The sequence below is a fragment of the Chitinophaga sp. genome (assembly GCF_039596135.1).
Lineage (GTDB): Bacteria > Bacteroidota > Bacteroidia > Chitinophagales > Chitinophagaceae > Chitinophaga.
On sequence record NZ_JBCNKH010000020.1, the window covers coordinates 57,672 to 100,646 of the forward strand.

The window sequence follows — 42,975 nt, forward strand, 5'->3', positions numbered from 1 at the left end:
TCCATCTTTATCTGTCCTTGATATATGATAGGATTCCCTGGCGATGAGTTTATTTTCAAGATCCATGGGCGAACTCACCGGTGGATTTACCGCTTTGTGTGGCGCCAGAAAAATCTTCTTCGCTTCATGATCTACTGTAATAAAGCATTCAGAAAGTGCGATCATTTCCTGCTGACCAATGCGATAATAAGCTACACTATCCTGTCGTGTATAGTAAAAATTCGCCTGCATATTATTGCTGGAATCAGCCAGGTCCTTTACTGAATAGGAACCCGCTATGGTATAAACATTCAATGTATCCAGCTGGTGCAATACTTTTGCCATGTCTGCCAGGATATCTATTTCTTCTTTACTGAGTTTGACGCCATCAGGAGGAGCAAATAGCTCCTCCAATGACATATCTTCCTCTTTAGCCGGTGTACTTACCCACTTTCTTACTCCTGCAAAGGCGCCGGCGGTTACCACCGTCACCAAACCAACAATCATTATTTTCTTATGTATTTTCTTCATGTTGATAGCAATTAATAATAACCAAATCTTACCTGAGAGCGACTTTCCTTAATAGTCATGATACCACGTTCTGTTTCCTTCTTGGTACGAATCAGTGCTCCCTCTTCATCATACTCATAGAATGTTGCATAGTTGTTTTCGTCCAACTCTGCCATCAGCCACTGGGTTTTGTCGTTATATACATAGGACTTCATCTGACCATCAAACGGGAATATTCTGATATCGTCTATTCTCAATCCGGAACCGGTTATGCTGAGGCTAAAGTCACTCATTTCTGTAGTACCTATCCAGTCTTTGCTGATCGTACCTTCCATAAGTTTCCAACCTTCTACAGCTGCTTTTTTATTCAGCGTTAGTGTATGTGCAGTACCGTTTATTTTCACAGTCAGGGCAGGTTTGGAAGATGGCCCCGCATTATCGTATACCCATACAGAGAACACATAATCTCTGCCCGGCATAGGACAGAATCCTCTCAGCCCCAGCCATGGTGATGGCGCACGGTAATATTCGCCATACTGATTGGTGGCCAGGTAAATACCAGGCGTGTGTTCACTGGAGAATACATAGGAGGAAAGATTGATTCCATCAGATGGTATTTTCAGACTATAATTACCCGTATGGGAAACTGTTGCATCCAGATAACTGCTGCCATAATTGTTGTAGATGTTGAATTTATCCGGTTTGCAAATAGCATTGGTTACACACATTGCATTGAAGCCGTAGTCTTCAAAAGCATCTGTGAACATTTCACGCTGCTTCATATTACCACCTACTGCAAGCGGCATGGTTTCTTTAAAGCCAAACCTTGCAGAGCTGTAGATATTCAATGCATTTTTACTTTCTATTTCCTGTGATTGTCTGTCGTACAAAGTGGAGGTAGCAGATGTTACCCAATTTTCACTTGTAGAAGTATTCCAGTTGGTATCATACCACCAGAACGGACGGAATCCAGGCAGATAGCCATTATTACGGATATCAGGATTCACGGCAGCGTCAGTCACCAATGTTTGACCGGAACGGTTAGACAACCATGTTTTTTGTTGATATGGCAGCCAATTCCCGAGATAACCGTTTACATAAGGGTTTAATACAACACCATTCGGAATAGTTGGGCAACCTAAAGGCTCAGAACAAACATCTACCTGACCTACTCCACAATTGAATTTGCTTTCTACAACATTACCCGATTCATCTTTTACATAAGTAAAATAGGTCTTACCAAGCTGGAATGTTTCTGTGGAGAAGATAGGGCCTGGTCTGTAGTTGTTCGTGGTTAGTGTCTCATAGGATTCACCATATACCTCCACAGCCACTGCATGCTCATTCTCCGTATTTTGTACTTCCATCGTTATGGTATGCTGGCCGGCTGTTAAATATTTCGGATATACCTTCCAGGTATACATTGCTTCCTGTTCAGGCCCTATATTAGATTTAAACAGCACGTCATCTACATAAATCCTTGCATTATTATCTGCACCATATCCCAGGTAATAAGTCTTACTTTCCGGCACCTTCACACATGCCTTTATCCCAATCCATTGGTTAAGATAACCGTTGGCTAACCATAAGCCAGCCCAGCCCAATCTACCGCACCCTTGACATGAAGGTGTGCCATAATACTCATTGGTAGTGATGTGTTTAATTTCCAGATTATTCTGATCATAGAATTTAACACCGCTATCACCATACCCACTAAACACACTACCGTGAGCAATATTCAATCCCGTATTGGAACTAACCGTATTACCTACAGGTACACACGCCTGCCCATCCGCACTTTGTGTATACCCATCCGGACAACTACCTTTTGGTCTTGACAAACCACATGTAACCAGACCATCACACAGATTCAACGCCTGGCCTGATGTACAGGTGTAGTTCTGACTGGTAATATTTCCACTATTATCTGTGTAGAAAACCAATACGCTTGAATTATCGATCATATCCCTCCTGGAAGAGAATATGGTATTATCAATAGTACCAGCAGTACCTGTCTTCAGGGTGGCATAATCATTATTATATATTTCCACCGCCACGGCCTGATCTTCCACAGTGTTCACTGCATCAAAGCGGATGGTATGCTTACCCGCTGTCAGTTGATATGGAATTACTCTCCACACTTCATGGAAGGTTTCACTCCTTGATCCCTGGAACTCATCTACCTTCACGCCATCTATATATAAGCGCATAAAGTCATCAGCCCCATATCCAAAATAGTAGACGCCATCAGCTGGAATTGTCACACATTTTGCCACACCAAACCAACTATTGATAGCCAGTCCATCTAACCATATACCAGCCTTGCTTAACCTGTCACACCCAACACAGCTACCACCCTGCCAATAAGAGCCATTACTATGGTCTAGCTCGTTCTTGTTAATATCATACAGGTAAGCCCCTGTTTTACCATACAGATTTGACGTAGAAGTCCCTTCAACCACTTTGAACAGACCTGGTACAGATGTATAATTAGCTTTGATCACACAATCCCCATTGGGTCCTTCATTATAACCAGTCGGACAACTCTTGATATTACAATCTGCCTCCTGGCCCCATGCTTCCTCATATAATACGGCAGAGGCATTGATCACCTTCAGTCTTGTCAGGTCTTCATTATTCAGCGCTACCAGTTTGTTTCCTTCAACAGGGTTTTTCAAACAGGTAATTGCTGTCGCTGAATTGGCCAGCACATTTCGGTAACCAGACCTCACCACTTTTACATTCCCTATATATGTCTTTACAACCCTTCCTACATGATCTATTACTCTCAGCGAACTTGTACCACCTGTGGTTGTTGGCGTATTCACCACCCACATCTGATAACCATTTCCTACATCCACCAGCTCATCACCAGCTGTTAAGTACTGAGAATAGGTACTGGAAACAGCACCATCCGCATCCGTACTAAAGCTGGACAATAGCATACCCATATTCTTATAAGCCATACCCATACGGCTATACATCCAGTAAGCAGGGACATTAAGACTATAAATCGGGTCATTGAATTCATTCTGTGTCTTGCTCAACACTGGTTCACCGGTATACTTGTCATACAACAATGTTTCTGTCGTGATACTGGAACCATTCACTCTCTTTTCTACTTTGGACACAGTACCATAATATTGAATTGTCTTTACGACACTGGCAGAATTATAAGACCTGTAATCCGTATTTTTATTCCATGGGAAGTGCGGAATCGGTATAGGCCAGAAACCAAGCGCCATTACGTCAAAACCAATATTGATACTCTTACCGGTATTATACAGTTCGTTATACCGCATATCTGCAAATACATCCACATCTCTGCCTATCACCTGGTCTTTGGTAATCTGACCATTATTATCCACCACATCTACTTTATTGCTGATGCGGTAAGTACCTCCTTCTTCTGTTGAATTATAAAAATATTCTTCTGCAGAAACCTCATCGCCGGATTGGTTAAACACCTGATTCCGCTTCGGTTTACCATGCATATCATTCAGGATAATGGAATACCCCTGTGACATGGCCAGCTCATAGATCGTGCTACCACCAAAGAAGTTTGTCCAGCCTACAGGATTATGCAGGTACTGCTGCAGTGGTGTTTGTTTTACAATAACCGGATACTCTTTTGCTGTATAGAATTCACTGGAATTCCATCCTGCTTTGTTTGACTGGTTCCAGTCTTTATCATAATTATATACCGTTACCTTTCGATAACCTACGGATGGCGAAGGGAATAAAGTTTCTCCCATGGGTTGCTCCATGTAGAAATAGTTGTTCAGCCCCCACTTCACATCCTGTGTATAATTCACAGGCGTGTGCATCGCATTTTCATCACCACCTAATGAAGGTTCAAAAGTAGCGACCCCACTACTGATCGTTTCTCCGTTCTCTTTAATAGTATAATCAAATACCTGTTGGTAATAGCTATTACTCTGCTCTCTGTCCATATTGGACCAGTTATCACCCAGGGACAGTGCAGAGACCCTGATACCACCACCCAGCTTATGACCATCCTGTCTTACCAGGCGGGCCATACTCTTATTGAGTTTGAGTGTGTTTGCAAAGCCTTTCCTGTAAGCACGTTTGTTGAAATTAGTGGTGAACTCACCCATTGTTTTCAGCGCATTCAACAAGGCAGATAAGACAGCTTTTACAGGTTTATCGTCATTGATGCGGTTATTGTATCCTGGGTATGCATACCGCGGATATTCCAATCGCATTTTTTGCCAGGCCGCACTGATAAATGGATTCACGTTCATGCCTCCATCTGTGTCATCCTCAAAAATGACGCGTATTTTGTCATCTGTTCTGGTCGCTGACTTTACCTTACCATAAGCGGATATGTAATCAAAGTGATCATCTGCTGTGCTGGTAGGATCATCCGTCATATTGACAAAGAACTTGGCATACAGATAGTCTGACCCGTTCAGGTATTTCTTTTTAAATTCTGTAGTGGTTGAAAAAGTAGTAGCATCACCGGCAGGCACCTCTAACTCTATACCATTTGCATCTTTGAAGCTATTCGTTTCACTATCATTTTTCAACAGGTGTGTGACTCGTACCATTTGCATTGCCCGCTGGTCCTGCACATAAGCATAGTCATCCGATTCATAATTGACGTTGATTGTTCCCCCCGAAGGTAGGTTGATCGTGGTCAGCTGATAAGTATCGGCATTTTCCCAGGCGGATGAATAATTTGATTTGGTATACGGGAACTCCATATTGTCCATGGCACCAAAGCCCGAATTCTCATTATCGGAGCTACCTTTGTAAGTACCCCAACGGTCAGTGCTCAGGAAAGCATAATCCGGGTTATTGCCATAAGCGAATGAATAGGGATGATAAGTACCTGCCTCAGATGACCTGTAATTAAAATGTACAGAGTACAGGGTGAGTTTACCATAACCATATTGATCACTGTTTGGTGTGTTATGGCAGAGTACATTTGAAGCATTGTAATGGAAAACGATCGTTTTCTTTGGTGTCTTTAAATCACTTCTTGAAAAGATCTTAATTGTATCCAGTTGCTTTTGTCCGGAAATAGCTGAAATTTTATTACCAAGGGAATCTACTGCTCTCGCATCTGTTCTGTCACTGGTAATAAAATAAGCGATTTCATTTTTTGATTCGATAGAAGAAATGTACCAAAGCTCTTTTTCACCATATACAAAAGATGCTTTATTATCATCCGGGTCTGCACCCAGCCCACGTTGGAAGTTTGCTTTATTAGCCGCAACCGGGCTTCTCCAGCTATAATTATCCGCCGTTTTAGTATAATTAAATTTAACCGCAGTGCCTCTGTCATCTTCCGTAATACCATCACCTGTTAAATCCACATAATCTGGTGATAAAATTTGTGTCAGCAACCAGGATGTGGCATAAGCAGGTTGTTCTTCCCTATGATAATAATTATCATTTTTCTTTGAATCCGCACGTCCAAATTCTGCAGTAGTAGGGATGCTCACCAGGTTCGTGGCTGGATCAGGCGTACCCGTAGTTGCAAAAGTATATTCTACCTGCTTTTTATTATAAACAGGAATACCATAAATCATTCGTTTACCATCATCACCCATGATAGTGAACTCAGAAATGTGTTTAGCTTTTCTGAAACTATTTTGTCTTGGTTCTTTTGTAGGCGTGACCTTATTACAATCAACAGGTGTGGAAGTAGCAAGGGGATAACTTGTAATCTCTTTATCAAATCCTGCAGTTTTCGCTTCTTCCGCAGTCAGTGCCATAATAGCGGTATGACGTACCTGACGGCCATCTCTTCTAAGTGGCGGATCTGAAATTGATTTTGTTTTATCAGCATTGCGCAATACATTGGTAGCTGTCTTACCAGACAGTGGCACATTCACCGCATCATCCCCCAATACACGATTATAAAAAACAGGGTCAGCAGATTCTGTCTCACCAACTTGTTTGAAATAAGCCGCTTCTTCATTTTTACTATTCGTACCAGGAAAATCAGCGTTGTTCAGGAAGTTATTCCCATTTACCCATTTACCACTGGTATTCGTAGAAGTCTGGTTGTAAATAGAAGTACCCGCGTGCCCCCACCAACCTATACCCAATTCAGCACTGTTAGACTTATTCTCTGTCACTTCTTCTGTAGTGTTGTCAAAGAAGACCCCGGTACTGTTACGAAACAGGCGGAATTCTCCACTACCGGTCTGACTTGTATAGCCAAATATATCCGGGGTTGCAATTGGCAACGGCAGGTTTTGTAATTCAGGTATAACAGGGTTTTCCTTTTCACGCATGAAATCCATCAGGGCGTTCTTTTCATTTTTCCCTTTTTCGGCATACATAAGTCCGTAGGCAGGCAGGCTACGCACTTTGTTCGCAATCTTTCTCACTGTTTTATAACCACTTCCTCCAAGTCCGGCAAATGCACCCTGGCCTGCAGGGCCCGCATCCAGACTGAAGCTATAACTGCTGGAGGCGAAAGGAACATTTGTCTTAGGATAAAAAGCAGGTGTATTATAGCTGATAGAAGAGCCAATACCATTAATAGTAGTACTACCCTGATCCTCTCTCCTGGTACCTATCTTTACACCATCGCGCATTACATCTTTTACATCATACGCTTTAAGTGTGAATGAAGTTCCTAATGTCATATCTTTCAAACCTTCGCGGGTATTATAACCAATACCTACAGACGCTTTTACAGTGGCAGAAGCACCGTCACTGATATCCTTTGACAAAGACAAAGAGATTGAAGGCGTCACCGTCGCCCCGTTCTGCGTGCTGGATGTAACACCCACATTTAATCCGGGTGTAAGCGCGCCACCTGTAAACTTAGACATCGACAAACCGGCATTGACACCCACAGACGCACCAACACCTGTATAGTTATCATTAAACACACCTACAGACAATGAACCGCTCACCATACCACCAAACACCTCACCTCTTACACTGGCCATCCCCCCATACACGATCTTGGTTTTCATATCATCGTGCGTCACCACCTGGTCTCCGTAGCTATCATCTGCCACACCTCTCAGCTGACGGGAGATAGATCCCACATTCAAACTCCAGCCAAGACCCACCCAGCTGGCTTCATCATCCATACCGGTACCTGATTTATAACTCAGGTTCAATGGGTAACCACCCACACTTCCCAGCGGAATATTATATTTAAAATCCCCGGTAAACAGATCTACCAGGTCATTGGTATTTGCCGGCGTAAAGGATTGCGCTTCCGGTTGTGCTGGTCCGGAAGTAAGCGCATACGTAGCGACAGGTGTTAATCCCTGCGTGATTAACAACGCAAGAAAAAAACATGCAATCCGCTTACGGGCACGAATACTACTGATTATCATATCTTCAGTCTTAAAAAATCCTTGTTAGTAATTATTGCTGCTTAAATGGAAAGCTGATTACATGACTGGTAAATAACCAATCCCTGAAGACAATACGCCTCAATGTATCAGCCGTTGCCGGCCGGTCAAATACCAACATGTATTGTATACCATCTATATTACCATTCGCCATACGCATAGCATCCAGCGCCGGTAGGGTATCCTTTCCATTTACCATATAAAAAAGAGAATCGACTCCGTAGTTAAAACGACTATCTGACCCTGACGGCATTTTTTGCCCGTTGATAGCTTTTATGACAAACATGAAATACAACGTTGAAGTATCTGCTCCTTTTCCCTCCATGCTATGCACATACATCCGGAAATCATTCATTTCCCTTTCTGCTATTACAGTTGATTGTTCACGTTTTTTACATGCAGCCAACAGTAACAGCAATATCAGTATAGTTACTCCCGATCTCATTCCGCTTGTTTATAAATGAATCTTAATTGTTTACGCGTACCATCCGGCAATGTCACATCCATGATGTAGTAATACCCATCTTTGAAACTGGTATTATCAGTCAGGTCAATGGTTACCTGGTTGTATCCTTTCTCCAATGACACTGTAGGGAGTTTCTTCACTGCCTGATCAGGTTTTGTCAAACAACGTACACTATATGTCATGTCAGCTTTCGAATAGTTATTTTGCAATGCAAATAATAACTGGCCGCGGGCGATATAGAAGTTACCCCTGGTCAGGTCATCAATATTTCTGAAAGCTTCCATTGGCAAGGTAGTCGTGTCTTTTTCACAATCCACTGTGAAAGACCAGATCTCTGACTGGGCCAGTACCAGGTCATTCTGATAGGCTGTTACCTGCCATGCATATTGCTTACCTTCCACCAGCTCATTGGCAATAGAAGGATATAACAACATGGGCATAGGGATATCACGCTGATTGATAATAGCGAGATTCATGCGCAGTGCTTCCACCGGTTGCTGCCTGTCCTTCACTTCTACCAGCAGCAAACGGTATTGAGTACCAGTCACTGAAGGCATCAAAGGCTGCCAGTTGAGTGAAGGACGCTTATCACAAATCTTGTCTTCGTCATATGGAGATATCAACTGCATATTTGTAAAGGGTTCCAGTTCATAATTGAAACATTGTTCACCCAGCAACTCACTATTGTGGCTCGCACCTTCATAGAGCTGAAAGCAGTATTCATAATCACCTTCGGGGAAGTACCCGCTCTGGCGGATAATAGTGGCTATCTTATTATTACCAAAACCTACGGCTGCATGGTAAGCAGCTGCCGGCGGTATGGTACTTGTACCCGGCATGAGTTGAAACTGCGGCACATCAATTGTTACCACCGCACCTACATGTGATTCCGTTACTACAATGCGAAGGTTGGTAGTAATCATACTACCGGTATTGCTGATGCGTACTTTATAAATATTGTCAATTGATCTTCCCTGTACCTCGGGCATAAATGCAAAGGTGTATTGGGCTTTGCCCTGCAGGCATAATATACCAAACAGCGCCGTCATTAAAAGTCTAAGTCCATTCTTCATAATGCTGTTACTTTATGAGGTATTGCACCGCCATAGCGGTATTGAATTTTCCGTAATAATAGTTGGCGGCGGAGTTGAACAGGTTCTTTCTTACATCCGCAGAGAGACTTACATTCCAGCGCTTATACAATTGTGCAGCTGCCTGCTGTCGAACACCAATCTGCTCTACCACATCTACACTATTCATATAAATCAGGGTGCTGCTACAAGACACCTTTTTACCGAGGGTATACTGATAACCACCTTCTGTATTCAAAATATTGTTGTACACAGCAGCATTTTTGAGATCGCGGCTATAGTTAACGCTGGCAATCGCCATACCGGGACCAGCTACCACTGTCTGCGCAGAACCTATGTTAAGGAACAATGTTTTCACAGGCAGGTAATTCAGTTGCTGAATACCCAATGTGGAACTATTACTGAACACATGACCATCGATCTTGCCATTTGCCTGGGATGTGAAAGTGATCTTTCGGTTCATGTAGGCAGTGGTCTTATCTTCACGAAGGGAACTTTGTAAGAGATTCACGCCTACGGTTACCTTCTTTGTAAATCGGTAACGTCCATCCACCGCATAGGTCATGCTGGTTCTCTTAGCACTGGTGAGTGCTGAAGTAGCCAGGTCACGAATGTCTGTGCGTACGCTTACAGTAGCTTTATTTTTCTTCCAGGCACGTTTCACATAAAAGCCATATTGCATGGTTCCTCTGCTGGCGAAAGGTGCACCTGGATTCACATAACCCAGGCCGGAGTAGTTAACATATACCTTATGCGTCATGCCCCATTCCTTCACACTGCCGTTCAGTGCGAGTCCTACAGAGGCAGTAGCCCAGAGATCGTCCAACAGTGCTCCTGCAGCAGATTTGGAAACGCCGGCAGCATCGGAGGAAGTACCATAAGTGCTGCTGGATTTGGAGAGGGTTACATCTAGTGTACCCAGTGAACCCAGACTTACTTGCTCTGCGACAGATCCTACAAATACATTTCTGCTGATGGCAGCAGTATTGAATCCGTTATTGGTTTGAGCTTTTGAGTTAGCGTTTAGGGCGCTGAAAGAGGTACCACCTTTGCCAAGGCTCACCCCCTGCATGCTGTAAGCAGTTTTGCCGGTAGCGGATTGCATCCCTACATCCTGCACACCCAGTTCACTGCTGTTACCAGCCAGGAGGCTGATCGCTTTATTATCTTTCAGGAAAGAGCCGGCTATACCAGACATAAATAAGCCGTTGGAATCCCCTACATTACCTGCTTTCAGTGACTGCATGTTCATCATCATCTTCTGCAAAAAGCTCATCTGCAGCAGCTTACCACCCATTTTAGATGTGTTTTCATCTTTCTGCATCCAGCTTTCGATATTCCCATCTACTTGCTTTTGGGTACCCAGCAGCTGGTTCATTTCTCTCACATCACCCATCTGCCCTTTCAATGCCAGCACCTTACGGTAATATTCAGACTGCTGATACCGTTTGTATAAATCTTGATCATTGCTATCCTTTGAAGCGGCTAAAAGTTTGACAGCATCAGGTGATAACGTGACAGGGAAGGTGTTTCCCATGATAGACTGACGTAACTGCGCTGTATCATAATACATCAGCTGATCACCATTGATCTTATTTTTCACACCTTCCTGTTCCAGCGAATTCAGAGAGGAACTCGCATAAGATTTCATGCTACTTTTAATATCAAGGTCTTCCAGGAAGTATTTCTTCAGGTCATAATTCTGGGTCAACTGTTTATTCACATCACTTAAATAAGCTTCCCTGTCAAAGGAGAACTGTATAAAGTGCGCATCATTCAGCGAAGGACCAGCATAATTATAACCTGATAATGTGGAGTAATTAATTTGAATGGGGATACCACCCAGTTTTACTACATCCTGCACAACACCTTCATTCCACCAACCGGACATCATCGCAGTAGTGTCTATATAAGCTGTGGTCCAGGAAATACCTTTCAGCTGATTTTGGGGTTTGCCGGGCAAACTAAACCTGCCACTAATAGGGTTATTATTCCTTAAAGCATAAAAACCGCGCAGCTTATTATCGATATAAGAAGCGGTTTTGGTGCTATCCTTCATATCATTGAACATGGTTTTCATGCGTGCCATGCCGACAGCACTTTTGCCAGATTCAAGGTATTGGGTAAATGCACTTTTGGCAGAAGTGTTCATGCCACTTAAGCCTAATTTGTTGAAAGGAATACTATCGGGAGCGGTTATACCTGTATGCATACTATCTGGTCCTGCCCGTTGATTCACAGCTGAAATAACGGCCTGTTTTAAAGCTGGCTGGCTTAACAACGCACGATCTCCCAGATTTGCAGGAAGCGTGTCAGGGCTAACGGGTAATAGGGATAGGCACGGCTCACCGGCAAACGCACGATGTCCCAGCATTACCAGTAGGCAACAGACTACCGATAATGCCTTTTTCAGCATTTTACACATAACTTAAAGGTTCAAACAGTAAAGGAAATCATTCACTTCCCCCAAAGGCACTTGAATAATAATGAAATACTGCAGTTAAATAATGGTACAAACAAAATAGCATACGTCGTCACAGAATATCGAAAGATCAGGGATATTGTACAGAATCTTTGATATTTTAATCGGGCTATCCTTTCGTAGGTATCACTTATAATTAATGCAAATTAAAAACAAAAATCAATAAGGTTATAATTTAATACTCAATTTTTATAATGATTAATCTCATGATTGTTGTCAGCCTCAATAACTTATGAGTATTGAAATGGTAGGTACTCAGGTCATTAATAGTCGAATGCCTTAAATATGTCTCTCACCACCCGGAATTAGTCGTTAATTATATTTCCGGGGGATTATAGCCTTTGGTTCCAGGTCATCGCAAAGGAATTTCCAATAAATAGTCTATATTAATAAACCGCTTTTTCAATCCGATAGCATTTAGCATATATCAGGTTATTATTTAGCCTGCCATTTCAGAAATTTGATTGCGGAGATTTTTTTATTTTAAGTCAACATTGTATGAAAAGTGAATATAAAAATTAGAAGAATGGACTTATTTAACCAAACCATAGATAAGCATAAAAACTGGTTGCCTTATGGCGGTACCGTAAATTATTACGGAAAAATTATGACCAAAGAGCAGGCAGGTCATTACCTGAACAAATTACTAACTTCCATTGAATGGCGGAATGACGAAGCAATCATCTACGGCAAGAAAATCATTACCAAACGAAAAGTAGCCTGGTATGGCGAAAAAAGTCATGAATATACCTATTCCAACATAACAAAATATGCATTGCCCTGGACGGAAGAATTAGTGGAGTTAAAAACATTGATAGAAAAAGAAACAGGCGAAACTTTCAATTCCTGTTTGCTGAACCTGTATCATAATGGAGATGAAGGAATGGCCTGGCATAGCGATGGAGAACCCGATTTGAAAAAAAACGGAGCAATAGGTTCTTTAAGTTTCGGAGCAGAAAGAAAATTTGCTTTTAAACACAAACAAAGTAAGGAAAAAGTAGAACTGCTTTTAGAACATGGCAGTCTTTTGGTAATGAAAGATGACACACAAATGAACTGGCTTCACAGGCTTCCACCAACTAAAAAAGTAACGACACCGAGGGTGAACCTTACATTCCGTACAATCGTAGAATAAATAAGACGATGCTCCCAATATAATTATACTTTTGATAAGCTGTAAGCTACATTCAATATAGACACTCTAAATTCCATGATGATGCATAAAATAATTAAGCACGGATTTTTTACCTTTTTCTCAACGATCACCTTACTGTCGGCCCAAGCCCAGGACCCCTGGATGTTGAAAACTGATAAGGTCGATGGCCGCTATTATGGAGAAACGGTTGCTAACGGCGCAGTAGGTATAGTTACGTCGAATGAACTTTTTAAAATCCATGAACTGGTATTAGGTGGTGCATATGATTTGTACGGAAGAGGAAGCGTTAGTAATTTCCTGAAAGGGTTTAACCTGTTGGATATGCGTTTTCAGATTGATGGATCATTGAATGTTTCAGAGATGACGCAAGCGTTAAACATGCGCAACGGCTCCTTCACTACCACCTTCACTGACCCGGGGCGGGCAACTGTTACTTATACCTATTATGCACTGAGGCAATTACCCTATACCGTATTGCTGGATGTCTCCGTCAATGCAAAAAAAGATATTACTATAGACGTTGCCAATTTACTATCAGCACCAGATGCCATAAGGGATGTCAAAAACTATTTTCACCAGATTGACAGCCGCCCACACAGTCTGATCAGCTTATTGACATCTACGGGCAAAAGCCCCACCGGAAAGCTTACGATGGTAGCATCCACTACTTTTTTACTACCCGAGCCCATTGATGAACAGCCTGCATTGATCAATGAATCATGGGGCGTGAACGAAAACTCACTCAAGTTTTCAAAAAAGCTGAAAGCAGGTGAAACATATACATTCGCCCTGGCCGGTTCTACGCTTACGTCTGCACAGCATGAAGATCCTCTTAATGAAGCCGAACGCCTGACAGTCTTTGCAAAGCTGGAAGGTCGTGAACGCCTGCTCAGGTTTCATAACAAGGCCTGGGATGAGTTATGGAAAAGTGATATAGAAATTGAGGGCGATCCTCAATCCCAGCAGGACGTTCACAGCATGTTGTATCATTTATACGCATTTACGCGCGAAGGCTCTTCCCTTTCTCCATCACCCATGGGACTTAGCGGCCTTGGCTATAATGGCCATGTGTTCTGGGACACTGAGTTCTGGATGTATCCTGCTTTGTTACTACTGCATCCTGAGCTGGGCAGATCATTGTTAGAATATAGGTATCAAAGGCTGGATGCAGCTAAACGCAATGCCTTTGGCAAAGGATATAAAGGCGCCATGTACCCATGGGAAAGCGCCGCCAGTGGCGTGGAGGAGACACCTGTATGGGCGTTGTCCGGCCCCTTCGAACAACATATTTCCGCATGTGTGGCCATAGCTGCCTGGAATTATTACTGTGTATCGCAGGATAAAGATTGGCTGAAAGAAAAAGGCTGGCCTATACTGTCTGCAACGGCAGATTTCTGGGCAAGCCGTGTTGAAAGGAATGGCCCGGGGAAATATGAGATCAATAATGTGGTAGCAGCAGATGAGTGGGCTGAAAATGTAAATAATAATGCGTTTACCAACGCTGCTGCTAAAGCAAATCTGAAATACGCTACAGAAGCTGCAAAAATAATTGGTGTCACACCTGATCCTGATTGGTTAGTGGTGGCCAACAATATTCCTATTCTGACATTCGAAGATGGAGTAACCAGGGAGCATGAAACCTATAATGGGGAAAAGATCAAGCAGGTGGACGTAAACCTGCTGGCTTATCCACTCCATGAAGTGACTGCTCCGGCAGCGATTAAAAAGGACCTGGAGTACTATGAGCCCAGAGTTGGTAATGGACCAGCCATGACGCATGCTATCTTTTCAATTCTATATTCGAGGATGGGCGATGGAGAAAAAGCATTCGAGGTATTTAAAAACGGATATAAACCCAACCAACTGCCTCCATTTGGTGTACTCGCAGAAACTGCAGGTGGAACAAATCCATATTTTGCAACAGGGGCCGGTGGATTAATGCAGGCAATGCTCAATGGTTTCGGCGGACTTGAGATCACATCTAAAGGGATTATTCAGCTGAAATCGAAATTACCCGCTCAGTGGAAGTCATTAAAACTAACAGGAATAGGGGTGGAGAAAAAGACGTACCTGGTAAAGTAAAATATACTTCGACGCTACCGCTACTAAAGCCGGGATCGTTAACAAGCCAAAATAAAAGGGATTCTTCAAAACTTAAAAGCCTTCAAGTCTTTGAGACTTGAAGGCTTTTAAAATTTAGAGCGGACTACCGGGGACGGCTTTCGAACCCTTTTCCAGATAACCTGTCTGCAATTCAGGTTTTCGTCAAACATTCACAAATTTCATGTAGTTAGTCCTATTAATGATATCTGATATAGTATCGGGATAGGCATCCAAAAATACTCGCGGAATTTTAGCTTTAGCTTTTTCATTCCACTTAAACTCCCAGGCGTAAAGTTTCCCTCCTGACTCTTCAACCAGATCCACTTCCTGTTGCTGATGCGTACGCCAGAAATATGTATTCACATAATGGTTGGCATAATGGTTAGCTTTCATCCTTTCACTAACCAGGAAATTCTCAAAGAGAGCACCAATATCCTGACGTAACTCAAGAGGGGAAAAGTTCTTGATCAATGCATTCCTGATACCATTATCACAGAAATATATCTTTTTGCCTTTTTTTATTTCATTACGCAGATTACGACTAAATCCTCCTACCTGAAACACCACAAAACATTTCTCCAATAATTCGATATACCGATCAACTGTTTTGTTATCTGTGCCAATGGTTTGCCCAATTTCATTATAAGAAATTTCGCTGCCAACCTGTAATGCCAGTGCAATCAATAATCTTTCCAGTAAAGCAGGTTTACGTACATCTTGTAATGAAAGTACATCCTTAAAGAGATAATTATTAGTCAATTCAAGCAGGTTAGATTGTGCATCTGCCGGGGAATTTACAATGTCAGGGTAAAAGCCATATATCATCCGTTGTTCAAGTAGCCTACTTTCCTGTAGGAGGGAACCATTGGTTACCATTTCTGTAGTTGAGAATGGATACAAATGATATTCCCGCTTGCGACCTGTCAGTGGTTCGTTGATTTCATTTGCCAGTTCCAATGCTGAAGACCCTGTTGCAATAACCTGTACATCTTTAAAGTTATCTACAAGAAGCTTTAAGGTGAGACCAATATTGTTAACCCGTTGGGCTTCGTCTATCAGCACTAGTGTATTATTTCCTATCAATGCTTTCAATGATGTTGAACTAGCATTTGCCAGCATTGGTCTAATATCTGGCTCATCACAATTTAGATAAAGCACTTTTCTTTCCGCTTGTCCCATAATTGTCTGGAGCAAAGTGGTTTTACCCACCTGTCTTGGACCTGTAATGATAATAGCTTTCCCTTTGAAAAAATTGCTGATAATCTGGTTATATATAGCTCTTTTAATCATTTGGTAGTATTATATGGTAAATATAAGGATTTTAAACCTAGAATTATATTAAATTTTAGGTTTAAAACACCTGTATTTTATTGAAATTTAGGTTTACATATTGAGAACTAGAATAAAGGAGCTACAATAACATGTAGGAAAAAGCTCTTTTTAGACCTGGCATTCCTACCCGAATCCCGAACAAAATTCTTTTCTGCTTCAAAAGATGTTTGAGTTTTTAAAGGATAAAGGATTAAAGCATATTTTATCCGGAATGGAATACGGATGGAAATGAAAAAGCTAAAAACTAAAAAGCCCTCATAAAGGAACTCCATTTCATTTGGTAACAAATGTGGAGCAATTGCGCGGTATAGACTTTTCATCTTTGCAGTATTGATAAAACACTTCAAAAATGAAAAGTTACCTACTATTGGCCATTGCCATCTTTTATGGGATGGCATTGCATGCACAGGACAGTATGAAATGCAGTTTCTGGCATCCCGATCCACCGCATTACAAAGCTAAACAAGCCATTGAAGCAGAATCGCTCTTCCCGATGTTTTTTACAGGTGGGTACCACGCCGCCATAGGATACCGCTACAATAAATTCCGCGTTCGGGTGAGCGTTATCAATGGCGGCCACTACAATGCAGAACCCGCCGGATTGAAAAACCAAAAGGATGATTTCAAACGATTCTACAAAACATCTCCGGGTATCTTTCTGGGATATAATATCTGGAAGAACCTGGAACTCTATACATTCCTGGAAATGCACACTTTTGCCATTGAACAAAAGTCTACCGGCATTCGCCAGGATATACGGAGCAATGACTTTGGCGGGGGTATCAGCTACCAGTTTTTCTTTGGTAAATACATATACCTGCAACCTGGTCTGCACCTGTATTTGCGGGGTGATAAAACCCGCGATTTCAATGGCGTACAATACACGATACCTAATGCAGATGTTGCTCCCGTCGTCCGTATAGGCTTCAGATTATGGGAAAAACAATAAGGTGTGTATGTTGTAACTATACATGACAACTACAGATCAATCTTCTCCCGCAATGAAACAGCCATTGCATTATGCATTCCTGAGCCTGCGCAGACCCGTTGATAGTTTTACAATATTTAAGTAATCTTTTTTGTTTTTGTAAATTTATCCCACAAATTCATACGTTTTTGTGGGATGACAGATAAACAAGATCTAAAACAGCAGGTTGAAAGCCTTTGCCCCTTGAGCGATAAAGAGTGGCAGACATTTGCTACACGGCTAGAATACAGGGAGATCAAAAAAGGAGATTACGTTTTATACCAGGAGCGGGTCTGTGATTTCGTGGCATTTGTCCAATCGGGAGCTTTTGTTTATTTCCGCTCTTTGGAAAATGGAACGGAGTATACCACTGATTTCGGTTTCAACGGTGAATGGATTGGAGACATGTATAGCCGCCTGAATGGCATCCCTTCTTTTCTCAACATTAAGGCATTGGAAGATGCGGCGATATATATTTTGTATCAAAAAGACCTGGATGAATTACTTATTGCCATCCCGGCATTGGAAAAGCTGCTTCGGATACTTGTTGAAAGAGCTTTTTTGAAGATCGTCCGGCAAAGCCTGCACTTTCAGATAGTCGATGCCAAAGAACGTTACCTGAAACTGATGGAAGAATCGCCGGAAATTATGCAAAGAGTTCCCCTGTACCATATTGCCAACTATCTGGGTATCGCTCCCAAATCGCTGAGCAGGATCAGGAAAAATACGGCTAAAGGAGGACTGCCCTAACGAAACGGTATTTGACGCTTTAAAAAAATAGATCAGATGGAATTATTGGATAGAAAGGACTATGTAAAAGCAACAAGTGCGCTCAGCAAAATGACAATCAATAATCTCTTTGCCCGTTCGGTCCTAGAGGGCAAAATAACCGGAAAAGTCTATGCTGACAACAAGCTGTCGCCTACAACTTTTTACATTCTTCATCCCTATGGAATGTCGCTTTTGCTAGGCAACAGTTCTAATCACCAGTTCAATGAGCAATTCAAAAACCATGCATTGAATACCGGTAAAAATCGCCAGCGATATGAATGGATGCAGGTGTTCCCGGATAGTTGGAACCCTGTATTGGCAACACTTTTAGGAGATCAACTCGTGAAGCTGGAAGACAATGAGGAAGATCTTCAGGCGGGAATCGTAGAGTTGAATAACAGGGTAAACTTTAAATTCAATAAAGAGAAGTTCCTATTGACTAAACTAATTCAGCCCGCCGGAAATGAAGACATAGCAATCGTACAAACCGATGCTGTCCTGTTCCGCGAGATGAAAGGCAGCGTTACACCGGCCGATTTTTGGGACAGCGAACAGGACTTCCTGAAAAACGGTTTTGCTTATAGCCTGCTCTACCAGGGAAAATTGGCGGCCACGGCTTTTTCTGCCTGTTGGTTCGGAGAATTATTTGAGCTGGGTATAGAGACCAATCCCGAATTCCGAGGACAAGGGTTTGCCCGGCTGGTTTGCACGAAGTTGATCGAATTCTGCATCCAGCAAGGGTATGAACCGCTCTGGGCCTGTCGGCAGGCCAATACAGGATCATACCAACTGGCACTAAAACTGGGATTTGACGTTTCCAGCATTACCCCCTACTACCGGTTGAGCAAATAAATAAATCAACCCCGATTAATTTAGAATCAGCAGCAGCCAATAATATTGGCTGCTCAGATTATTCAAAAAAGCCAACAACTATTTCCCTAAAAATTCAGTAACTTTCCTATAACCCCAGAAAAACACCACGATATGTCATTATATAACAGGGTATTGAAAATATCCCGGGAAAAGAATGCAAGTTCATCCCAACGTTTCCTCGACCTCGTACTGGCATGCAATGCTTTTAGTGATACCACCAGACTACCTTATATTTTTGACGGTATTTCATATACTGAATACAAATCCCCTGCAATACTTGCGCAGACCCTTGCCGGCGCTAAAAAAGCCTGGGAAGAAGGTAAAGATGTGATCTTAGCTACCCATAAGGGCGATTCCATCTTCTCTCTGACACATTCAGACATTTTTGATGATACGGAACAAGATGATGCAGAATTCGCTTTCAATCTCCGCAAGCCATTACTGGGACCTGATGGCTACTTTTCATTTGACACCTTTTTCAATTTTTTTAAAACCACCATTCAGGCTTATGATGGCAAGATAGCCAGGGTATATGATTCTGAACTTGAACTGCTCATTCAGGGGCTGGATGTCAATGGCCGACCGGCTCCCCTTAACCCCATCAATAACCTGATGACACCCGGCACGTTCGATATTTTAAAAATACCAGAGGCTGTTTATTGGTTTAACTACTGGAATAAGGAACAAGTACAGCTTATTGGCGAAGAAAAATTAAACAAAGCCCCTTTTGAGGTGATTGAAAAACAAAGTGATGGCGGCTACATACTCATTACGCAAAAGGAAAACTTCAGCGCCCGCACTGAGGAGCATATAAAAAAGTTATCAGCCATATGTGCATATCTCGATCTATACACCTTACAAGAAAGTTATGAAAGTTAACACACACAGGCCTGTTCCCCCCGAACCCCGACAGACCCCGTTTTTTACCCCAGATAATGAGCGTACGCTCGCGTCAGATAATACCCCGTTTTTTGTACAAACAAAACTGAAAGTCGGCCAGGTAGATGATCCATTTGAAAAGGAAGCCGATGCGACGGCAGATAAAGTCATGCGACAGCCAGGTGAGGCGGTGCAGACAAAATGTAGTACCTGCGAAGGCCCCGAAGAGGTGCAGCGAAAAGAATCAGAAGAGGAAACCGGTATGGAAATGGATGATATCGAACATCAGTTAAGTGCATCTGCCGGTAAGGGCGCACAGCTGCCTGACGATGTGCGTGCACAAATGGAACAGGGCTTTGGCACTGACTTTAGCAGCGTGCGTGTGCATGACAACAGCACAGCGCATCAGATGAATAAAGGTCTGGGAGCACAGGCTTTTACACATGGTAGTGATATCTATTTCAATGCCGGGAAATTTGATCCCGGTAGTAAAACTGGCCAACATCTATTGGCGCATGAATTGACGCACGTCATTCAGCAGGAAGGTGGGGAGGAAAACATTCAGCGGGAATGCGATCCTGCCGTAAGCTCCTGCCCTCCTGTAGCAGGACCTCCCGCACCAGCTACAACGGCTACTCCCGTATCTGGACCGCCCTCACCTGCTACACCCGTATTGGCAAGAGTACAACCTATTTCTGAAGCTGACCGCGCCACCTTGCAACAATCTTTTTCCGGTGCCCCGCTCCTGAATTATATCAATCAGCGGGATACAAAACGACAGGAACTGGCAGAAAAAAACAGCGAGCTGATCACGATCCGACCAGAACATGGTATGCCTGAAGAAGGTAGTGCATTACAGGCCCGGATTGCCCAGCTGGATACAGAAATTGAAGCTTTAAATAACGATATCCTGCGGTTGGACAACCTGGTACAGGTAGGTTTAGAAGAGCTGGGACTGACAGAAGAAAGTCAGCTGGTGACATTGGTAAATGTAACTTTCCCTGAACTATTCATCCGCCGTGCAAAGGAAATTGCTAAAACAGAACTTGACAGGAATAAAGCTATTGTAGAAGCAGAGGCAGATCGCTATGGTTATCGTGCCTGCGTAGACAGTGCTGAGCGGACGGGGTTGATAACTGCTGCCCAGGATCTGGTACGTAGACAGAATGATATTGCCCAGATGGAAAGTATCCTGGCTCAGATCAGCAGAGATGCGCCTTCCGGTGGTGTTCCTTCACCTGAATCAATGGGTTCTAACTATTACGATTATATCCATTACCCTGAGCGTATTGAGGCCGCCAGGAGGGAGTTACAACAGGTGAAAGGAGGATACCTGCTTCGTTATCCGATCCTGGCCAGGCCTAACCTTGACCTGAATGTCATTGCATCAGGTAATGAGGCGGCTGTAGGTGATGCCATCAATGGTGAGGTGACTACCCTGATATCGAATATTGATGCTACTAAAGAAAATATAGACAATGGTCGCCTGAAGGTATGGAACCTGCGCAATATTATGGAAATGACCGCCGCTGACCTGGGCGCAGATGAAAATCCGGACCTGATGGCGGCAGTAAACAGGCATGTTGTACAGGAAGTATCTGACGAAGCGGCTATGCAAATGGCCCTGACAGCGTTGGCTATTACAGCAGCTATTGTAGCTACCGTAGCCACAGCAGGTGGGGCAGCAGTAGTTGCAGCTGGTGCCGCAGGTGTTGGGTTGGGCTTAAGTATTGGAGAAGCGGCAAATAGTGTACAACAATACCTGGCAGAGTCCAGGGCCTCCGATGTTGCATTGGATCCTGCTATGGCAGATATTTCGGCAAATGATCCTGATCTGACCTGGGTAGTGATGGCTTTTGTGGGAGTGATACTTGATGTGGCGCAGGTAAGGTCTGTTTTTAATGCGGTGAAGGGCGCCGCCCGTGGCCTCAGAACGGCAGAAGATGTGACCCGCATGGGACAACTGGCAAGAGCTGCGGGCGCTTCGGGCGTAGCTGCCGAAAGATTGGTAACGGCTGGCTCCAACCAGCTACTGAGACTGGGATTGAGAGAAGCTGCTGAGCAGGTAGCATCGGCAGTTGCACTTCAGGCCATCGCCAATGAATTTATGGGGGATGAGGAGACTGAACTGGATATTGAAACCGTAAGGGTAGATCTGCCAGAAGCTGCGCATGATGATGCGGGAACGCCCGATGTTTCCCGCATACCGACACCGATCCCGCCGGGAACGCCTTATGGGCAGTCATATGGGCCTGAGTTTGAATCGAGGATAGAAGGGATGATGCGAAGAGGCACTTTAGGCAATCTGCCACCGATGGATCATGTAATCTATGGGCAGTACAACAGGTCAGGTCACGGTATTGATCTCATAGGATTCAGAATCCATCCCGAAACGGGCGTGATCTATATGTATCGTATTGAAGTAAAAGGAGGCAGGGCTCCGGATCTGGGAAGAACCCGCAGAGGTCCGCAAATGGGACAGGAATGGACTGCAAACGCCATTCAACAAATGATGGATCATCCGAGATTACGTGGTCTGATAGAAAGAAAGCTGGGCTATTCAGTTGGTGCATCAGCAGATCCTGCGATAAGGCAGCGGATATTAAGGAGATTGAGAACTGCGCCTAGCTTTATAGTTGCTCATAGTTCGGCATTTTTGGGAAGGTTGGGAGCTACCCTGGGGGGAATGAGAAGCAGGGGAAGCGTGCATGCGCCAAGAAGGATTATCAGGGTACCATGATTTTTTTCCTATAACTAACCCCACTTTAATGCGCAAAAAAGCCCATTTATTCTTATTGTTATGCGTCGTCGCCTGTCATGCAAACAGGCCAGATCATCGCACTAAAATGGATGCTGTAAAAAAAGAAGATAATAGTCCTAAAATTTTGATAGATAGTGCAGCTAATGCTGTCTATACTGAAAATGAGTTGGAAGATTTCTCAAAACGGTACCCGGTATTAATTGATGAAATTTCATCAAGCCCGGAAGTGGCCTATGCAAACCTTAGGTGTCATCCAACACAGGAAGATGCCGGTTTTAATAGTGAAGCAGGGCAGGATGGATTCTATCTCATCTATAGTTATTTTTTGAAGAAGAAGAATGTTGGGCAGGGTCAGAGAAGAGAAAGATTGCTTAAGTTGTACAGATCTATTAATGAAATCTATGGAGAATTAGCACAGGGAGGAACGTATTTTGGGCATCAATTCAATAGGATACCGGCTTTTGTTGAATATGATCTTTATTGTTTAGCACCAGCGGATAGTTCACTGATCTATAAAAATATAAAGTCATTATATATAGGTTTGTTTAAAGAAGAAATTAAGAATACGGTATCAGAAGATAATGAACTTGGTCCTGCTACAGAGAAAAAATTACTTAAAGAGGTGGATAAGTTAGCGCTCCTGATCACAGATTATACAGACCTGATGTTGGTGCGCAAATTTCAATATTCACATTATTAATAGTTATTGTGCAATAATCTTTCCAGTAAAACAAAGTTACGTAAAGTACCTCCTTAAAGAGGTAATTATTAGTCATTCAGGCAGGTTACGGGTAATTTACAATATCAGGGTAAAAGCCATATATCATCCAGAAATCCAGTTTTTTTTACTATTTCAGACCTCTCTGATCCTGAAAAAATATGTATCTTACTGATCATAAGATTTTAAAATGAACCATTGTTTCCCGTTGCCTATACTCACTGGTATTTTGTTAGGTATCCCGCTGTTTTCCACGAGCCAGACCCTCTCTGCGGGTCCCAGCTTCGATGTGAATAATTTTCACTGGTCCATTGCTGGCAACGAGCAGGGACAATCCCCCAACATACTCTCAGAGTTAAAATTTAAAAACATTATTACACTGGGCTTTTTTGCAGGCGGCACCTGCAACGTTACTAACCGTCTCCGGCTGGAAGCATACTACCAGCGGAATGGCGTGCTGAATGGCCACGGTACTGATACTGACTATGAAAACGACAATCGCACTAATCCTACCTTTCAGCAGCCGTTTGAAAGTGACAAAGGCTATCTGTCTGTTTTCAGCGCAGGTGCGGACTACACCCTTCTACAAAGGCGTTCGTTAAGTGTGAGTGCAGGTGCTGCGTATAAAAATACCAGTCAGCAATTTTACCTCCTCAGCCAGGACTTACCAGACTTAAAGAGCACATATACCGCCCGATGGCGGGGACCTGCTATTAAAATACGGGGTAATTATAAATGCACACGATCATTATCAGCGGAAATTAGTATCGCATATACAAACCTCTGGTATAGGGGCACGGCCAACTGGAATATGATTGCAGCTTTCATGCACCCGGTAAGTTTTGTGCAGACAGCCAAAGGATATGGTATGGAATATCGTGTGCAGGGTAATTACGCGATCAATAGTTATCTCACCGGCACACTCGCTCTTATGGCAGGCAACACCAGTATTTCCAGGGGAACAGATATTACATATCTTACAACCGGCAACCAACTGCGCACGCAATTCAACGGTGCTAAGAATGATAACTATAATATCACGCTGGGCATAACCCTACAACTCAGCCATTACGCCACCATAAAAAGGAAAAGCCGGTCATCATAACCGGCATTGTTCACTTCGTTTCAAGCTTGTATTTAATGGTAATACCGGGTGACACAGCCGTATTAAATAATACTAAACTAGCCTCCGGAGAATAGGTTACCTTACCAAATAAATCCGTTCTCAGATGGTTTTCCTTGTCGTAAAAATAAATACTGTCATTCGTTAGTTTCAGTGCAATTACAGAATCTGCGGTGACTGTATACGCAAAATCTGCCTGGATATTTGACTGAACACGGTAAATAGCAAACTCACTTTTACTCACCAGCGTAGAGTTAGCTAACCATGTAAATACATTGCCGTTTTCAATCTTGCTAAACGCTTCTGCATTGCCAGCTTTGATAGAATCTTCCCGCCAGTTGAAGCTGGAGGAGTAGGTCAGCGGATCTATTACCCTAGTATCTCCATCATCCTTTTTATCACAGGATTGAAATAACAATAAGGCTGCAACAGGAAATAACAAATTAATAAAGCATTTCATCCGTAGAAAATTTAAGTTTTGGTTTATAAAAAAATTGAGAAGAAGACTACTTGTCTGCAGCCTTCTTCTCAATTATTGCCGGTTAAGGACAGGTAAACTTGCCTAAATCATTTGTAATTCTACAGCAGTTTGGCGGTGTAGGATTACCATTATTCAAATAAGCCTGTAAGTCGAGCCTTTCTGAAGCTGTCATCACAGTATTGTCTGACTTATACACTACCGGTGCCAGTTCAGCATATACATCTGACCGGGCTATATAAGGCAGGTAGAAGTAGTTAATCCATGATCTGTCACTGGCAGATACGGTACTTCCCTGTGTGATAGAAGAACCATCAAGTTTGGTGTACATAGGTAAACTGGTATTGTTTACGATGGATGTACTGGAGGTATAGGAACTATATCCCATTACAGAAGTAAAATCGTAAGCCCCCACCTGATAGTAGTTGGTAGATGGAATTGCGAATTGTGCCTGACCGGAAGCAGTAAGGTTTGATGTATTGACAGTGACATAAGAATTTCTGTCAATACGGGTAGCCTCATGTCTTAAACCAAGTGCATGGCAGATCTCATGAATGATAACGTGATTATCCCATCCATAAAAAGCAAAGTCGGCCAGATTGATGCGTTGTACACCACCTACTCTACCCAGGTAAGAATTACTTACATCTGCACCGTCAGTAGACCAGAACTCAATGTTAGGATAAGTGAATCCATAAGTCGGGTCCACCAGTGGTTCGCAGGTAGCATTGTAAAATCTTACATTGGTAGATGCCTCCATTTCCTGCAAAGCAGATTGAATGACTTGTTTTTCGTAAGTTGTCAGATTAGATCCGTAAATGATCCTGACCATTGCCCATAGATTATAAGCGGTAGGATAAATACTGAATGCTCTTGGGATGGCGCGATTGCCATTCGGATCAACAAACGGTACATTAAAAGCAGGATGTTCATTTTTTACAGCGCCAATATAATCGGGTTTACTTGGCTGTAATTGTCCGTAAGTGTCGAGATTTTTTAATTGGGTTTCACTGAGAAGAATGTCCCCTTCCCAGAAATAGTTAGCCCCCTTTTTCTCTACCACCACACCGGATTTCAGGGTGATTAGGCCGTCTTTTTGGAGCTCTTTCTGATTAGCTTCATGATCCTTCGTACAGGATGCAAAAGACAAAGCGCATAACAGTGAAATTGCTTTCAGATAATTAATAGGCTTCATGGTAAAAGTTAAATTGGTTAAGGGAAAGACGTTGGGTTTATTCCGTCTTGTTTAGGTTGAAAAAATATAGGTTAATAATTAATACGGGTTTAACATATTTGATTGTACAATAGCTATCAGTACTCAATGTTGTTAACCTAAGTTAGTCAAATATTTCTGATATTAACAATTATATTTTTCCAATTACTGCTACTTCACATATGTGTCAGATCCCTTTGCCAATTTTTCCAATAAGATTTAACGATCCCATTCAGTAGTTAATCGTTTCAAACAGGATAATTGTTACAATTGCCATTGATTTTTTACCAGATCTTTAATCTTTTGACTTGAAAACTTTAACGCCTGCAAACGAATTTAGATCCGGTTTGCAGGTAAATGTTTATAACAATCTTATATTTAAACATATTTATTTGATAATGAATTAAATACGAATTTACTTTCGAACACCTGCTATTTCATACACCTGACCAATTCTACACCCACAATTTTTATCTTTGCAGAACAATAAACCCAAAATGGAAGTAGCAACAGAAATATTCATAGCATCAGCAAGGACAATTTGTCCCAAATTATCTACTGATGAGCTATCGCTGTTTGCATCAAAACTTGTATTCCAGGAATTAAAAAAGAAAGAGATTTTTCTGCAAGCCGGCAAAGTGCAAAATGCAATAGGTTTTATTGCAGCAGGTTTGGTACGTTCTTTTTATATCGACGACAACGGGAACGAAATAACAGTTGGCTTTTATAAGGAAGGTGATTATGCCACACACTATCCTGCCTTTATTACCAGACAAAAAAGCCGTTATACCATTCAATGTTTAGAGCCAACACAAATGTTATGTCTTACTTACGAAGACCAGCAATGGATATACCAACAGTCTGGTGGCTTTGAACGATATAGCCGTTTGATTGTTGAAGAAATTTTGAAGCGGCAACAGGCCCGTATTGAAAGCTTCATTTTTGAAACAGCAGAGCAGCGTTACCTGAATTTCATAAAAAATCACGCCGGTTTGTTCAACAGAATCTCACTATCCCACCTTTGTAGTTTTTTGGGTATAGAACGCCAATCCCTTACCCGCATCCGCCAAAAATTATCGCACCAATAATATTTTGACACATTTGAGTCAGGTGCCCCCTTGATTTGTTTTGCAGCTTTGTGTTATCAAACTAAAACGATACACAATGGCAAAGAACATATTACTTATCCTCGGTCATCCATCCAAAAAATCTTTTAATAAAGCACTGCTGGATGCTTACCAGAAAGGCGCCGAAAGTGTTGGTGCCACCTGCAAAACCATTTACATCTCCGACCTGAATTTTGACGTAAACCTTGCCGACGGCTATAAAACCGGGAAAACCGACCAATTGGAAGCAGACCTGGTGGCAGCCCAAAAACTATTTCAATGGGCCAACCATGTAGTATTCGTATTTCCCAACTGGTGGGGCGCTATGCCTGCAATCACGAAGGGATTTATTGACAGGCTTTTTCTTCCCGGCTTTGCCTTTAAAAATCATTCAGGCAAAAATTTTCCCGAACAATTACTGAAAGGAAAAAGCATGAGAATATTAGTAACCATGGACACCCCTAAGTTCTGGTTCTACCTTGTTCACAGAGCTTCGCTTTATCGCATTCTCAAAAAAGTTGTATTTGGTTATGTTGGCTTTAAGCCCATCAGCTTTTCCACTTTCGGATTTATGAGAAAATCAACCGATGTACAAAGAAATAAATGGTTAAGCAAAACAGAGATTTTAGGCAAACAATTTATATAAATCATTTTCTAACAAATTAAACATCATGAAAAACACAACAACCCACATCAATCCCAAAAAAGGTTTCAGGATTCACCTGCTGGTTTTCCTGTTAGTTACCCCCATCATCTGGCTGGTATGGTACATCACCGACAGAACTTATCCCTGGCCATTATGGAGCACTCCTGCATGGGCAATAGGCATACTGTTCCACTATCTCGGAGTATATGTTTTCAAACAATCAGCTAACAAATAAAATTTTGTCAATCATGAATCAGCAACAAACAACTTTCAGACGCATCGTAACAGGTCATAATGCTGACAACAAAGCCATTATCGTATCAGATGCGCCGCCTGTGTTCACACAATTAATCGGCGGCCCCGGTGGACCAACCTTCTTTGAAGTGTGGAATACGATAGAAACACCTGCACTTATCCATCCTCAACCAGATGAATTAGATGAAACCAAATTAGTGCTGGCGCCACCTAAAAACGGAACCCGTATCCGGGTAATTGAATTTCCTCCTGAAGGAGATGAAATAAAAAAACTCACCGGGGTAACTGCAGCAGAAAAATTTAAAACAATGGGCGGCGAACAGGCTTCCACTTCATCTGAAGCAGGAGCGCCACACCCGCTCATGCACCGCACACAAACTGTGGACTACGGAATTGTACTGGAAGGAGAAATTACCATGATACTTGACCGTGGAGAAACAACCATCAAAGCCGGAGATATCGTCATCCAAAATGGCACCAACCATGCATGGGCAAACCGCTCTGGAAAAATATGCCGGATGGCCTTTGTACTTATTGACGGACAATTCACTTTTTAAAATAAATTTTATGCGTATCAAACCATTATCACCCGATACACTCAGCACAGAACTGCGCGCTGTTCACAATGAAATAGCCAACCTTGTTGGTCACAGCCAAAGCCAGGTAAACATGATAGATGCCAACGGCGCATTACTCGGTCCCTTTGCCCCCATGCTTCATTTTCCACAGTTTGGTATTCCGGCTTTGAGTTTTTTAAGAACACTTGATATGAATGCCTCTCTGGCAAAGGATGTAAGGGAAGTGGCGATACTTACTGTAGGCGGCGCTTACGGAGCTAAGTTCGAGCTATATGCACACGAAATAATGGCTGCGGCATTTGGTCTCTCTCCTTCAACCATTGCAACATTGGCCGCAGGCGGAAGGCCGAATGAACTGAATGCACAGCAGACCATTGCTCATGACGTTGCCCGGGCATTGGTGACTGGCCGCATTGTTCCCGATTCAACTTACAAACAAGCTGTGATGATGTTAGGAAAAGAAGGCGCAGGAGAATTAATATTTCTCATCGGTGGGTATTGTTTAATAGCAATGGTATTGAACGGGTTTGACATGCCTGCACCGGATAATAACAACGATCTCTAAACAAATTTCATAACAATAAAAATCAAACAAAAATGAAACAGTTAACAAACAAAGTCGCCATTGTAACAGGCGCAAATCAGGGTATTGGTTTTGCCATTACCAGGAAATTAAAAGAACAGGGCGCTAAAGTGTATGCATTCGACATCAGGGAAGATGCAGACTACGGTGAGGGAATCACTTTCATTAAAGTTGATGTAGCCAGGGAAGCTGAATGGAAAACCGCAGTAGCACAGGTGTTGAAAGCAGAAGATCGCATAGATATTCTGGTAAACAATGCTGGTGTAATTTCTTACACGCCCATCCATGAAATTGAAATGGAAGAGTGGAACCGCCTGATCAGCATTGACCAGACAGGTGTTCTTCTGGGAATGAAACATACTATTCCGCAAATGATGAAACAGCAATCCGGCACTATCATCAATGTTTCTTCTATCTGGGGCTCAGTAGCCGCTGCCGGTGTAGTTGCCTATAATGCTGCTAAAGGTGCTGTGATACTGATGTCGAAAAACGCTGCCCTGACCTACGCCAAAGATGGCATTCGTGTAAATGCAGTTAGTCCTGGTTTCATCGAATCTCCCCTTACCGATGCACAGGATGCTGATCTCAACAAATGGGTAATTGATCAAACGCCTATGAAGAGAGCAGGAAAGCCAGAAGAAATTGCCAATGGCGTTGCATTTCTGGCAAGTGATGAAGCAAGTTTTGTAACAGGTACCACGCTGGCAATTGATGGAGGCTTTCTTGCACAATAAAACCCGCCGTAATAAAAAGCAGGTTGTAACAATTATTATAAACAATCAAAATTTAAATAAAATGAAACAAACAGTTTTATCGCTGCTATCTGCAGCAATGACCATCTTCTCATCAGCATCATGTCAAAAAAATGAGCCTATTATAGCGAAAACAAACACCTACGTATTAGTACATGGTGCATGGCAGGCTCCTTATGTATGGAACGCTGTACGCACCAATCTTGAAAGTAAGGGCAACAAAGTGATTGTTGTGGAATTGCCCGGCCATGGCACAGACCAAACGCCAACTTACCAATTATCGCTGGATGTATACCGTGACAAAGTAGTTGACGCCATTTCAAAGATAGATGGAAAAGTAATTCTGGTAGGCCACAGCATGGGTGGCATGGTGATAACCAGTGTGGCGGAAAAAATTCCTGACAGGATCAGTAAGCTGGTTTATATCGGAGCTTTTCTTCCGGCTAATGGGCAAGCCCTAACTGAGTTGGCTTTTTCTGATCCGGATTCAAAGCTTGGACCGTTGCTAATTGAGTCGGCCGATAAATTGACCCTGGATGTAAAAGCCGATAGCCTCACATATCTCTTTATCAATGATGGCAATACTGCCACAAAACAACAGGTGATAGATAACTACCGTGCTGAGCCAGCAATACCATTTACTAACAAGGTTGCACTAACTAATGAAAATTTTGGTGCAGTAAGCAAGGTGTATATCAAAACGCTACAGGACGTTGTGATTTCTCCAGGCTTGCAGGATAGAATGATAGCTGCAGCAGGAATAAACACAGTTTACACTGTAAACACAAGCCATTCACCGTTTTTATCGCAGCCGGGAGAAGTATCAGATTTGTTGCTTAAAATCGGGCTTTAGTTTATAAAATGGAACGATCAATTGATTCCCAATCGATCGTTCTTTTCTTATTATAACGACGCAATATTAAGTAATTTTAAAAGTAAAAAAATGAAAGCACTCATCATCGGTGCCACCGGGGCTACCGGAAAAGATCTTGTAAAAAATTTATTGCAGGATGCTTTTTATTCAGAAGTGGTAATTTTTGTCAGGCGTACAAGCGGAATAGCCCATCCTAACCTGAAAGAAATAATTATCGACTTTGATAAACCGGGAGAAGTTGCAGAACTTGTCAATGGCGATGTTTTGTTCTCCTGCCTGGGAACTACTTTAAAAACAGCCGGTTCCAAAGAAAAACAGTGGCATATTGATTATGAAATTCCATTGCAGTTTGCTGAAACAGCGAAACGAAATGGGGTGTCACACATGGTACTGTTATCTGCATACGGTGCGTCTGTTACCAGCAGGGTGTTTTATTCTAAACTAAAAGGAAAACTGGAAGATGCAATTTCAGAATTAGGCTTTTACAATTACATCATCTTCAGACCTGGATTATTGTTACGAAAAGATACAGACAGAGCAGGAGAACGAATAAGCGCCGTTTTGATATCGTTATTAAATTGGTTGGGAATAATTAAAAAATTTAAGCCAATGCCTACTGCTATACTTGCAGAAAAGCTGTCGAAAGCACCCAAAGTTTTTTCACAGGGGAAACACGTAATAGAGCTGGATAAAATTTTTTCGTTTTAATAAGCAGAAAACGATTCAGGGATTCCCTTTGCTTATACAAAAAAAATAAGTATCTTCTCTAAAAGAAAGGTCAACCTAACAGCCGGAATTGCCCAAATAAGAGAACAAATTACTATTTAACCCTCCCAAACATCCTCATTATGATCACACAGAAAAGGAAACTCCTCCTGTCCAACATTGAAAAAATCGGAGAGCTCATTACCCTCACCAAAGCCATTGACTTGATTTCAACTTATCAAAGCCAGGTACCCAATGGCACAGGTGCCGTTTTATACAGCAAGGAACTGATTGATCAGTTATTAAGCGTTCCGGGCTGCGTAGGCATCCGCATAGTAAATGCTATGTATGAAGAGGCACACACGCCGCTGTTGGTAGCAGTAGACCGTTTCAACAGGAACATCACTACTCTCATAGCAGGTAAAGGTGGCATCAGCCCATTTTATAACCCATGGGAAACAAACTGTCCTGTAATTTGCCATACAGGTGAATTCATCAGCACAACAGATGCTGTTGACATGATCAAAGAATACCAGGATCTGCATCCCGGTACCACCAAGTCAAATTTATGTGGTAGGGAACTTATTGAAACACTACTGAGTGCCCCTGGTTGTGAAGGGCTTCGCCTGTTTAATGGTTTTGCTGAAGGAGATCAAAAAATTGTACTGGTACCTGTAGATGCAATGCATCATGCTATTGTTAAATGCCAGCTGACAACAAATGCAGGTATGCTTTTCATTAATTTCCCTATCGGAGACAGTACGTTGGCATGCCCTCCTTATTGTCCGCAAACTGATTCTTTTTTATAATCCCCTTCCCGGTTGTTATAATCAAAATCTGACAACTTCAATTAAAGAACGGCCGGTGCATGTCCATGCACCGGCCGTTCTTTAATATCAAAATATAAACATCTTTACCAACCATAGTTTTGTACTAATTGATGATTGACTTCTATCTCCGTCTGAGGTATTGGAAAGAGGTAATGCTTGGGTTGAAATACACGTGTTTGTATAACAGTACGTTTGTAAAATACAGACAACCCGGCTTCTTTACTGTTTACGTCAAAACCAGAAGACTGTAATTCCTGTGTGGTGGGGCGTGCATTTAAGCCATGTACAGGTCCATTGTCTACAATTGTACCGATCATCCAGCGCCTTACATCCCAGAACCTGTGTGACTCAAAGGCAAACTCAACCCGGTTTTCATTTTGCACGCGCGCTCTAAAGCCAGCCACAGTATTATCGTCAGCAATGATAGGCAATGCCGGCATATTGACCCGTGCGCGCACTTTATTGATAGCGTTGAAGGCTTCAGCGGTTGGTCCCTGGTTATATTCGTTCAATGCTTCTGCATAAATGAGATAAATTTCCGGGAGGCGTATCACAGGATCATTCCGTTTCGCATCAGGAGATGTCCAGTAATTGAGCATATCTACATCGGGGGAAATCCATTTACGGGGATTATAACCAGACACAGGGTAGGTACCGGTTGATTTGGGCCAGCCCTGCGATGTTCCACCATTAGATCCCCACCATGACATCCATACCGGTGTATTCGCCGTATGACGAATCGCCCATTTACTACCCTGGAAAGTAACGGTTGCATAAAATCTCGGATCACGATCTCTGTACATTGTTGAAATATTATCAAAATGTACATTTTCGCTATAGCCATCAGCGCCAAAGATATCGCCAGACCAGGTACCTACAGAATCATATCCTGAAGATGGGTCATGTATAGGATATCCATTGTTCATCTCGTAAGCATCCACAAACTCCTGCAGGATGCTATACTTTCCCCAGCCGCCAAACCAGCCACCATATGGTAAGCATTCATTTTCTATATTCTTACTGTTATTCTGTTGTTTGGCTACGATTATTTCGTCCCAGTTACGGGTATTAAACACCCTGGAGTAACTGTTAATCGGATCACCAGCTACTGTATTTAATGTATAAAGATTCAGGTTAAGGACCTTCAGTGCTTCGTCTGCCGCGCGTTTCCATTTCTCCCTGTCTGCCACTTGACTAAACAGCGCTGTACCATCGGGGTTTTTGATATCCTTGTACAAAGGATTACCATTAAATAAAGGGCTGGCGGCATATGCCAACGTGCGGGTTGCCAGTGCCAGCGCACCACCTTTGCTGATACGTCCCAGGTCTCCGTCGGCATAGCTGACAGGCAATATGTCTGCGGCTTGCTCACATTCTCTTGTAATGAAATTCACTACGGAATCTACCGGCAACCTGGGCATCTGCATCTCCCCGGCTTCTGATGCAGCATAAGAGCGGGTGAGAACTGGTACCGCACCATAACGCCTGAAGAGATCAAAATAGAAAAATGCACGTAACACCCTTGTCTCCGCTTTATACCGGGGCAGTACTGTGGCGTAATAGGATTGCTGGTTCTCCGGTACAGGCACTTTGTCTATATTCTCCAGGAACAGGTTACATTGACGGATTTTCTGGTAAGCATCCGCCCATATATCGTATGGGTTACTCGCCGCATTCCAGGCACCGCTGTTGTAATAAAGGGGGTAAAAACCGGCTCCCCAGTGATGATAACATTCATCCGTTGCTGCACATATCTCATCCGTCCAGCCGTCGGCAAGGGATCCCGGCATCTTGGAGTATAAATTTGCCAATACACCATTGGCATTATTAATATTGCCCCATACCTGGTCTGAAGTGACCAGTTCGGAAGGAACTACATCGAGGAATTTTTTGCAGGACGACGCGGCTAGCAATGTGGTAACGATGGCCGCTGTTACAAGACTCCTGTATATATATGTTAGTCTGTTCATAATTTAATGTTTAAAGTCATACAGCATTATAATCCCACGGTCAAACCGGCGTTGAAAACGCGCATCTGGGGATAGTTTCCTGAGTCATTAGGAGTTTCCGGATCGAAAATTTTGATCTTATCCCAGGTAACCAGGTTCAGGCCATTTACAAAAAGCCTTAAATTCCGGATACCCACCAGGCGTGAAGTAATGTTAGGAAGGGTATAACCAATTTCTAAATTTTTCAGTCGCAGGTAGTTTGAGTTGTACAGCCACCAGGTTGAATTCTGATTATTGTTCTGATTCGCTGCGTAAGACAATCTTGGATACTTTGCATTTGTATGTTCAGGTGTCCAGTAATTGCCTTTTATATCTGACAATACACCTGCATCGCCAGAGAATGGCCACATACGTGGTCCGGTAAACCAGGTATGACCACCAAATCCACCCTGGAAAAGCAGGCTCACGTCAAAGGAATGAAAATTACCACCCAATGCAATACCTGCCATCTTGTAGGGAACTGAGCGCTTACCCAGGTAGGTCTGGTCAAGCGAGTTAACCACGCCGTCTCCATTCATATCCTTGTATTTCAGGTCACCTGGCTGAATGGCGCCAAAGGAAGACTGGTCCGGACTTTTACTAATATCATCCTGTGACTGGAACAGGCCGAGTGCCACATATCCATATTGATCATCGATAGCACGCCCGGTATGCCGTTGATAAGTATGTCCGTCAAAAGAAGGCTCGTCCATGGCAATAATACGGTTCACGTTGTACGAATAATTCGCTTTCAGGAAGTAGCCGTATTTGCGATAGTGTTTACGGTATTCCATGGTGAGCTCAAATCCTTTGTTTTGTACCTTACCCAGGTTCACATAGGGTAAATTGACGATACCGATCATACTTGGAATGGTTCCCGGAGTAGCCAGGATATTGCTTCTTAACTCATAAAACGCGTCCCCTGATATGGAGAGGGCGCTGCCAAACATTTCGAGGTCTATACCCGCGTTGTATTTGTTTGCTTTTTCCCAGGTCACTGCCATGTTGCCCGTCCTGTCTTCCAATACCCCACCATATGCAGATCCATCGTGATTGCGGCCGAACTGATAACCGGTGCCCCCCAGTGCCCAGGTGCTCTGGTACAGGAAGCGCTGACCACCGATCTTGTCATTACCTACACTACCTGCGGATGCACGGATCTTCAACAGGTTGATGAGTGGTAGATGGTTTTTAAAGAAAGGTTCTTCAGAAATAACATAACTCGCGGAAACAGCCGGGAAGAGATCATAACGTCTACCTGCCGGAAAGTTTTCAGACCCGTTATAGCCAAAGTTTACCTCGCCGAATATTTTACTGTTATAAGCGTATGTTACCCTGCCTATTAACCCGTTATACTTATAAGGAAGGCCGTTGATCGCGTCATTGGATCCCACGGCGTCAAAAAATGTTTGTTGCTGGTAAAGCGCCATGGCGGTAACGGCATGTTTACCAAAAGTGCGGTCATAGTTCAGATAAGCTTCCAGCTGTGTACGACGATTACTGTTAGCTGCCACATCATAGCTCAGGTTATTGGAACCATCGGTCACCTTTGTGTAGGTGCCGGTAGAGAGGTCGGTAGCCTGATCATCAGCTATAGACCATTTATATGTGTAGTAGGATTTAGATCTGGTTATATTCCGGTAATTGTAGGAGTCAAATGAGAGCCTTACCCGGGTGCTTAAACCTTTGGTGATCCAGGGCAGGTTGAGTTTGAACCCGGTGGTGGCCTGCAGTGTATTTTGGAAGTTACGCTGGTAGCCGCCCTGGGTTAAACGACCAAACGGGTTGTAAGGTTTGGCAGATTGATAAGCTACAGATCCATCCGGGTTTTGCATTGGGTACAGGTACGGAGGTATGGCCTGCATATCTGCGAAAAGTGCAGACGCACCTACATTCGGGTAGTTATTGTCATATACGATCTGGCCGAGGTTCAATTCCATAGTCAGATCTTTGCTAATGTTCAGGTCAATATTGGAACGGAAGTTATACTTGTTATTAAGGGCCTGAATATTATAATCAGATAAGTTGGCGTATTTGTATAACCCACTTTGCCTGAGGTAAGAGATAGAGGTAAAGTAGCGTACAAAGTCATTCCCCCCAGATACGTTTAAGTTACTGGAATACATGGGGGCATTTGATTTCAGCAGTTCATGCAGCCAGTTTACATTCGGATATAGATACTTGTAAGCCGGGTGTGATCTGTCCCTGAATTTATTCAGATAATCATCTGTGTACATGGCATAATTCTGGCCATCGTTGATCAGGGCTTCGCGGTATAATTTCAGTGCATCATAAGAGTCGAGATATTCAGGCAATCTTGTTGGTTCCTGGATGCCTCCCTGAAGGGTAAAGTTGATCTGTGGCTTTGAGTTCATGCCCCTTTTTGTGGTGACTAATATTACCCCGTTTGCACCCCGAACCCCGTACACGGCAGTAGAAGATGCATCTTTTAATATAGAAATGCTCTCTACTTCATTGGCATCAATACCAGAGAATGCACGTTCTACCCCATCTACCAGAATAAGTGGGCTCTGGCTACCAGTAAAAGTGGCCATGCCTCTGATCCAGAGCGATGATGCATCATAGCCAGGTTCGCCACTGTTTTGTAAAGTTACGAGACCAGGTAGGCGACCGGCAAGCGCATTACTTAAGTTGGCTACAGGACTTTGCTTCAGTTCCTTTGTGCCAACAGAAGCAATGGCTCCTGTCAGGGAAATTTTCTTTTGTTTACCATATCCCACAACGACTACTTCATTCATATCACTTGCAGCCGTCTTCAGCACAATGCTCCCTGCTCCGCTGATAGGTACTACCAGCGTGAGATAGCCGACATGGGAAACCTGGATAACAGAATCGTTATTCGTACGGCGGATACGGAATACTCCGTTTACATTTGTATTGGTGACATGCTTGCTATTCACCAATTGAACAGTGGCACCGGGTATAGGTACACTTTCGTCAGTGACAACTTTACCGGTTACAAAGCCTGTATCATTTGCAGGTTGTCCCTGTGCCTGTAAATGTCCACTATAAGCGCTAAAACAAACGCATAGCAACGTTGAGAAGTACAGATTAATTACATGTTTTTTCATAATATGAGTTGAGGTACAGTACATAGTCTGAACATGAATGCAGCATCTTCACGCACACGCATACAACAGCCACCTCTGCTTACACAGTAGCTGCAGAAATGGTTTTGTCAATAACTGCCAGAATGGTGACCAGCTGGACGTACAAGGGAATAATACTCCTAACTATTTAGGTAAAACTTTGAAATTGAAATGCTACAGGCGTATAATCCAGAGATATATTCTTAATGCTGGTTAGTTTTCTACTTATAGGTTTTGATCGACGTTAGTCTTTTAATACAATACGCTAACTTACTTAAGAGCTGATGTTTAGCATGAACAGATTATGACATGTTATTTGCAAATTTTAACAAATCTCTTTTGGAGAGAGGATGGGGGTGTGATAAAGCCTTCAAATCTTTCGACTTATTACCTCCGTTCATTCAATGAGGGTGAAAAATCCCTATATTCGCCCTCGTATTTTTAAAATCCACCCGCGTTCTAAAGAAGAAAATATGCCATATAATCCAGTCATTCCTTATAATGATCTGAAGCCTCACAAGTAGATAGGTAATTTTTTCAATAAAGAACACAACACCACTTTTATAAAATGTTTACGACTAAAAATGGAAAATTGCTAATTTTTCAGGAATGGGTTTTATAGCTTGCATGCAAAAGTGCGGTCAATGCTTAATGAAGATGTAAGAAGATATTTATTTTGTGATGCTTCTCTCGGTGAACCTGAATGACTGGATAATTTGCAACATTTTAAAAGCGCTGTTATGCTGAAAAGAAATTACTTACTCATCATTATATTTTATATGGGGCCTGCATTTGGACAGACCTCTAAACAAAAGCCCAATATCGTCATCATTTTGGCCGACGATATGGGCTTTTCTGATATCGGTTGTTTTGGCTCCGAAATCAGCACCCCCAATATAGACAGACTGGCCCATGAAGGTCTTAAAATGACTCAATTTTACAATGCTGGTAGATGTTGTCCATCGCGCGCGGCACTGTTAACCGGCTTGTACCCGCACCAGGCGGGTGTTGGCGACATGGTAAAATATAAAGGCTCACCCGCATACCAGGGATTTTTAAATGAAAATTGTGCGACCATTGCCGAGTTACTAAAAGATAAAGCAGGTTATAATACCATTGTTTCGGGAAAATGGCATGTAGGTTTGCAGCAATCTGCACTGGCATATAATCGCGGGTTCGATAAGTCGTTTACTTTGTTGAACAACGGCAGCAGCTACTTCAATTCTACACCGCTATATAATGATGGCAGCAAGATCACTTTTATGCTTAACGATAAAGAAGTAATCCGAAACGATACTTCAAAATACCTTACGCAGGCCATTACAGATTTTGCTGTCAGATCTTTAGATGAGATCAAAGAGCAGCAAAAACCTTTCTTTCTGTATGTCGCTTATAATGCCCCGCACTGGCCTATCCAGGCCTTGCCACAAGATATTGAAAAATATAGAGGCCAATACCTTAAAGGTTGGGATATTTTGCGAAAACAGCGCTATGAAAAACAGCTGGCCAACGGCATCATCAAAAAACAATGGCAATTATCTGCCCGTGATAACCGTGCACCAGCCTGGGACTCTTTATCTCCTGAAGAAAAAGATAAATGGGACACCCGCATGGCCATTTATGCCGCGATGGTTTACCGGATGGATGTCTGTATCGGCGAGATCGTAGCCAAACTTAAACAGTTGGGAAAAGATAAAAACACGATTATCTTTTTCGTCTCCGATAACGGCGGCAGTGCCGATGAAGTAAAAAGTTTATCTACGGTTATCCCAAAAACGGGCTTGCCTGGCTCAGTAAATTCCATAGATAGTTACGAAATACCATGGGCCAATGTAAGTAATACTCCGTTTAAATTATTTAAGCGTAATACGCACGAAGGTGGCATAGCGACACCACTTATAATCTGGTATCCGGGACACATCAAAGCAGGCGGCACCAATGACAGTCCTGGCCACCTGATAGATCTGATGCCCACCTGTCTTGATCTTGCTGACGTAAAATATCCAACTCAATTTAAAAGCAGGGATCTTACACCATTGGCAGGTATCAGCCTGGTCGATGCTTTCAGAAACAAATCTTATAAAGGTAACGAAACACTATTTTGGGAACACGAAGGAAGCAGGGCAATCAGGAAAGGAAAATGGAAGCTGGTTGCAGAACCTGATCAGCCATGGGAGCTATATGACCTTGATAAAGATCGCTCCGAAATTCAGAATCTGGCTGCTAAATACCCTGAAAAAGCTAAAAGCCTTAAAAATGAATTTGTTTTATGGGCTAAAAAAGTAGGGGTAGTGGAGTGGACTACGATAAAAAACAACTAAATATTTGACGCCCCCGAACCCCTTTACAATCACAATCATTTAAGAGAAGACCCCTCATTTGATCTCAACAAAAAAGCCTCCAAATCTTTCGACTTGAAGGCTTAAAGCTTGCGGACCAGACGGGACTCGAACCCGCGACCTCCGCCGTGACAGGGCGGCATTCTAACCAACTGAACTACTGATCCGTTTTTGTCCGTTCGGGACGCGAATGTACATAAATCATTTGAATTACCAAATTTCCTTACCTTTATTATCATGGATTTTTTTCCGGACATACAAATTCCTGCACACCTGCAACCCTACATCTCCCGTGTCTGGTATGCAGCAGGAACTGCCGAAAATGCCTTCCCCATCTTCGCTGATGGCCGAACCGGCATTATTTTTCAGCAGTCCGGAATGATCCTGGAAAAGAAGCAAAAAACACTGGCACACTCCTTCGTATTTGGCCAGACCCTGGACCCGATTATTTTACACACGCACCCCAATTGCCCGGTTCTAGGTCTGATCTTTCACCCACATGTACTCCCTTCCGTATTCCCCTTACATGCCAAAGAACTGACGGATGAATGTGTAGATATGTCCCTGCTACCATCCGTGCCCCGGGTCAACCTGGATGAACAGTTGTGGAATACGGCATCGCCCCAACGACAATTTGAGATACTGTTTTCTTACCTCGAAAAAATAATCCACCCTGTAGACAGGAGTATGCAATACGCCACCAGCCGTATTCTGGCTAGTAATGGTAAAACCTCCCTGAAAGACCTTCATTACCAGCTACACCTTACCGAACGTACCTTTGAAAGAAGATTTGAGCAATATGTAGGCATCTCCCCCCGATTATTCTCCAACATTGTCCAGTTCCAGGCAGCCATGAAAATGCTGGATAGTGGCCGGTTTTCAAAACTCTCTGACATTGCCTATGCTAATGGCTATGCCGACCAGTCTCATTTTATCCGCTGGTTCAGGAAGTTCACAGGTGTCACTCCACTGGAACATTGTCGGAATCATTCTATTTTAAAAATGGATATCTGCTGAGTTTTGTGTTGTAATAACACAAGCAGATGATACACATCCTGATCCTAATTACCTTTCTTTTCCCAAAGCTATCTGATTACAAACAGGCAGCAGTGCCATATACAGTGGCTACACCATTGTTTTCTGACTATACTGACAAGGACAGGATGATCAGTATACCTTTTGATAAAAAAATCATCATCACTGATAATGGATTGCCACAATTTCCGGATGGCACGGTCTTGTTCAAAACCTTTTCCCGCGCCGGTGTGAAAATCGAAACAAGGGTATTGCTGAAAACGGCTACAAGCTGGGAAGCAGGTACCTATGTATGGGACGACGCCCAGCAGGATGCCTACCTCAGCAGAGGCAGAGAAAAAAAATTCAAAGGATATATCGTACCGGGTATTAAACAATGTCATTCCTGTCATGGAAAAGATATACGCCCCATCGGTTTCAAAGCACGCAATGTATACTACCAGCTTCCTTTTTTTGTACAGGCAGGTATACTGAAAGCACCCGATATGACTTCCTTATCACCGCTGCCTGACTGGCAGGATAGCACTATCTCAGTAGAAAAACGCGCCCGCGCCTATCTTGATATGAACTGTGCACATTGTCACCATCCTACAGGTATGTGTAACAAATCTGACTTACGCCTCGCATACGAAGCTTATTTAGATCCCACATACAAACAACGCATTTTAAAATACATGCAAAGCGGCAAAATGCCTTTGCTGGGTACACATATGATACACAAAGAAGGGGTTGCGTTGATTGCAGATTATATCGCTACTTTAAAATAAATTAAACCAGCTGTCATTCAAAAATCGATACAATGAAATTGATTACCATTATTATTCTCGGTCTCACCGCAGGTATCTTCTATTGTTGGTCTATATCCGTTACCAGGGGACTGGCATTACTACCTGACAAAGAATACATACTTGCCTTTCAGAAACTGAACCGGGCCATCTTAAATCCGTTGTTCTTTATCTGCTTCTTTAGTCCACTGGTATTATTGCCAATATGCCTGTGGCGTGAGTTTACCATCACTTTATTACTAGCTACGTTATTTTACTATATCGGTGTAATGGGTGTAACAATAGTAGGAAATATCCCCCTGAACAATATGCTCGAAGCATTCCCTGTTCAGGGGGCAAATATTGAAGAAATGCGCCAAATACGTGCTCAGTTTGAACCGAAATGGAACACACTGAATCACATCAGGACACTATGTAGCCTGGTCTCATTTATATTAAGCCTGATAAGCTGCACTTCTTCTTTTCAACATAGCTCGTAATGGTGCATCTGCATATTTTAAAGGCATAAGCGATAAAGCTGTTGTGGTAATCTGGGACTGCTATTTCCATGAAATGGAAGATGACAACAGAGATGGCCGCTAGTCCCCGTCTAAGATTTCAAAATGTGGTTTAGTTTCATGATAGGTAGATTTGAACATTTGTACGTAGATAATGAAAATATGAGACCTGGGGTAAAGATTACACTTTATCTTATGAATTACAAGTGCAATCAAGAAAAAAACGGGAATAATCGTATAGATTATTCCCGTCACTACGTCTGCTCTATAAGTTGTTAATTAAGCTATTCTACCAATAATTTAGAGGTTGAAATAGCGCCTTTGTTAGTCATAACGCTCACAAGGTAAAGCCCTGGAATTTGCCCGCTGAAGTCATAAGTCAGCTGTTGCGTACCACCTGTCAACGATTTTACTACACCCAGGTCCTTTACCACTTTTCCCTGCGCATCAAACAACCGGATCACAGCCTGCTCATTCTTAGCAAGTGTCACATTGATGGTAGTATTGCCATGAGTAGGATTAGGATAAATACTGCTCAATGTCTGGGATACTTCTCCAACGGTGCTCACCGCCGCTGTGCTGGCAGACAAAGCACAACTGACAGCAGTAGGCGAGCTACCGGTAATTTCAATCCAGTC

Annotated in this window: 33 protein-coding genes and 1 tRNA gene (1 of these 34 cut by a window edge); 22 read left to right on the forward strand and 12 right to left on the reverse strand. The window is 42.8% G+C overall.

Translation table 11 applies throughout. The features are described 5' to 3' along the window. The 5 genes in view from ABDW16_RS14140 to ABDW16_RS14160 are tightly spaced (at most 31 nt apart) and all read right to left on the reverse strand, a layout consistent with a single transcriptional unit that may run on beyond the window. Positions 1 to 510, reverse strand: partial view of a hypothetical protein gene (locus ABDW16_RS14140; protein WP_343670547.1) — the 5' portion only. The gene continues 285 nt to the left of window position 1, outside the view; the window shows 510 of its 795 coding nt (coding positions 1-510); it begins with the start codon at positions 508 to 510; its stop codon lies off the left edge, out of view. Between the two features lie 11 nt (positions 511 to 521). Beyond that, complete coding sequence (locus ABDW16_RS14145) at positions 522 to 7,823, reverse strand: hypothetical protein (protein ID WP_343670548.1); 7,302 nt, start codon at positions 7,821 to 7,823, stop codon at positions 522 to 524. Positions 7,824 to 7,854: 31 nt separating this feature from the next. Further along, entirely contained in the window at positions 7,855 to 8,286 is a 432-nt protein-coding gene (locus tag ABDW16_RS14150; protein ID WP_343670550.1) for a hypothetical protein, read from the reverse strand. After that, a complete protein-coding gene (locus tag ABDW16_RS14155) occupies positions 8,283 to 9,380 on the reverse strand; it encodes a hypothetical protein (protein ID WP_343670551.1) in 1,098 nt (365 codons plus the stop codon). Before ABDW16_RS14155 ends, ABDW16_RS14150 begins: the two co-directional genes overlap by 4 nt. Before the next feature lie 7 nt (positions 9,381 to 9,387). Next, a complete protein-coding gene (locus ABDW16_RS14160; RefSeq protein WP_343670552.1) occupies positions 9,388 to 11,823 on the reverse strand; it encodes a hypothetical protein in 2,436 nt (811 codons plus the stop codon). Between the two features lie 583 nt (positions 11,824 to 12,406). Between ABDW16_RS14160 and ABDW16_RS14165 the strand changes: the two genes are divergently transcribed. After that, complete coding sequence (locus ABDW16_RS14165) at positions 12,407 to 13,015, forward strand: alpha-ketoglutarate-dependent dioxygenase AlkB (protein WP_343670554.1); 609 nt, start codon at positions 12,407 to 12,409, stop codon at positions 13,013 to 13,015. Positions 13,016 to 13,177: 162 nt separating this feature from the next. Continuing rightward, the gene (locus ABDW16_RS14170) at positions 13,178 to 15,118 is read left to right on the forward strand and encodes a glycoside hydrolase family 65 protein (RefSeq protein ID WP_343670555.1); all 1,941 of its coding nucleotides are present in this window, start codon (positions 13,178 to 13,180) and stop codon (positions 15,116 to 15,118) included. Positions 15,119 to 15,301: 183 nt separating this feature from the next. Here the strand turns inward: ABDW16_RS14170 and ABDW16_RS14175 are convergent, their stop codons facing one another. Further along, positions 15,302 to 16,429 (reverse strand): ATP-binding protein, encoded by a 1,128-nt coding sequence (locus ABDW16_RS14175; RefSeq protein WP_343670556.1) that lies wholly within the window; start codon positions 16,427 to 16,429, stop codon positions 15,302 to 15,304. 391 nt (positions 16,430 to 16,820) lie between these two features. Between ABDW16_RS14175 and ABDW16_RS14180 the strand changes: the two genes are divergently transcribed. From ABDW16_RS14180 to ABDW16_RS14210, 7 genes are all read left to right on the forward strand, one after another. Then, entirely contained in the window at positions 16,821 to 17,420 is a 600-nt protein-coding gene (locus ABDW16_RS14180) for a hypothetical protein (RefSeq protein ID WP_343670557.1), read from the forward strand. A 174-nt stretch (positions 17,421 to 17,594) separates the two neighbouring features. Continuing rightward, complete coding sequence (locus ABDW16_RS14185; protein ID WP_343670559.1) at positions 17,595 to 18,188, forward strand: Crp/Fnr family transcriptional regulator; 594 nt, start codon at positions 17,595 to 17,597, stop codon at positions 18,186 to 18,188. A gap of 36 nt (positions 18,189 to 18,224) precedes the next feature. After that, a complete protein-coding gene (locus tag ABDW16_RS14190) occupies positions 18,225 to 19,061 on the forward strand; it encodes a GNAT family N-acetyltransferase (RefSeq protein ID WP_343670560.1) in 837 nt (278 codons plus the stop codon). A 132-nt stretch (positions 19,062 to 19,193) separates the two neighbouring features. Beyond that, positions 19,194 to 19,961, forward strand: a complete 768-nt coding sequence (locus ABDW16_RS14195; RefSeq protein ID WP_343670561.1) for a hypothetical protein — start codon at positions 19,194 to 19,196, stop codon at positions 19,959 to 19,961. Continuing rightward, positions 19,951 to 22,701 (forward strand): DUF4157 domain-containing protein, encoded by a 2,751-nt coding sequence (locus tag ABDW16_RS14200; RefSeq protein ID WP_343670562.1) that lies wholly within the window; start codon positions 19,951 to 19,953, stop codon positions 22,699 to 22,701. Before ABDW16_RS14195 ends, ABDW16_RS14200 begins: the two co-directional genes overlap by 11 nt. A 28-nt stretch (positions 22,702 to 22,729) precedes the next feature. Then, positions 22,730 to 23,422: a hypothetical protein gene (locus tag ABDW16_RS14205; RefSeq protein ID WP_343670563.1), complete on the forward strand. Its 693-nt coding sequence runs from the start codon at positions 22,730 to 22,732 to the stop codon at positions 23,420 to 23,422. Positions 23,423 to 23,630: 208 nt separating this feature from the next. Beyond that, positions 23,631 to 24,545, forward strand: coding sequence for a hypothetical protein (locus tag ABDW16_RS14210; protein WP_343670564.1), 915 nt, complete (start codon positions 23,631 to 23,633; stop codon positions 24,543 to 24,545). Positions 24,546 to 24,555: 10 nt separating this feature from the next. Here ABDW16_RS14210 and ABDW16_RS14215 read toward each other — a convergent pair whose 3' ends face one another. After that, positions 24,556 to 25,023: a hypothetical protein gene (locus ABDW16_RS14215; RefSeq protein WP_343670565.1), complete on the reverse strand. Its 468-nt coding sequence runs from the start codon at positions 25,021 to 25,023 to the stop codon at positions 24,556 to 24,558. A gap of 82 nt (positions 25,024 to 25,105) precedes the next feature. Beyond that, a complete protein-coding gene (locus tag ABDW16_RS14220) occupies positions 25,106 to 26,236 on the reverse strand; it encodes a M12 family metallopeptidase (protein WP_343670566.1) in 1,131 nt (376 codons plus the stop codon). A gap of 515 nt (positions 26,237 to 26,751) precedes the next feature. Here ABDW16_RS14220 and ABDW16_RS14225 point away from each other — a divergent pair. The 9 genes from ABDW16_RS14225 (at position 26,752) to ABDW16_RS14265 (ending at position 32,562) form a co-directional block, all read left to right on the forward strand. Beyond that, positions 26,752 to 27,342 carry a Crp/Fnr family transcriptional regulator gene (locus ABDW16_RS14225; RefSeq protein ID WP_343670567.1) on the forward strand — a complete coding sequence of 197 codons (591 nt, stop codon included), beginning with the start codon at positions 26,752 to 26,754 and terminating at the stop codon, positions 27,340 to 27,342. A gap of 76 nt (positions 27,343 to 27,418) precedes the next feature. After that, positions 27,419 to 28,006, forward strand: coding sequence for an NAD(P)H-dependent oxidoreductase (locus tag ABDW16_RS14230; RefSeq protein WP_343670568.1), 588 nt, complete (start codon positions 27,419 to 27,421; stop codon positions 28,004 to 28,006). Between the two features lie 25 nt (positions 28,007 to 28,031). After that, positions 28,032 to 28,241 carry a 2TM domain-containing protein gene (locus ABDW16_RS14235; RefSeq protein WP_343670569.1) on the forward strand — a complete coding sequence of 70 codons (210 nt, stop codon included), beginning with the start codon at positions 28,032 to 28,034 and terminating at the stop codon, positions 28,239 to 28,241. A 13-nt stretch (positions 28,242 to 28,254) separates the two neighbouring features. Continuing rightward, positions 28,255 to 28,818, forward strand: coding sequence for a cupin domain-containing protein (locus ABDW16_RS14240; protein ID WP_343670570.1), 564 nt, complete (start codon positions 28,255 to 28,257; stop codon positions 28,816 to 28,818). Between the two features lie 10 nt (positions 28,819 to 28,828). After that, entirely contained in the window at positions 28,829 to 29,404 is a 576-nt protein-coding gene (locus tag ABDW16_RS14245) for a hypothetical protein (protein ID WP_343670571.1), read from the forward strand. 32 nt (positions 29,405 to 29,436) lie between these two features. Next, entirely contained in the window at positions 29,437 to 30,156 is a 720-nt protein-coding gene (locus ABDW16_RS14250) for an SDR family NAD(P)-dependent oxidoreductase (protein WP_343670572.1), read from the forward strand. Positions 30,157 to 30,217: 61 nt separating this feature from the next. Next, complete coding sequence (locus tag ABDW16_RS14255; RefSeq protein ID WP_343670573.1) at positions 30,218 to 31,027, forward strand: alpha/beta fold hydrolase; 810 nt, start codon at positions 30,218 to 30,220, stop codon at positions 31,025 to 31,027. Between the two features lie 90 nt (positions 31,028 to 31,117). After that, positions 31,118 to 31,756 carry an NAD(P)H-binding protein gene (locus ABDW16_RS14260; RefSeq protein WP_343670575.1) on the forward strand — a complete coding sequence of 213 codons (639 nt, stop codon included), beginning with the start codon at positions 31,118 to 31,120 and terminating at the stop codon, positions 31,754 to 31,756. A 140-nt stretch (positions 31,757 to 31,896) separates the two neighbouring features. Then, the gene (locus ABDW16_RS14265) at positions 31,897 to 32,562 is read left to right on the forward strand and encodes a hypothetical protein (protein WP_343670576.1); all 666 of its coding nucleotides are present in this window, start codon (positions 31,897 to 31,899) and stop codon (positions 32,560 to 32,562) included. A gap of 104 nt (positions 32,563 to 32,666) precedes the next feature. Here the strand turns inward: ABDW16_RS14265 and ABDW16_RS14270 are convergent, their stop codons facing one another. Together ABDW16_RS14270 and ABDW16_RS14275 are read right to left on the reverse strand one after the other, a co-directional pair. Further along, positions 32,667 to 34,553 carry a RagB/SusD family nutrient uptake outer membrane protein gene (locus tag ABDW16_RS14270; protein WP_343670577.1) on the reverse strand — a complete coding sequence of 629 codons (1,887 nt, stop codon included), beginning with the start codon at positions 34,551 to 34,553 and terminating at the stop codon, positions 32,667 to 32,669. A 26-nt stretch (positions 34,554 to 34,579) separates the two neighbouring features. Beyond that, positions 34,580 to 37,663: a TonB-dependent receptor gene (locus ABDW16_RS14275; protein ID WP_343670578.1), complete on the reverse strand. Its 3,084-nt coding sequence runs from the start codon at positions 37,661 to 37,663 to the stop codon at positions 34,580 to 34,582. Positions 37,664 to 38,421: 758 nt separating this feature from the next. Between ABDW16_RS14275 and ABDW16_RS14280 the strand changes: the two genes are divergently transcribed. After that, positions 38,422 to 40,002, forward strand: coding sequence for an arylsulfatase (locus ABDW16_RS14280; protein WP_343670579.1), 1,581 nt, complete (start codon positions 38,422 to 38,424; stop codon positions 40,000 to 40,002). Positions 40,003 to 40,113: 111 nt separating this feature from the next. On the opposite strand, the gene ABDW16_RS14285 is transcribed toward ABDW16_RS14280, so the two are convergent. Next, positions 40,114 to 40,187 (reverse strand) — tRNA-Asp (locus ABDW16_RS14285). A gap of 70 nt (positions 40,188 to 40,257) precedes the next feature. Here ABDW16_RS14285 and ABDW16_RS14290 point away from each other — a divergent pair. The 3 genes from ABDW16_RS14290 to ABDW16_RS14300 are packed head-to-tail and all read left to right on the forward strand — an operon-like array spanning position 40,258 to position 42,319. Further along, positions 40,258 to 41,037, forward strand: coding sequence for a helix-turn-helix transcriptional regulator (locus tag ABDW16_RS14290; protein ID WP_343670580.1), 780 nt, complete (start codon positions 40,258 to 40,260; stop codon positions 41,035 to 41,037). Between the two features lie 26 nt (positions 41,038 to 41,063). Further along, positions 41,064 to 41,822 (forward strand): hypothetical protein, encoded by a 759-nt coding sequence (locus ABDW16_RS14295; protein ID WP_343670582.1) that lies wholly within the window; start codon positions 41,064 to 41,066, stop codon positions 41,820 to 41,822. 32 nt (positions 41,823 to 41,854) lie between these two features. Then, positions 41,855 to 42,319 carry a DUF1772 domain-containing protein gene (locus tag ABDW16_RS14300; RefSeq protein ID WP_343670584.1) on the forward strand — a complete coding sequence of 155 codons (465 nt, stop codon included), beginning with the start codon at positions 41,855 to 41,857 and terminating at the stop codon, positions 42,317 to 42,319. A 302-nt stretch (positions 42,320 to 42,621) separates the two neighbouring features. On the opposite strand, the gene ABDW16_RS14305 is transcribed toward ABDW16_RS14300, so the two are convergent. After that, the coding region (locus ABDW16_RS14305; RefSeq protein ID WP_343670585.1) for a T9SS type A sorting domain-containing protein at positions 42,622 to 42,975 on the reverse strand (354 nt) is incomplete at its 5' end.

What these genes read in the sequence shown, in the direction of transcription:
- ABDW16_RS14190 (WP_343670560.1), top strand. Translation starts at nt 18,225, where the DNA reads ATGGAATTATTGGATAGAAAGGACTATGTAAAAGCAACAAGTGCGCTC.
- ABDW16_RS14240 (WP_343670570.1), top strand. Translation starts at nt 28,255, where the DNA reads ATGAATCAGCAACAAACAACTTTCAGACGCATCGTAACAGGTCATAAT.
- ABDW16_RS14180 (WP_343670557.1), top strand. Translation starts at nt 16,821, where the DNA reads ATGAAAAGTTACCTACTATTGGCCATTGCCATCTTTTATGGGATGGCA.
- ABDW16_RS14270 (WP_343670577.1), bottom strand. Translation starts at nt 34,553, where the DNA reads ATGAACAGACTAACATATATATACAGGAGTCTTGTAACAGCGGCCATC.
- ABDW16_RS14235 (WP_343670569.1), top strand. Translation starts at nt 28,032, where the DNA reads ATGAAAAACACAACAACCCACATCAATCCCAAAAAAGGTTTCAGGATT.
- ABDW16_RS14225 (WP_343670567.1), top strand. Translation starts at nt 26,752, where the DNA reads ATGGAAGTAGCAACAGAAATATTCATAGCATCAGCAAGGACAATTTGT.
- ABDW16_RS14260 (WP_343670575.1), top strand. Translation starts at nt 31,118, where the DNA reads ATGAAAGCACTCATCATCGGTGCCACCGGGGCTACCGGAAAAGATCTT.
- ABDW16_RS14160 (WP_343670552.1), bottom strand. Translation starts at nt 11,823, where the DNA reads ATGTGTAAAATGCTGAAAAAGGCATTATCGGTAGTCTGTTGCCTACTG.
- ABDW16_RS14290 (WP_343670580.1), top strand. Translation starts at nt 40,258, where the DNA reads ATGGATTTTTTTCCGGACATACAAATTCCTGCACACCTGCAACCCTAC.
- ABDW16_RS14275 (WP_343670578.1), bottom strand. Translation starts at nt 37,663, where the DNA reads ATGAAAAAACATGTAATTAATCTGTACTTCTCAACGTTGCTATGCGTT.
- ABDW16_RS14145 (WP_343670548.1), bottom strand. Translation starts at nt 7,823, where the DNA reads ATGATAATCAGTAGTATTCGTGCCCGTAAGCGGATTGCATGTTTTTTT.
- ABDW16_RS14150 (WP_343670550.1), bottom strand. Translation starts at nt 8,286, where the DNA reads ATGAGATCGGGAGTAACTATACTGATATTGCTGTTACTGTTGGCTGCA.
- ABDW16_RS14245 (WP_343670571.1), top strand. Translation starts at nt 28,829, where the DNA reads ATGCGTATCAAACCATTATCACCCGATACACTCAGCACAGAACTGCGC.
- ABDW16_RS14210 (WP_343670564.1), top strand. Translation starts at nt 23,631, where the DNA reads ATGAACCATTGTTTCCCGTTGCCTATACTCACTGGTATTTTGTTAGGT.
- ABDW16_RS14165 (WP_343670554.1), top strand. Translation starts at nt 12,407, where the DNA reads ATGGACTTATTTAACCAAACCATAGATAAGCATAAAAACTGGTTGCCT.
- ABDW16_RS14250 (WP_343670572.1), top strand. Translation starts at nt 29,437, where the DNA reads ATGAAACAGTTAACAAACAAAGTCGCCATTGTAACAGGCGCAAATCAG.
- ABDW16_RS14215 (WP_343670565.1), bottom strand. Translation starts at nt 25,023, where the DNA reads ATGAAATGCTTTATTAATTTGTTATTTCCTGTTGCAGCCTTATTGTTA.
- ABDW16_RS14295 (WP_343670582.1), top strand. Translation starts at nt 41,064, where the DNA reads ATGATACACATCCTGATCCTAATTACCTTTCTTTTCCCAAAGCTATCT.
- ABDW16_RS14220 (WP_343670566.1), bottom strand. Translation starts at nt 26,236, where the DNA reads ATGAAGCCTATTAATTATCTGAAAGCAATTTCACTGTTATGCGCTTTG.
- ABDW16_RS14205 (WP_343670563.1), top strand. Translation starts at nt 22,730, where the DNA reads ATGCGCAAAAAAGCCCATTTATTCTTATTGTTATGCGTCGTCGCCTGT.
- ABDW16_RS14230 (WP_343670568.1), top strand. Translation starts at nt 27,419, where the DNA reads ATGGCAAAGAACATATTACTTATCCTCGGTCATCCATCCAAAAAATCT.
- ABDW16_RS14170 (WP_343670555.1), top strand. Translation starts at nt 13,178, where the DNA reads ATGTTGAAAACTGATAAGGTCGATGGCCGCTATTATGGAGAAACGGTT.
- ABDW16_RS14155 (WP_343670551.1), bottom strand. Translation starts at nt 9,380, where the DNA reads ATGAAGAATGGACTTAGACTTTTAATGACGGCGCTGTTTGGTATATTA.
- ABDW16_RS14185 (WP_343670559.1), top strand. Translation starts at nt 17,595, where the DNA reads ATGACAGATAAACAAGATCTAAAACAGCAGGTTGAAAGCCTTTGCCCC.
- ABDW16_RS14300 (WP_343670584.1), top strand. Translation starts at nt 41,855, where the DNA reads ATGAAATTGATTACCATTATTATTCTCGGTCTCACCGCAGGTATCTTC.
- ABDW16_RS14195 (WP_343670561.1), top strand. Translation starts at nt 19,194, where the DNA reads ATGTCATTATATAACAGGGTATTGAAAATATCCCGGGAAAAGAATGCA.
- ABDW16_RS14255 (WP_343670573.1), top strand. Translation starts at nt 30,218, where the DNA reads ATGAAACAAACAGTTTTATCGCTGCTATCTGCAGCAATGACCATCTTC.
- ABDW16_RS14175 (WP_343670556.1), bottom strand. Translation starts at nt 16,429, where the DNA reads ATGATTAAAAGAGCTATATATAACCAGATTATCAGCAATTTTTTCAAA.
- ABDW16_RS14280 (WP_343670579.1), top strand. Translation starts at nt 38,422, where the DNA reads ATGCTGAAAAGAAATTACTTACTCATCATTATATTTTATATGGGGCCT.
- ABDW16_RS14265 (WP_343670576.1), top strand. Translation starts at nt 31,897, where the DNA reads ATGATCACACAGAAAAGGAAACTCCTCCTGTCCAACATTGAAAAAATC.
- ABDW16_RS14200 (WP_343670562.1), top strand. Translation starts at nt 19,951, where the DNA reads ATGAAAGTTAACACACACAGGCCTGTTCCCCCCGAACCCCGACAGACC.